This is a genomic window from Acinetobacter sp. ANC 4204 (assembly GCF_002135205.1).
Taxonomy (GTDB): domain Bacteria; phylum Pseudomonadota; class Gammaproteobacteria; order Pseudomonadales; family Moraxellaceae; genus Acinetobacter.
Window position 1 is genome coordinate 115,343 of the sequence record NZ_NEFZ01000005.1, and the last position, 57,671, is coordinate 173,013.

A 57,671-nucleotide genomic window follows, 5' to 3' on the forward strand; every position below is an offset into this window, starting at 1 on the left:
TTGCACGAGTTGGGCTTTCAAACTGTCCTTACGTATCCAGCGCCAAGGCTGCAAGGCACCAATCCCCATCCCTACAAGCCCACATAAAATGGCAACACTCAGCGGCTCATTGAGCAGAGGAACTGCAATTATTGCAGCAATAAATGGTGCTAAGGTGACAATACTGCCTGTTTTAAATGCCCCCAAACGTTTAATAGCCTCCACATAAGTAAGAGTCGCTACAATCACCACAAATATGCCATGAAATATGACCTGAGCAATCAATTGCACAGGTTGCACATGTGCGAGGGTTTTGGGCAAAAACAAAACATAAATTGGTACAAATACAATCGCAGCCCAAACCGCAACACCTGCCATGGAATGCCACGCAGATAATTTCCATTGCCGAAGCAAGACAGTAAATGTTCCCCAAAGCACAGCACTGAGGAAAAATAAACCATCCCCTAAACTAAAAGCGATACCTGTTTCTTGATACATCAACCCACTCATGACCGTCAGTGCAAGCAACATTATACTGAGGCTAAGCCAAGTATGCCGGTCAAAGGGCTGCCGAAATAAAAGATAAGCCGCGACAGCCGTGCAAAGTGGAATGCAGCCATTGAGAAAGATCGCAGCATGTGCCGCAGGCACATAATGAAATGCACTATAAGCGGTGATGCAATAACATACCCCACCAATCATCGCCAAAATAAAAGGCTCTTTCTTCCACAAAAAGGCGGTATCCTTTTTATAGATCAAGATCGGCATTAAGATGCAAAATGCCAAGAGAAAACGTAAGGCAGTAATATCCCACGCCCCAATGCCCCAATTAGCACTGAGCCGAGCCGTTAAGGTAAATCCCCCCCAAATACACATGGTGATGGCAATAAATACATAGCCTTGTTTTTGAGGGGTCATCATTGGATTTAAATTGAATCGGAAATTAAAAAATTTTAGATATTACGTTGACGACATGCTTCATACAAAGCCATACCCGTTGCTACACTGACATTCAGACTTTGCAAGTTGCCTGCCATCGGGATATATACTGTTTGATCACATTGAGACTGGGTAATTGGACGCAGGCCTGTATCTTCAGCACCCATCACCACACATACAGCAGTGCCCGTAAAATCGAACTGTTGTAGCGGCAAGGCTTTTTCATCCAACATGGTACCAACCACACGCACATTAAATTCTTCCTTAATTTGCGCTAACGTCCGAGCCAAATTGGTTACTTGAATAAATTTAACTTTTTCAGCACCACCTGCCGCAACTTTGCGCGCAGTCGGGGTCAAACTTGCAGAACGATCACGAGGCACAATCACAGCTTCAACGCCCATTGCAGCAGCAGTACGGATACATGCGCCGAGGTTATGCGGATCGGTGACTTGGTCTAAACCCAGCAATAAACAATTTGGCGACTGTTTAAGTAAAGCTTCTAGATCTTTTTCATTGAAAACTGGATTAGGACGGACCGCAGCCACAACTCCTTGGTGGAACGGCAAGCCAGCCATTTTTTCCAAGCGATCACGGCCCGTTTGTTGCACACTAATCCCAAAAGGTTCAGCCAGTTCAAGCACACGCTTTAAACGCTGGTCATCACGCCCTTTTAAGGTAAAAAGTGTGAGCACACGTTCAGGCTCAAGCTCCAACAATGACTCCACCGAATGAACGCCATAAAAATATTCAGGTTTAGCCATGTAGGACCTCTAAAAGATAAATCACCATCGACACGATGTGCCAAAATAAAAATCCTGTAAAGCTGACTTTACAGGATTGCTGTGCAATATCTAGTTTAACTGATTTTGCTTAAAATTACTTAGTGAGTATCGTCTGAAAGCTTAGCCTTCTAAATGACACACGTAATCTAAAACTTCATCAGTTTCAATTTTGAAACGGCTATTGCCAGGCACGTAAAAAGACTGTCCCGCACGGAACAATTCGCTCTCTTCACTGTCTGCAATCTGCACACGACATTCGCCTGAAATAATTTCCATACGCTCTGGCACATGTGTTTCGAACGTCAATGCTTGCTCTGTCGGTAGAATGACACCTAACGTTTTTTTGGTACCATCTTCAAACTGTACAGTATGGCTAATGCATAAACCGCCAAAATAAACATTGGATTTTTTAATGACAGAGACATGATCGAACTGAGTTGACATGCATACACTCCAGATAATGCGCATTTATAATCATATTGATGTGCTAGTTTAAAGATGTGCGATTAACTAATCAATCCATGTTTTATTCCATTCAATCAATATTTTGTTAAAGCCCGACCATTGTACAATTGCACCTCTTCTCTCTACACTTTGGCTTAATTTTTGCCTGTCTAAGCCTCCTAAAATAGTCATTTTGAATATATCTAGAAACCAAAGACAACTTTGCTACCAATTTTAGATTCACGACGCGATTTAAAAATCTATTAGGTCGTCTTTAGGATTCAAGCTAAAATAGTCCAGTTTTAACGAAAACCAATAGCACTGCCGTCTTGTCGGCTGAATAAAACTTGACTATCTTAAACTAAAACTTTTCGCAGCTCGGATGCGTTTATGCTGACACATTTAACTTTAATTAACTTTGCTTTAGCTGATCACTTAGCCCTTGATATTGATCAAGGCTTTAATGTCTTAACGGGTGAAACAGGTGCAGGTAAATCTTTATTACTTGATGCACTGTCAGCATGTCTAGGTGAACGCACCGACACTAACTATGTTCGTTTTGGTTCAGACAAAGCCGATGTGACCGCTATTTTTAGTTATCAAGAACATAGCCCTGAAGCAACATGGTTAAAGTCACATGAACTCGATGATGAGTCAGGCGAAATTCATTTAAGACGTGTGATCTTTGCTACAGGACGAAGCAAAGCATGGATTAATGGCCGTCCGAGTAGCTTAGCTGAATTAAAAGAAATTGGCCGTTTGTTGGTACAACTCTACAGTCAACACAGTCAGCAACAGCTGTTAGAGCCACCTTATCCAAAGCGCTGGTTAGACCTGTATCACAACTTCTACCCTGAAGCGCAGGCTGTACGTGAAGCTTATAGTACTTGGCAAAAAGACATCCGTCAGCACCAAGCAGCATTGGATGCCCAAGCCACACGAAAACAGCGTATCGACACGTTAAACCTACAACTTGAAGAACTCGAAGATGTGGTTCAAATCGACTACAAGGAGATTGAACAAGAGTTTGACCGTCTTTCACATCATGAAAACATCATGCAAGACAGCAGTTATGCCTTAAATGCATTAGATGATGCAGAGCAGAACATTAATCAAGAAGTTTCCAGTATTCTTCGTCGTTTAGAGTCGCATGCAGGCCGTAGTGAGCAATTGGCTGAGATTCACACCTCTTTGCTGAATGCGCAAAGTGAACTTGAAGATGCCACAGCCAACCTACGTCAGTTTATTGACCGTCAAAGCTACGACCCTGAACGCATGGAAGAGCTCAATACACAGCTTGAAATGTTCCATCGTTTTGCACGTAAATATCGCACGCAGCCTGAATTGCTCAAGCAAGAATATGAACAATGGCAAGTCGAATTAGAACAACTTCACTTATTAGAAGACCCTGAAACACTGGCAGAACAAGTCGAGCGCTCGCATCAAGACTTTTTAGATAAAGCACACCATCTGGATCAAATTCGCCAAGATGCAGCCGCACCACTGGCCAAACATTTAACCGAACAAGTGAAACAACTGGCCCTACCTGAAGCTCATTTTGAGTTTAAGTTTGAACCTTTGGAACAGGCTTCAAGTGAGGGACTCAGCTTTATCCAACTATTATTTACAGCCAATAAAGGTATCCCACCTCAGCCCTTAGCCAAAGTAGCATCAGGCGGTGAACTCTCACGTATTGCCTTGGTCATGCAAGTGATGAATGCTGAAAAAACTGAAGCAGAAGTTTTGGTGTTTGATGAAATTGATGTCGGGATCAGTGGTGGTACGGCGGAAATTGTGGGACGCCTATTGGCCGACTTAGGCTCACACGTGCAAATTTTATGTATTACCCACCAAGCCCAAGTCGCAGCACAATCCGACCAACATCTATTGGTGAAAAAGCGCCAAACTGATCCTGCCAGCAGTACCATTTTAAGTTTAGAAGAAGATGAGCGAATCAATGAGCTCGCACGCATGACAGGGGGGGTTGAAATCAACGACACCACACTGCAACATGCCAAGCAATTACGCCAGCTAAAGTTCCAGTCTGCTTAGAATATGTAGATTGGATCACAAAAAAAGATTTGGAGAATAGGCATTAGTCTAGTAACGTGGTAATTAGGAACATTTACTAGAAGCATTTCAATTTCAAGGAGAAGCCTTTAGGTGAGCAAACAATATCTGACGCATCGCTGTCTCATTGCCCCGCCCGATATGGCAGATGATTTTTTTGCCAATACGGTGATTTATTTGGCTCGACACGATGAAGAAGGAGCTCAAGGCATCATCATCAACCGACCTTCAGGACTTTCTGTTAAGGAATTGCTCAATGATCTTGAAATTGAAGCAGATCATGTCCGCCCTCATGATGTACTCCAAGGTGGCCCTTTACGTCCTGAAGCAGGCTTTGTCTTACATACTGGCCAACCAACATGGCACTCATCTATTGCGGTGGGAGAAAACATCTGTATCACTACCTCTAAAGATATTCTAGATGCCATTGCCCATAACGAAGGTGTGGGTCGTTATCAAATTGCTTTGGGTTATGCCAGCTGGACCAAAAACCAATTGGAAGATGAACTCGCTCGTGGTGATTGGCTGGTCTGTGATGCTGATATGGATTTGATTTTTAATATTCCTTATAACGACCGTTGGGATGCTGCCTACAAAAAGTTGGGGCTCGACAGAACCTGGTTGTCATCTGAGATTGGACATGCCTGATTTAAACACGCCCCAAATGATTATGGCATTTGACTTTGGTACACAGAAAATGGGCATGGCTGTCGGTCAAGCATTGATTGAAAGTGCCACACCTTTGGCGTTGTTTCCCATGAGAGATGGCATTCCCAATTGGAATGATTTGCATAAAATTGTCAAGCAATATCAACCCAATCTATTTTTAGTCGGTTTACCGCTGAATATGGATGATAGTGAGTCAGAACTCTCGGCCCGCGCGCGTAAATTTGCGCGTCGTTTACGTCATCAGACCAATATTGAAACGTGGATGGTGGATGAACGTTTAAGTACCCGCTCTGCCCGCGATGAGTTAAGTCACTACCAAGCACAAGGCAGAGGGAAAAATCTCTCTGCAGATAGCCTTGCCGCTGCATTATTTATTGAAAGTTGGTATCGTGAACCCAAAGGACTTACTCCTTAGTTCAAAGTCTATCGAAACATAGCGAATCATCTTAAAAAAGCATCCAATAAGGATGCTTTTTTAAGAGATGAAGAAAGACCAATTTAGTGGCTCTTCTCGATAATATGTACTGTCACAGTTCGCCCCGCAACAAATGCCAATTCATTCTTTGGAATTTCATCTAATGCAATTTTTACAGGAACGCGTTGCGCTAAACGCACCCAACTAAAAGTTGGATTTACATTTGCCAGTAGACCTGTACTGGATGTTCGTTCACGATCTTCAATGCCTGAGGCAATGCCCTGCACATGACCTTTTAAACTTCCCGAATCACCCATCAACTGAATGGTTGCGGGAGCACCGAGATAAATTTTATTTAACTTGGTTTCTTCAAAATAGCCCACCACATAAAGTTGTGAACGATCCAACAACGCCGCTACCGCTTGCCCCACTTTGACATAGTTGCCTGCTTTCATCTCAAAGTTAGACAATGTGCCATCGGCAGGTGCTACTACTTCGGAACGGTTCAAGTTTAATTCCGCCAAATGTAAATTACTGGTTGCAACGTCAATGAGTGCCTGCTGCTGGGCAATATTGGCTTTGGCTTGCTGAATTGCGGCTTGCATTTGCTCCTGTTCGGCATGTGATTGATCTCGTACAGCAAACATCTGATCTTGTTCTTGTTTTGAAATCGCACCCTCCATCAAATTAGCATAGCGATCTGCATTTTTATCAGCCAAAAGGCTATTGGCCTGTGACTTGACCCAGTTGGCTTTGCTCTGAAACAATTCTGCTTCAGCAGAAGCCAAACTGGCTTTGGCTTTAGCTAAGTCTGATTTGGCTTGTTCGACATCCAAAGCTTGACGTGCTATGTCAATTTTAAACAGCACTTGCCCTTTTCTTACCGTTTGATTGTCACGCACCAAAACCTCAGTGACTAAGCCTGAAACATCTGAAGAGACTTGAATCACATCACCTCGAATCCGCCCATCACGTGTCCACGGCTCAGCATTGTAGTAGTGCCAAAGATGAGCGATTACCAAAATCGCAACAACCACGATGACAACTAAAGTTAAGGGTCGGCTGACTTTACGCCAATCAAAGGATGCCATGTTCATTTTACCTCATTCATTTCAATCAAATGTGTGCTTAAGAAAAGCGCACGATAAAACCCCAATGGACTATGCCTAGCAGCGTGATATATAGACATAAATAAAAAATACTGGGTAAAAAAATCCAACCTTTATCAACCCAAGGGTCAGTCACCCGCATGAGTAGCCTTAAACCGATGTAGGCCAAAAGTGCCTGAACGACCAAAACAGGGACATATACGCCATAGATATTGAGTTCACCCATCGTTATGCTCCCAACAAACCGACTTGGGGCATTTCATCCCATGTCGCATGACACAAACTACTTTGAATATTATTTAGAGAAACCTGCAAACGACGTGCAATGCTCAAATCATCAATCTGTACCAATTCGACTTGAATATCCTGAATTTTATCTAAAATGTCTTGCCTACACTTTGAGTCAGCCGTATGTCTCTCCTTGGCCTGAAAAAATACATCTATTTGGCTTTGTAATTTTTGTAAATGTCTAGTAAGGGTTGTATAGCCTGATAACTGATCCATTAATTCTTGTACTCGGGTCAAATCAATCACTGCACTGGACTCAATCAATGCCAAATTGATTTTTTGCTTCAGTACATCAGACTGTACCAACTTGGTATTCAACACACCTATCCGATCCAACATACTACGCAAATGCACTCTAAACTCGACCCCATAAGGCAAATATAGCGCTTGTCGTATCGCTTTATAGTGTAAAGACAGGATTCGTTTGGCTGTAATGTCCGGCGACATCGCACGAACCAAATGAATCACATAGACAGAAATGATCGGACCAAGAACTGTACCAATCGAGGCATCAAAGAACGTTACTTGATCTAGGTGATAACGGTTTTGCAGGTTTAAGCCCATGACCACACCCATCAATAAAGGCAACGCCAAGCCTGTAAGTGGCGGATGTAAAAACAGCATCAGGCAATACATACAAAAAGGGGCCAACACTATCGCTAACATCCAAAAAGCGCTGACTTGCGGGAAGATGCCATAAGCATAAATAAAGACAATAATCGCCGCATACAAACTGCCACGGATAAAAATTTTTAAGGCAGGAACGGGATTATCCATACTGGTGAGAATGCAAGCACAAATAGCCGCCATTTCCGCCATCATAAAACCTGCTTTCCAGCCACTGACGATCCAAAAGCCAGTCGCCACAATCACCACGATAAAAGCAGAAACACCACCACGTACTGCGATACCATGATCGCGATGTAAGTTAGGATAAGTCGTACTCATCGGGATCACGGTCGCAGGTAAACTGTCATCGCCTTGTTGAATACGTTGCCAAATCAACTTAATGGCACGTATATTTTGAATAAAATGACGCACATCCATTTTTAAACTGGCCAATATGACATGCTGCTGTGGCAAGGCACTGTCAAACACGTCTTGGAAACTCGACTCAAATTGTTCAGGCAAATGGTTTAGTTCTTGTTCTAAAATGGCTTGATCGCCTTGCAAAAACTCGACGATCTGCACATGCACTTTTTCTAAAGCAGGACGGTACGCAACATCAATGTGGTCTAGCTGCTGAATCCGCTCTGCCATCGCCACCAGATTGGTCACCAACATACTCAGTTGATGCAACATTTCTTGTAAGGGTTTGGTCATGCCTTGTAATGCTGATTTTTCATAGCTCAAGTACACAGCCATCACATGAATATCAGCAATATCACGCGTGATATGACTGAGCGTAGCGCTGTAATTGATGGCTTTTACGTCCGCATTGAGGATTTTATCAAAAACTGCCCGGGTATCTTGAAGAGTCTGTGAAACACGGGTTTTCACCACAGGACCAATATGCATAGGGAACAGTACCGCATTCACCACGGCACTACATAACACTCCAACCGTAATTTCGATAAAGCGCCCAATCGCCATATCAAACATTGACGTAGTTTCAATGTTATAAATAATGTTGTAGCAAATAATGACTGTGGTATAACCAGCCAACATAAAAATATAGCTACGTGGCGTTCGATCCAATAAAGAAAAATATAGGCAAAATCCGACCCACGTCGCCAAAAACAAGGTGAATAGTTCAGGGGTATTAATCAGATTTGGGGTAACCGCAAGTGAAACAATAGCGCCCAACAGCGTTCCCAAAACACGATATACGCTCTTTGAAGCGGCCATTCCAGTATAAGGATTGGCAATCACGAAGACCGTGCCTATAGCCCAAATGGGATAAGCCAGATCTAAGGAAAATGCCACATACAGTGAAAGCATGCCTGCCAAAAAAGTTTTGCTCGCAAAAATCCAATCCAATTTATTTGGACGAAATGCGATTAACTGTTTGGTCAGGAACATAAATCATCTCTAAATGCGCTGAATGACAACATCTACAGGATTCTTCAACGCAGTATTGCTCAAGCAAACAGCAACACTTCATCCTCACCAGAAGCGAAAACGAATCAAAAATAATTCCAATAAATGAAGTCTTTTACAGACATGGGCAAAGACAGCACCATGTGACAGGAAAGAAAACGCTCAAAAAAATAATGAAACATTATTCATTAAAAGACATTTCTATAGACAATTTTTCCAAAATTAATTATTTTTGTCAATCAAAATATCTCTATATGATAATACAATCTTTTTTATCTGTGTTTTATCGCTTGTTTTTCAGATCAATTCTGCATATTAAAAGTTTCTCAAGCCTTCTGCGTAAACAGAAAACCATGTCAAAGTTATGTGTTTTTTGTTATATAGTCACTATTGCTCAGATAGATGATTTTTGACTCAGTAGGTTGTTATGGCACTTTCAAGTTTTGGTAAAATTCTCACTGTCTTAGGCCTCTTTTCTGTGTCACGCCCGATTATCAATGTCGATACTATCAGTGCCGAACTGGGGCTTTCACAACCTACAAGTTATCGCTACTTAAAAGAATTGGTGTCCGCAGGACTTTTACAGCGTTTAAGCGGAACCAGCGGTGACTATACTTTGGGCTCTCAAATTGCTGTGTTGGACTATATCTCTCGAACCACAGATCCGTTATTACAAATCAGCATTCCTTTTATGCAAGACATCGTTGAGCGAACAGAGTTTTGCTGTATCCTCACCCAGCTCAACGCAGAGCACTGTATTGACCTATATGGTGAAGTCTTTAAAGACCTTGAGTTATTTTCCTATGGGCGGGGTTGCCCACGTCCCGTGTATTTGGGTTCATCGCCGAAAGTGGTGATCTCACAGCTTAGCAAAGCCAAAATTATTGAATATTATCAAAAATTTGCTACTCAACTGGCTGAGGTCAATTTTGCCGCGAGCCAAGACGAATTTTTACAGAAAATGAAAGCCATTAAGAAACAGGGCTATTATTTTTCCAATGGCGAGTTTGACCCCAATCTTGCCAGTCTTTCCGTACCTGTCAAATTTTCACCCAAAGATACGCCGTTGGCACTGACCTTATTGGCTTCGAAGAACCGATTTGAATTTGTCGATCTGAAAAAAATGGTCGAAATATTAAGACATAGCGCACTACAAATCGAACAGAAATGCAACCTGCTACATAATATTGAGACCTAAATTTTATTTAGCCTTGCTGTGCGGGATAGAAATAGCGAAAGGTTAAATTCAGTCGTGGCTCAGTGATTTTACTGGATTTCATCAACGCATGTTTCCAGTAGCGCTGAGTCTGTCCACGCATCACGATCAATTGCCCACTGTGTAGCATAAGCTCAACTTTTTCCTGTTTAAACTTGTGCTTAAAGCAAAACTTACGAGTTGCACCAAAACTGAGTGAGGCAATCACCACATTGTCTTGCTGCGGCGAACGTAGTGAAGGTTCATCATCACTATGCCAGCCCACAGCTTGGCTACCATTTTCATATAAATTGGCTAAACATGAATTAAATGGATGCCCCACCAGTTGCTCAATATGCTGTTTTAAACGAAACAAAGCAGGATGCCATAACAGTGCTTGCTTGGCACTCCCCGAATAGCGATATTGATACTCAGTATCGCCATACCACACCACTTTTCGTTCCGTGACATAACGTTTGCCATATAACACGACCTCGTCAGGTTGCCATGCCAAATGCGCTAAAAAATAATCCAAATATTTCGCACTTTGCTCCGCAGTTAAAATCAAGCCCAAATCCTGCACCTGCCCATCACATGGGAGCAAGTTTTCTTGCGGTTCAGGACTAAACAGATCTAAGGTCATGACTTTTCCTCCTCTGCAAACAGTTTAACTGAATTTAGAACGACACAAATCAAAACAAAGTCACAGCTTGTCGCCTAGCCTCCTTATGCATACACTCATGTGAACTTTCACAATAAAAAGAAGCATGTATGAACCTTTGGCAGTTGTTTCAAAAGCTTCGCCCCTTTGTCCACCCCTATCGGATATTGGTGATTGCGACCTTGATCCTGACGCTCATTGGTTCCTTCACCGCGCAGGTCAATGCCCTGACTTTGCAATATGCCGTCGACAGTATCAACCGTCTGGTCGAACAAGGCCAAGGACTGACCGAAGGCCTACACATTTTGATCACTATTTCTGTGATTTTACTCAGCAAAGAAATCATCAGTGCCTTGGTGCAGTTTGGTCAAAAATTTTATGGGGAAAAACTGCGCATTCTGGTATCACAAGACTTGGCGCAAAGTATTATTGAAAAATTCCTGAACTATCGTTTGACCTTTTTTAATGCCGATCAGAACCAAGCAGGTAAGCTACAAACGCGAATTGACCGTGGCATTGGTTCGCTCACCCGTCTCATACAAATCTTTTTTATTGATATTTTACCGCTCTTTAGCAGTGCGATTGTGGCACTGGGACTGATGTACTATGCCAATATTTATGTCGGTTTAGTAGCAACCAGTATTATTCCGATTTACTTTTGGCTGACCTTTCAACAAGCAAAAAAACTAGGAGGATGGCGGCGTAAACTGCGTGATGGTCGTGAAAAAAAGAGCCAAGGCATTCTGAGTATTATCCAGTCGATTAGTGTGATTAAATCCTTTAACCGAGAGTCTATTGAGTCCACCAAACAACTGAAACTGCAAAAAGCACTGACCGAAAACCAAATGCAAACACGGCAGCTCAGTTTTTTATTTGATGGCTTAAAGACCTTTATTGAACAAATCGGGATTGTGCTGATTATCATCCTCACGGCGTACTTTGTACTCGATGGACAGATGAGCATCGGGATGATCATGTTTCATATTTTATTGTTCAATAATGTCTCCGCACCCATTCGTTCATTGCACCGTATTTATGATGAAGTGAATGATGCGATGATTTACGCGGAAAGCTTTTTTAAAATTTTAGAAGCCGATGATGAAATCGAGCAAAGTGGTACGCTCAAACCCACAATTCAAGGTAAGTTCACATTAAAGCATGTCGATTTTTTCTATCCCAATGGTCATCATGCATTAAAGCAAATCGACATGGAAATTCGACCGAATAAAATCACAGCGTTGGTCGGTTTATCGGGCGCAGGCAAGTCCACTTTAATTAGCTTATTGGATAAGTTTTATCAGCCTGATGCAGGAAAAATTGAGCTCGATGGGATTGACCTACAAGACATAGACACCACTTATTTACGTGATCACATTGGTCTCGTTTTACAGAAAAATCACATTTTCCAAGGCAGTATTTTAGACAATATTCGTTATGGAAAAATCAATGCCACAGATGATGAAGTCTACGCTGCCGCAGAAAAAGCGTCCATTCACAAGCAAATTCTTCAATTGCCCGAAGCCTATCAATCCGATGCCCTGATACTCTCTGGTGGGCAACAACAGCGCATTGCGCTGGCACGCATGTTCCTCAAAAACCCACCGATTATTTTTCTTGATGAGCCAACCGCCAGCCTCGATGCGATTGCTAGCGAGCAGATTAAACATAGCCTCGATCAGATCAAACAAGGGCGAACGGTGATTATTATTTCACATAGCTTGTCGCAAATTATTGATGCCGATTATACCTATGTGATGAAAGAAGGCTGTATTGCAGAACATGGGGAACATGAAGCACTGTACCGTCAGGAAGGCGTTTATAAAGAAATTTTTGATGCGATGGCCAAGAGCCTAAATATTGAAAAAATTGCCAAAACTTTTGAAGATGATACTGAGGAAGAAACGCATAGTTGACTTCTCTTCAATATAAAAAAAGCTCCCTCAGGAGCTTTTTGACATCTAAAAATCAAGGCTGTTTTAAATATGGCCAAGCTGCCTTGAGGTAAATAAACATCGACCACAAAGTCAAAATCACTGCGGTATACAACAGTGCATAAGCCAACATTTCAAGCGGTTGCCAATTCAGCAAGAACACCGTAATTGCAATCATTTGAAAAGCGGTTTTATATTTTCCAACCGTAGATACAGCTACATTGGTACGTGCACCCAACTCGGCCATCCACTCGCGTAAGGCAGATACCGTTATTTCGCGAGAAATAATCACAATCGCTGCAAATGCCATCGAAATTTCAGGTTTCCACTGCACCAATACAATCAGTGCAGCTGCCACCATCAGCTTATCCGCCACAGGGTCTAAGAAACGTCCAAATGCAGAAGTCTGATTTAAAGTCCGCGCCAAATAACCATCAAACCAATCTGTCACCGCAGCAACAACAAAAATAGACGTCAATAAAATATGACGAGACATATTGCCTGCGTGTTCAGCAATACCCATTACAGGAGGCCAATAAGCCACCAATAAGAAGACCGGAATTAGGGCAATACGCGCCAAGGTCAAGATGTTTGGAATATTCAGGATTCGACCTGCTGTCATAGACACCGCCAATTTTTCCCCTTCATGCGCGATGAAACCATCGATCTATTTTCGCATGCGACTCATCGTAATTAGGCCTCACTTTATACGAATTGAGGTACAGTGTCACTAGGCAAACACGGTTACTGTTTGCCGTGAGATGGCGATTAAACGGTTTTCTGCATCCCATAAATAAGCAGACTCCGTCGAATAGCCGTCTGCTGCATATTGCGTTTCAACTTGAAATTTCATCCAATCATGTAACTGATTTTTCAGCGGATGCACATAGGTCAAATGCCATGTCAACGAACTTGCAGGTGCCATCGTTTTAAACATGGGCAAGACACCCGGTGGCCAAATATCCATCGACACCACCAGGTCTGCCACAGTCATGTCACGATTTTCATGCAAATTAGGGTTAAAACGATACCAGCCTGAAAAGTCAGGTTCTGGACTGGCTGTACACGGATACTGCCCTGTCACCCACACCATATCCAGTTGCTTAAAGCACTCGGGTGCAAGTGGATGATGCGGTGCGGTTGTCAGACCTTCAACCGATGGAAACGTTGGCGCTACAGGTTCTTGATGCACATGAATACTCGATTCACGCTGTGTTCCGAAACTTGCCACTAAAATACTTTGAACCGCATCATCCTGCCATAAGCGTACCTCCAAAGTGGTCACTGACTTGCCTTGACGTAGAATCTCGCTGGTTAAACGAACTTTGGCCTGCTGTACTGGCCCAACAAAAGTTACGCTACAACTGAGTAAATGTTTCGTATCATCGGCAACAGTCAACAATGCTTTTTGCATCATTAAGCCTGCAACCAATCCCCCATAAATGGTGCGTCCTTGCAACCAACCTGTGGGTATATCTATCCATTCTTGTTCTGCTAAAGCTTGATAACTGTGTTGAAGTGACATAGAGCATCCTTGTTTTAAATTCCCTCCATATCTTTACAACACAATTCAACTGATGTGAATGATCAGTGACCCATGCGTCAATGAGCACTTTTGCCAACTCAGTGACTGCTGTTCTATTCATGTAAAACTTTATAAATAGTGCGGGCCATTACTTCGCCCAAACCAGGCACCAAAGTTAAATCTTTTTCCGAGGCTTTTAACACCCCTTGGATTCCACCAAAGTGAGTCAATAAATCACGGCGCCGTTTCGGCCCCAAACCCGGGATCACTTCCAAAATGGATGAACCACGCTTTTTATCACGTTTAGACCGGTGTTTAGTAATCGCAAAGCGATGTGCCTCATCACGCACCTGTTGTATCAAATGCAATGCTTTATGGTCTTCAGGCAACTGAATTTTTGTTCCATCAGTAAAGTGTAGGGTTTCAAGGCCCGGTTTACGTCCCTCGCCTTTTGACACCCCGACCATAAAGGCCTCTAAACCCAACTCTTGCATGACGTCCATCGCCATATGCAACTGTCCTTTACCACCATCAATCAAGAGTAAATCAGGCAACATGGCTTTTTTATAACGACGAGTCAGCGCTTGACGCATTGCAGCATAGTCATCACCCGCGGTAATGTCTTGAATTGAAAACTGACGATAATCGCGCTTACGAATGCCACCGCTGTCGAACACGACACACGAAGCCACGGTTTCTTCGCCCATGGTATGTGAGATGTCAAAACATTCGATCCGATCAATCGGACGCCCCACCACTTGTTCAAGTTGATGGAAACGCTCATTCAGCTCAAAGTGATTGGCCAATTGTCCTTTGATCGCATGCTGCACATTCATCTGTGCCAATTCTAACCATTCTGCACGTGTCTCACGCACGCTATGCTTAATCTGTACTTTCTTATCAAACTGTTGTTGTAGCGCCTGTTCCAGTTCTTTTCGATCGGGCAGTTCGACATTGACGATCAATTCGTTCGGCACTTCATCTGCCACTTGGAAATAAAAATTCGCCATGAAGTCGGCCAGCATTTGCCCCAAATCATCTCCAAGCATATCTGGAAAATAACTTTTACCTCCCAACATTTTGCCGTTGCGTACATGCATGATCTGCACGCAGGTCACCCCTGCCTGATAAGCAATCGCTAAAATATCGGCTTCACCTTTGAGTTTATAAATGGCTTGTTGTGACTGGACATCCCGCAATAGCGCCATACGGTCACGATAAAACACCGCTTTCTCAAACTCTAAGGCTTCGGCCGCTTGCTCCATTTTCGCAATCAGTTCTTGATTCAGCTCTTTGGTGTCCCCTTGTAAAAAACGAATCGAGTTATCGACATCATTTTTATACTCTTCGGGACTAATGAGTCCCACACACGGCGCTGAACAACGTTTGATTTGATATTGCAAACAAGGACGCTTACGCTGCGAAAAATAACTATTTTCACACTGGCGAACATTAAACAGTTTTTGCAAAACCAACAAAGTATCCCGTGCATTATATGCACTCGGATACGGTCCAAAGAACTTCCCAACTTGGTGTTTGCCTTTGCCCCGACCCGATGCAATCCGTGGATACGGTTTGTCGGCAGAGACAAAGATATAGACATAGGACTTATCGTCCCTAAGCATAATGTTATAGGGTGGACGATGTAGCTTAATCAGGTTTTGTTCAAGCAGTAGTGCTTCAGTTTCAGAACGAACGACTAAGGTTTCGATGTCATAAATCCGCGCCACCAAAGCCTGCGTCTTCGGGTGCTCAATGGTTTTGACAAAATAACTGGAAACACGATTTTTTAAATTTTTCGCTTTGCCCACATACAGCAGTTCACCGTCTTTACCGAGCATGCGGTAAACGCCCGGTAATGTGGTCATATTGGCTAAAATTTTTTCGATATGTTCTCGTGCGTTTTCGTTCACAATACGTTCAAACCTCGGAGCACTGATGGGCTGATATGGATAGATTTCTGGCTTTTTAAGTAGGGAAATTATAGTCAGGACCGTTCACGACTTAATAACATCCACGACTTCTGCTGAAGCGTCTGGGGTTTCAGCTACGTATACTCTTTCTGTACAACTAAAACTTGCCCATATAAATCAAGATGTTCATCTCCCCAGGCTTTAAGTGCCAATAAGATGGGGCGTAAACTACGCCCCAAAGGGGTTAAGCTATATTCTACCTTGGGTGGCACCTGCGGATATACTTCCCGATGAAGCATGCCATCTTCCTCGAGTTCCCGTAGCTGATTGGTCAGCATCCGTTGGGTCACATTCGGTATTCGTTTACGAATCTCACCAAACCGTAAGGTGTCTTCAGTCAACAAATGCCATAAAATAATACTTTTCCATTTCCCATCCAAAATCCCAATTGCTGCCTCGACCGAACATCCTGGACTACAGTTAAAGCGTGAATGCTTTGCTTTACCCATTTCAACAGTATCCTTTTTTACACTATATGCAGAATTTAACCGTATATAGCATTTTTAAAACTACGATAACATTTTCAGCATAAACCCAATTTGAGATGAAAACTATGAAAGCTGTTGGATATTTACATGCTGGTTCTGCCGAACAATTACAAGATATTGAAGTCGATATACCCAGTCCTCAAAATAGAGAAGTCTTAGTGGCAATAAAAGCCATTTCTGTAAACCCCGTCGACTGTAAAATCAGAACCCGAGTCTCACCTGAACATGGACAGTCCAAGATTTTAGGATGGGATGCTGCTGGTGAAGTCGTCGCCGTCGGTCCAGACGTGGAAAACTTTAAAGTAGGCGATCAAGTGTGGTATGCAGGTGATTTGACTAAAGCAGGCAGCAATGCTGAATTTCATGTGGTCGATGAGCGTATTATCAGTCTAAAACCGCATAACTTATCTTTTGCTGAAGCTGCTGCCATTCCGCTGACCGCGATTACTGCATGGGAAATGCTATTTGATCGACTTCAAGTACAACAACATGATGCCTCAAATGAGTCAATTCTAATTATTGGTGCTGCTGGTGGTGTAGGATCTATCGCCATTCAATTACTCAAAGCTAAAACCCAATTACAAGTCATCGCTACAGCCTCCCGTCCCGAGAGTCAAGCATGGGTTAAACAATTGGGGGCAGATATCGTGTTAGATCATCGCCAATCTCTAGTTGAGCAAATCCAAGCTCAGAATTTACCTGCTCCACGTTATGTTTTCTCAACGACACATACTGACCACTACTTAAGCCAAATTGCAGAGTTAATTGCACCGCAAGGTCAGTTGGGGCTCATTGATGACCCTGAGCAGCTCGATATTCGCTTACTGAAACGTAAATCTGTTGCGATACATTGGGAGTTTATGTTCACACGCTCCATGTTCCAAACCTCTGACATACAAGCGCAAGGACACTTATTACAACAAGTTACAACCTTAGTCGAAAGTCAAAAAATCCATAGCACACTCAAGCATATAATGGGGCGTATTAATGCGGAGAATATGCGCCAAGCACATGCTGCCATCGAGTCTGAACACACTCAGGGAAAAATTGTATTGGCTGATTTCTAAGATCAAAAGAGCCCTCGTACATCATCGCATCGAGGGCTCTTAAATTGCGCTTGACCTAGTATCAAGCGCTTTGTTGTAGCGCCTGTATGAATTTCTGCTGATCTTTGGGTGAAACCAAAACAGATTTCACAGTTCCATCTTTTTGATAATCTACTTTGAGGCGATCTAAGGACAGTGCTGGTGAAGAAACCGAGTTATTACTTGGGCTGACTTTTTGAATATCTGCCAAAGGAATAGTCCATTTCAAAAACATACTGGTAATCACCAAACAATTTTGCTCAATTCGATATTGAGTATTTACAACAGGCCACCATAACACGGCAATTGTGAGGACATAGGTCACCGTGTGAATTGGATACTGTGACATTGTACCTTTGGCATACATTGTGAATAACAACTGTAGCAACAGACCTGTCATGGCAATAATAAATCCAATCACCCACCAGTCTTTTTTTGAACGAAATTTTTGCATATTTCCCCCTAATTTATGCTTATCTTACACAAAAATATCTCGCTTGTAAGATCATAAAATCAAAACCTTGGCCCATAAAAAAACGCCTCGAAAGACGTTTTTAAATTCCCCATATATCAAAAAATATAAGGGCAAACAAAAATCAGGAAAAAAATTCCAAGCATCAAGAACCATTTTAAAAAATAATACAGTTGGCGATTGGTTTTTTTTAAAGCTTTGGCTTTGATCCGCACTTGATAGACATAACCAAAAACTTTATTTAACCCACCTGTTTGATCGCCAGCTTCATTTGGAGAGCTGGCTGCGGTCATGACTTTTTTACCAAACCAATGGTTAAACTTTTGCATAAAGCGTGTTTTTAAAGGACGCTCGACATCAGCAAAGAAAATAATGCGATTCTGATCCGTAGTGTTTTCGGCATAGTGAATATAAGTTTCATCAAAGACTACACTTTCACCATCACGCCATGAATAGCGCTGACCATCCACATCAATAAAGCAGCGGTCATCGTTTGGTGTGAGCAAACCCAAGTGATAACGTAATGAACCTGCATAGGGGTCACGGTGACGAACTAAACGGCTGTCGGGAGCCAGTTCGGTAAACATCGCAGCTTTAATGGTCGGCAAGGTTTTCAATAACGCTGTGGTTTTTGGACACAGCTCCATAGCAGATGGGTGTGCCGAGTCATACCATTTTAGATAAAAGCGTTTCCAGCCTGTTTTAAAAAAGGAGTTAAAGCCTAAATCATCATAACTACTTGATGCTTTAATACCGCCTTTTTCATATAAAGCTTTCGCTTCATCTCGAATCATTTTCCAGTTTTCATCCAAAACTTTTAAATCTTGAAAATGCTGAGTCTCGATATACGGCTGATTCGGTACTTTTGAAAACATGTACATGAGGTAATTAATCGGTGCAAGAATCGTTGAGTGATCGAAAAATTGACGATAAAACGAGTGACGAACTTTCCCACGTTGCTGAATATAAAGGGCAGAAAGAATAAAGATCGCCAGAATGATCCACTTAATCATATAAAAACCTGAAAGCGAATAAAAAGACTAGAGTAGGAGAAGACCTAAAAGTGATCTGATATCTATTTTAACATAAGCCACAAAATACAGCCTATTTCATGTTTTTAGGAACAAGTTTTCAAGCTTTTCAATCAAACTAGATTTCTCAAAATTGACTGAATTGCCCAAAATAAGAATAAAACATGAACGAAAATAAGAATAACTTCTGCATCTTATTTTCAAATACTTGTCATTAAAAACATGAAGTGAAACAAAAGCTTCATTATATTGAAGCACAATCAAGCAAAAGCACTGCACATAAACATAGAAAACAATTGAACAAAAATAGATGACCCTTGCGTCACGGCTTGATACAACTTGTTATGTTCTTTTTCGATATAGTTATCGTAAGATTGGCGGAGCATAGATGTACGTAGGAATGACGTACTCGCTTCACAACATCAACTTAGAAGTCCTCCAAAATAAAGGAGATCAGGCATGATCCACGCTGGCAATGCCATTACCGTCCAAATGCTTTCGGACGGAATTGCAGAATTCCGCTTTGACTTACAAGGTGAGTCGGTCAACAAATTTAACCGTGCAACGATTGAAGATTTCAAAGCCGCGATTGACGCTGTTAAAACAAACAGCGACATCAAAGGTTTAATCGTTACTTCGGCTAAATCTACATTTATCGTTGGCGCAGATATTACTGAATTTGGTGCAAACTTCGCTCAAGGCGAACAAGCGATTGTGGATTGGGCATTGCCTGTTCACGACATCTTCAACGCATTTGAAGATTTAGAGATTCCTAAAGTTGCTGCGATCAATGGTATGGCATTGGGCGGTGGCTTTGAAATGTGTCTCGTATGTGACTATCGTGTGATGTCAGAAGCGGCTCAAGTCGGTCTTCCTGAAATCAAACTAGGCATCTTCCCTGGTTTCGGTGGTACGGTTCGTTTAAGCCGTCTCATTGGTATCGACAATGCAGTTGAATGGATGGCCATGGCTAATCCTAAAAAACCAGCTGCTGCACTGAAAGATGGTGCTGTTGATGCAGTGGTTGCTGCGGATAAACTACAAGACGCTGCAATTGACTTGGTTAAACAAGCCCTTGCTGGCCGTGTAGACTGGAAAGCAAAACGCCAAGAAAAACTTGACCCAGTTAAATTGAACCCAATCGAACAAATGATGGCGTTCAACTCGGCGAAAGGTGCAGTACTTGCAAAAGCAAATCCTGCTCAATACCCTGCGCCTAAACTTCTTCTTGACTCATTACAAGCTGGTGCAAGCCTTCCACGTAATGAAGCACTGCAAGCTGAAGCAGCTGGTTTTGCAAAAGCAGCGATTACACCACAAGCAGGTGCATTAATTGGTCTATTCATCAATGACCAAGTGGTGAAGAAAACTTCGAAGAAATATGAAAAAGGTGCGCACCCTGTAAACCAAGCGGCTGTATTAGGCGCGGGTATCATGGGTGGCGGTATTGCTTACCAAGCGGCAAGCAAAGGCACACCAATCATCATGAAAGACATTGGTAATCCACAACTTGCTTTGGGTATGAAAGAAGCAAATGGCTTACTGACCAAACAAGTTGAACGTAAGAAGATGAAACCTGCTCAAATGGGTGAAACTCTTGCGCGCATCCGTCCAACTTTAAGCTATGACGAGTTTAAAGAAGTGGACATCGTGATTGAAGCGGTGACTGAAAATCCAAAAGTAAAAGGCATTGTACTTGCTGAAACTGAGAAGAATGTTCGTGACAACACGATCATTGCTTCAAATACTTCAACAATTTCAATCACACGTTTGGCTGAAAACCTACAACGTCCTGAAAACTTTGTCGGTATGCACTTCTTTAACCCAGTACACATGATGCCATTGGTTGAAGTGATCCGTGGTGAGAAGACTTCGGCTGAAGCGATTGCGACCACTGTAGTTCTTGCTCAGAAAATGGGTAAAACACCAATCGTTGTAAACGACTGCCCTGGTTTCCTTGTAAACCGCGTATTGTTCCCTTACTTCGGTGCATTTGACCTTCTATTGAAAGACGGTGCTGACTTCCAACAAGTCGACAAAGTCATGGAAAAATTCGGCTGGCCTATGGGTCCTGCTTACTTGATCGACGTGGTGGGTATCGACACGGGCGTTCACGGTGCAGAAGTCATGGCTGAAGGTTTCCCTGACCGTATGAAGCCAGACTTCAAAGGTTCAATCGAAATCATGTACGAAAACAAACGTTTGGGTCAAAAGAACGACGTTGGTTTCTACAAATACGAACTTGACCGTAAAGGCAAAAAAGCCAAAGTGGTTGATCCAACTGCGTATGAGCTTGTTGCTACTGTGGCAACTGCGGAAAAACGTGAGTTTGATGCTCAAGAAATCATTGACCGTATGATGCTGGCTTTCTGTAACGAAACTGTTCGTTGCCTAGAAGACAACATCGTAGCGACTGCTTCTGAAGCAGACATGGCGATGATTATGGGTGTAGGTTTCCCTCCATTCCGTGGTGGTCCATGCCGTTACATCGACCAAACAGGTGTTGCTGAATACGTTGCACTTTGCGACAAATACGCACACTTAGGTAAGGCTTATGAAGCGCCACAAATGTTGCGTGAAATGGCTGCTAACAACAAAAAATTCTACGGTTAAGGAGCAACGTGAATGGCTACTTTAAATCCACGTGACGTTGTCATCGTTGATGGCGTACGTTCAGCAATGGGTAAAACCAAAAACGGTATGTTCCGCAATGTACGTGCTGACAGCTTATCGGCTGAATTGGTTCGTGCTTTAGTTGCTCGTAACCAGTTTGACACCAATGAAGTTGAAGACCTGATCTGGGGCTGTGTAAACCAGACTCTAGAGCAAGGTATGAACATTGGCCGTAACATTGGTTTATTGGCTGACCTTCCAAAAACTGTGGCAGGTCAAACGGTTAACCGTCTTTGTGGTTCATCTATGCAAGCGCTTCACACCGCTGCTGCACAAATTGCAACCAACCAAGGTGATATCTTCATCATCGGTGGTGTAGAGCACATGGGTCACGTAGGGATGATGCACGGCATCGACCTGAACCCAGAAGCGTCTAAGCACTATGCAAAAGCGTCTAACATGATGGGCTTAACGGCTGAAATGTTAGGTCGTATGAACGGCATTTCACGTGAAGAACAAGATGCGTTCGGTGTTGAATCTCACCGCCGCGCTTGGGCTGCAACACAAGAAGGTCGTTTCAAAAATGAAATCGTAGGTGTTGAGGGCCATGATGCTAATGGCTTCAAAATCCTGTGCGACATCGACGAAGTGATTCGTCCAGATGCAAACCTTGAAGCATTCAAAGGTTTACGTCCTGTATTTGACCCGAAAGGCGGTACAGTAACAGCAGCAACCTCTTCAGCTTTGTCTGATGGTGCTTCTGCAATGCTACTGATGTCTGCTGAACGTGCTCAAGCTTTAGGTCTTAAGCCACGTGCTGTGATTCGCTCTATGGCTGTTGCAGGCTGTGACGCTGCGATCATGGGTTATGGTCCTGTACCTGCAACTCAAAAAGCGCTTAAACGTGCTGGCTTAACGATGGCAGATATCCAAACCATCGAGTTAAACGAAGCGTTTGCTGCTCAAGGCTTATCAGTCATGAAAGGCTTAGGCGTGTATGAGAAGCAAGACATCATTAACTTAAATGGTGGTGCGATTGCTCTTGGTCACCCATTGGGTTGTTCAGGTGCACGTATCACAACAACATTGTTGAACGTGATGGAACAACAAGATACGCAAATTGGTCTTGCGACGATGTGTATCGGCCTTGGTCAAGGTATCGCAACCATTATCGAACGTGTTTAATGTTTAATTAAATACTGAGATAAAAAGAGCCCCGCTTATTGCGGGGTTTTCTTTTTATTAAACAAATACTTGTGATTTAGATTTGAATTCAGTATATTACTTAAGCCCATGTTGTAGAACATGGGGAAGGTAATCTGTTGTCAAGTATTGCACCACACAATATTAGAATAATTTCTAGTACATCTGGTGAAACACTGCAAACTGCTTGGAACCAAGTACAAACAATGTATATGGAACTCCACAGAATGTAATCAATGCTTCTCATAGTATATTCCTTTCGTGATCTAAGGACGGTTTAGAGGGAACTGATTTTTGGGGTTCTTAAGTATGCTCTTGGGAATTCTACATATGTAGAACGTTTAATACGGGGATTACCGTCACAACCTTTCCCTTGAGTTTTCTAATAATGACTATTGATGCTGATTTCTTTAAAAATAGACAAAAAAACTATCTGCATTTCGATTACCCTATGCAGCCTCAGAAAATTTATAATTACGTGACAAATCCTAAAAATATTGAGAAGCATGCTTTCTATCCATTCATACATTTCGAGCTAAAATCACGAAAAATAAAAAAAGATAGAACCAAAATTATTAGAGTAAGGGGAAAGAAAGATAGATTTGCTATTGTCAAATGCGAGCCAAAGATTAGACCTATCAAATATTCTTCACATATAGATGGTCATATATACGCCTATTACGCTGCATTACTAACTCCTAATTATGAAAAATTACTCGAAGAATCTAATCTGTCAGATAGTGTCTTAGCTTTTAGAAAATTACCTAACTCCCCTAATAATATTCATTTTGCTAAAAAGGTTTTCGAGGAAATAAAAGTAAGACACAACTGCGTTGCTTTATGTTTTGATATTAAAAGTTTCTTCGATGAGCTTGATCATCAAATTTTAAAAAAAGCATGGCTTAAAGTCCTTAATGTAAATTTTTTACCTCGAGACCATTACCAAATTTATAAATCACTTACTAAATTCTCTTATGTAAATAAGAAAGATGTTTATAACGCTTTAGAATTATCTATTAATAAAAATCATAAAGATTTAAAAAGGCTATGCTCCAGCCATGATTTCAGAAATAAAATTAGAAAAAATAATTTAATTATCAAAGAAGATAAAACGAAAGGAATTCCTCAAGGTTCAGCTATAAGTGCATTTTTATCAAATATCTACATGTTGGATTTTGACAAAAATATCAAAAACTATTTATCAAAATTAAATGCTTCATATTACAGATACTGTGATGATATTTTAATCATCTGTGACTCTGACTTAGGAATGAAAATCGCACTGGAATCAGAAAAAAGAATTAAGCAACTGAAAGTTCAAATTCATCCAGACAAAACTAAACGAGTTTATTTTCAAGATGGATTACACATCTATGATAAACCACATATGTGTAGAGAATCTCTTCAATATCTCGGTTTCACCTACGATGGTAAAAAAATCTTATTACGTGATACAGGGTTAGCTCAATATCATTATAAAGCATCAAAAGCTATCAGGATGACTAATAAAAAATTTTTAAAGATTAATGAATCAAGAATTAAAAGAGACGACCTCCCCCTGCAATTAAACAAAAAACACATTTATAGAAGATTTTCATATATTGGTAAGAGGAACTACATAAGCTATGCATTGAAAGCAGCCAAAATTATGAATGAACCTTCTATTAATAAACAGATCAAATCACACTGGAAACGTCTTCAAGCCAAAATTAAATTACATGAAGAGTTTAACAATGAATATTTTATTTATATTCGTGATGAAAAGCAGAGCCTGTAGAAATTAAAAAAGCTACCGCTGAACAAGCTATTGTAAAGCTGAGAAAAAAGCTGGTTTTCTGATTTAAGAAGCTCCTTAAAATTACTAAAGCATAAAAAAGATGTCACAGTGACATCTTTTTTATTTGAGCATCTCATTTTAAAAGTGGAATCACACATTGACTTATTATTTTAGTCAATGTGCTTTTATGGCTATCCTAAACCCGCTGCGCCAATAACGTCGCAAAATGCTGTTTAATCCGATTGCCCTGCTCATCAACCCGATGTAGCTCCCCGACATTTTCATTGTATTTCACAATGTTCCAACCCTCGTATAGTGCACTTAACTCTCCTGTTTTAAACGCAAAAGGGAAGTCAGGCTGCGCAGGAATATCATCGGTATCCATCGCACAGACGATCAAATTAAATCCATTTACATTTGTGGCTTGCTGCATCTGAGTAATCAATGGTTTCACAGTTGGCGCTTGCAAGAACATCATCACTACCGTACAGCAAATAAAGTCGTATCTATCTGTAATGCTTGGGTCAGCATTGAGGTCACGCTGTTGCAGATGAATCTTTTGAATACCTTCGGCATCTATAATCTGCTGTAGTTTTTGCAAACTTTGCGGATTCACATCCCAAGCATCCACCTCAAAACCCTGCTGACTTAAATACAGCGAATTTCGCCCCTGCCCACAGCCGACATCCAAAGCCCGACCACCGTGTAAATACGGCATAGCCGTCAAAATTTCTGAATGCGTAGGTGAAAGCTGATATTTCTTATAAAAATAATCCTGCGGAGTACAGTAAAATTGTAGCTGACACTTTATATCATCACTGGTCGAAACAATCTTGTGCCATGCTTGAGGCTGAATAAATGGTGGCTGTTGCTCAGGGGTAAACAGATGTTCAGATTGCACTTGACCTGTCTCATCTAAAAAAGCAAAGCTTAGCTCTCCTTGATAAATCTGTAACTTGGCCCACGTGCCCGCTTTGGTATTGTGCTGATTTTTAAACCCTTGCGGAATGGTCTGCGCAGTCCACACAGGCAGTTCTTTATAACAAATCAAGTTTTGCATCAGCCGATTTCCCACCTTGTTATGACGTATTCGCTAGTCCATCGTTTTTATCGAACGCTTGTATGATCATAGCCAGTTCAGACTCAAATGAACATTCATTCAGTAACTAGAAACTACCAGTGGATAAGAAATAAAAGCGATCACTCCACTGCATTGAGCAATTTATAGAACTTTCATTACTTCAATTTTTTGGCTTTGACGCCTTTTTAGCCATTTTAATGATAGGCTTAAAGACAATAAAAATTCAGCTTAACTATATTTCAAATGATTTGGAGTCTAACGATGTTTGCATCACCTTTAAGAACCGTCATCTGTTTAGGCGTCATAGGAACATTATTCACAGGCTGTGCTACTAAAACCCTAATGACCAAAGACAATAAAACCTATACCCGTACCAACAAAGTAACCTTGATCGAAGACCAAGTGGTCGCTTTTGGCAAACCAGCTCAGCCTCTGCCAAATTTACCTGCGCATAGTTTAGTGATTGCAGGGCAACAAAAAAGTTATGTATTGACCCAAGGTGGGCCTCAATTTGTCAGTTTGATTGGCAAATTGGACCCGAAAAATATTCAAGTCACCCGAGAACTAAGCTTCTACTCAGAAAAGAATGATGGTCATTTTACAGGGACACTGCCATTGTCTTATGTGAAACTCAAAGAAGACATCAGCAAGAAAGATCTGGAATTTTTTATTGAAAATGGGGCAAAGGAATGTTCGAGTTCCAGTGATGAACGCATGTTGGCACAGCGTTTCTGTTTTGAGATCAAACTAGCAGGTGTCGTCTACCCTGCCGCGAAGAATTTAGCCTCTTTAAAAGCTTTGAGTAAGCCTTATCAGGTGAGTATTTATACCCATCAAGAGGAAAGTTATAAATCCAAGTCAGGCATGAATCCTTTTGAAAAGTTAGTGCTGTTGCCTTTTGCCGTGGCAATTGATGTGGTCAGCCTACCTTTCCAAGCTGCCGATAAAATCTTTGATTAATCCAATAAAGGCACAGCGCTGAGAACGAATTAGGCGCTGTGTAGTTTTAGGATAGATTTAAATTAAAAGCTCGCCCATCAACCACGCCATATACTTTTCTTTGTCCATAAAGTCAGGGGCATTGCCTGTGTCTAAACTAAAGTACTGTTGATTGAATTGAATCACGATCTGTTCAGTATGGTGCCAGTCTTCGATCATTTCAAAATATTGGTTGAAGAAGAAACGATTCTTTCCCCAGTTGCTTAAGCTTTCTAATTTTGGATAGTTTTTATTTTCTACAAACTCACTATACACATACTGAATATCATCAAAAACGTGTATGGTTCTCATGACTCACCTGCCTACACTGAAAAGTCGTCATCTTTGTGATGCTTTTAATCTAGCAAGCTATTTTGAACAGCAGATGACAGTCTGCTTACAAAACTGTCATCTTTGTATTTGGTTATAACTTTTGTTCTACCTCTTTTTGAGTTTGTTTCTCTACCCGCTGCATTTGACTATTTAAGGCTAAAATCTCTTTATACAGCGCATTAAACTGTTGAAGTGGTATATCTTCATAAAACATAAAGGTGTTGTTTTTCTTTTCCCATTGATTGTTTTTGAGCACCAAGAAGATTTGATCTGCCTTGGCTAAATTCTGCTGTTCCAGCTTAAACAAACGCATCGCTTCTTGGCTCTTGTCACTGGCTTGCATACTGTCTGTTAACTGATGACGAAACCGAGAAGAGATCGGTAAATCCTTGGCTTGATCAATCGCCTGTTTCTGACGTTGCTCGACCTGCTGGGCATAGCTATCGACAACGGTATGTACGTCTTTCAGCATTTGTTCCGTTTCAGCATACTTGTTGTTTTTGTCTTTGCTTAATCGGTCAATATTTAAAAATTGATCCCAATTCAAGGCTTTTAAATCACGTAGATATTGATTACGCGCTTCGGCATTTTGCAACATATGACTCAGCACAAACTCAGCCATAATTTTGTAATCGCCAGTGAGGCGCGCGTCTTTCACATCGACTTGAATTGGTGTGGTCCAGTCTTGGGCTTGCTTGTAAATTTGTTCGGTCTTTTCATATAGCACCGTTTCATAGCTTTGTAGTTGCTGCTGTTCTTTTTGTTGTTGAGAATACTGATAATACATCCAACCGAAAATAGCACTGGTCGCAAGAACTAAAATCAACACGATACGTCGCATGTTCAGCTTCCTCTTCATTTCTTTTTATCATAGCAAATATCAAAGTATGATCAATATTTAAACATTTTATCAACATTTTCAGAGCACATCGCTCATATCCTCCACGAGTTAAAAAGGAGTGTATGAGCGATCAATAAGTGAAGAAGCCATTACTTGGCTGGGGTTATTCTCTGTTGCTGGATATTCTGTTGAATCCCTTGCATAAAGTTATGGTCAATTTGCCCAATCGAAATTTGCTCGCGGGCTGTTTGTACATTGGTTGCATTGCGATCAATACCAAACGGCTGCAACATAATATATAAACCTTCAGTCGGGTTGGAGGACTGTAAACCTGCAGCAATATTCAAAACATGCTCACGTAATAGCGGAGGTACAGAGTTCAAATCTGCAGTAACTGCGGGTGGTAAAATATCCACATTTTGAGTGATGGTCGGATCGACCACAAAAGATTGTGCATCACCCTGTAATTGGATGATCCGATGCTGTAAAGCTTTACGAATATTTTCGTCTTGTTGGTACGGAATGACACCCGTTTCGGCACGAAGTTCTGATTCTGCCATAGTCTTAAAGGTAGGAAGGCTAACAATATCACCATTAGCTTTAGCCACAGTCGGCATAAAAATAAAAGCACAACAAACGATAGGAAGAGAATGTAAAAATTTCATAAAACAATCCCAAAAAATAAGAGATATAAAAAGGCAGATGCATAGCATCACCAGCACCTCTATTGTATATTTTTCGTCCATTATGCAGCAGCATTGTCAGATAAACGGTACAAATCAACATTGTCCTTATAATATGGCTGCGAAGATCTGCTGGCTTTTTTCATGTGTTTTGCTTTAAATTTTAGAACTCACCCCCATCATTTTTTTAATTGCTTTTTACTATTTTGAGAAATTCCATGCGTGTAGATATTTGGTCAGATGTTGTTTGCCCCTTTTGCTATATTGGCAAAAAACGCTTAGAAGCTGCAGCTGAACAAGCAGGTGTTGAACTAGAAGTCCACTGGCATAGTTTTGAACTCGACCCTGAAGCGCCAACACGCCAAGAAATATCAAACTCAGAACGTCTTGCACAAAAATATGGTCGTACTGTTGCTGAAGTTGAAGAAATGCAGCGAAATATTGCAGCGATGGCTGCCGAAGAAGGAATTGAATTTAACTGGGAAAACGCTAACTCAGGCAATACCTTTAACGCCCACCGTATTATTCACTTGGCACAAAGTCGTGGCTTGGGCAATGAAGCAGAGGAAGCCTTTTTCTATAGTTATATGACACAAGGTCTCCCAATTGGCGAACGTGAAACCATTGAAGATGTCGCATCCCGAATTGGCTTAAGCCCTGTTGAAGTGGATGATGTGCTGGATTCTGACGAATATGCAGATTTCGTTAAATTTGACCAAGAAGTAGCACGTGAACAACTCAAGGTGACGGGCGTTCCGTTTTTTGTATTCGATCAACGTGTCGCTTTAGCGGGTGCTCAACCCCGTGAAGTATTCCTACAAGTCTTAGAAAAAGCGCAAGCACCTGCTGAGCAACAAGAGCAAGCAGCACAGTGTACAGACGACTCGTGTGAAACACCCAAACCATAATTCAAGCCCTGTAGCGATGTTTTAAAAGCGCCTATAGTTAAAATCAAAAAATCCCCATACTTTGGGGATTTTTTATAGGTTAATGCGGTTCGCTGTGGCTTTAATCGACCAAGAAACTAATTTTAAGATTGACCCGATACTCTACAATTTTATTGTCCTTCACCACCACTTTCTGCTCATTAATCCAAGCACCCTGCACATTCTTTACCGTCTCAGTGACTTTGGCGATACCTGTCTGGATGGCATCTTCAAAACTCTTTACGCTGCTCGAATTGACTTCTACCACTTTTGCAATGGCCATGGGTTCATCCTCTGATTTTTTTGTTTTGGTTTTCCATCATAGGTGATTTTTTATACAAGATTGGATTGATTAAACATTCCACAGCAAAAACTTACGTAGTGCACACAATAGGCTTTCCACCTATTGATGATTATTTGATCAAACAATCATGTAGTTCAAGGGCCTTTCCGCTGTGATTTTGAGCAAAAAAGAGCACATCACGCATGCCTGTACTCAATTTGAAAATTTAGATTTTCACTTTTAATTTAAATAGCTTAGCGATAGATCAAAAACTCAAAAACCGACTAGAGTATTTATTCTAATTCATTGTTTTTTAATGATAAATGAACTCACCATTCATCTTTTTTCAAACTTTAGCTCCGCTAAAACTGTTCATTTTTTGATATTATTCATGCGAAATTTATCTTTTTTTAACCTCCCAGTCTCTTTCGAGACTTCCTTTTCCATCGAGGAAATATCATGAACGCTCTTAAGTATACTTTGGCTGTTGCTGTAATCGCTCTTTCTGCAACTGTATCTGCACAAGTAGTTTATACCCCAAGCTTTCCTGTAAAAAAACCAGTAAAAGCACAAACGGCAACTGCTCAGGCACCTGCCGAAGCACCCCATCAAGAAGCTTAATTCTTGTAAAATTAAATAAAAAATAGGCAATTTATATTGCCTATTTTTTTGCCTAAAAAGGTTAATAACTGACAAAAATTTTCAAATATTTAGCATCTAGATCAAAAATATTTAGAATGATCTGTGTTTTAATCGAAGTTATTTACATTTTTTACAACATTTTTCTCGTATAGGATATGCAATAGTTTTTGCCTATTTAAGATTTTCTAATTATGATCAAAAAGAATACTAAACCGTAAAACCAAAACTAAATGCCTTCTTAGACCATATGCCTATGCAAAATTTACAAGCTTTAATTCAAGGTCGTATTTCTCCACAAACTATTGATCCAGATCAATTGATTGCTCTAGCAAAGCAGTACACACAGCCAACTTCAGCCGAATATAAATTACTTGAACTTGCACTCAATATGATTTTAGCAAGTTATTTGGAACAAGCACAAAAACAACTTTAGAGCTCAGCACATGAAAGCAATCGAAAAAGCACTGCTGATCAAAGAACTGCATCAATTGATTGACGGTTTGGAACATCAGCATTTGTCTTTTTTTGAAATTGCGCGCTCAAAAAAACGCATTCGTGAAATCTTTGCCCGTTGTGATGAGCCCATTTTTCACAAACAACTCGAAGCCTATAAAGCCCTCACTCAACCTCAAGCTACGGCCGAACACTGGTTACAGCAGAGCCCATATCGACATTTATATGTTGGTCTTTTTCAGTATGAATCTGCCCTTAGCAGTGCTTTGAAACAACAACAACATTTTGCATGGGGCGTTTTATATAAATCGGGTTTAGGTTGGCAAATTAGCTTTCAAGATGCTTCAACTCATGTGTATAACAGCCCTTGGTTTTCAAAGTTTAAAGAGGTTTACCAATGGTTGATTGATCATTCACCAGTCGATCAGCAATTGAATATGATGGAGCCTATTCCAACGACGCTGAGTACACACAGTACTGAAGTGCCGAAGAGTTTTATTTCGACCACAGAAGTTGCAGAAGTTGCAGAAGTTGCAGAAGTTGCAGAAGTTGCAGAAGTTGCAGAAGTTGCAGAAGTTGCAGAAGTTGCAGAAGTTGCAGAAGTTGCAGAAGTTGCAGAAGTTGCAGAAGTTGCAGAAGTTGCAGAAGTTGCAGAAGTTGCAGAAGTTGCAGAAGTTGCAGAAGTTGCAGAAGTTGCAGAAGTTGCAGAAGTTAATCCCTTTATAACGCCCGCTGCAATAGCATCTAACACAACAAATCATGTGGTAGATCTTGAACACGCAGCTATTTCTAAATCTTTTGTGTTTTCTGATATTGAGCTTTTAGATTCTTCAACAGTCGATATATCTGTAACACGGTCTCAGGAGCCTCAGAGCCCCTCTATTAAGCCTTTAGCTACATCAGCTCGACTCGATGTGCCAACTATTGTGCCTGAGCCAAATGCGGAATCATCTAAACGCCTTCTAAACTCTGAAATATCATCAACAGCATCGCCAGGTACACTGCCTACACAGATCCATCTTGGTCAGTATCAAGCGCAATTGCTTGAATTAGATCAGACCCACTTAGACCCAAAACTATATCGTCTAGACATTTCGGTGCAGACTGATATCAGCCAAAATGTCGACTTGCTCCTCTACTCTGACCAACTGGATCATTGGTCTGACTATCCGATTTATCTGGCTGAACAAACCAGTCTACAGGGACGTTTTATTAAGTATTTGGCGCTATTCGGTGTTGATAGTTCTGCTCAAGCCGTTCGCCTGAGCCAACAATTTGCACAAAGCAATCATCATCAATTGGCAGCCATCCGTGAAATTGAGTGGGAGAAATTACAGGGTCATGTACATGATGTATTTTCTATTTTTCAAGTGTATACCCAGCAAGCCAAACTGGTCTGGCATATCGAAAATTATCATCCCTTTATTTTGGCGGATCTGCTGAATAGTCGTAAATTTATTCAGTTTGAAGAAAGCTCTGCAGACCTCAATACCCCTATTTTAGTACTTAAAGAACGACAAAAAATTCGGGTCATTCATGGCCAAAGACGTGTCGAGCTCTCACGCACTGAGATCGCCTACCCTTGTTTAGTCTTAGACCGCCAGCACGGGGTCAGTTGGCAACTGATTCAAAATACAATTTCGACTTTAGCTGAGCCGATTACGGTATTTCAATTATTTGATTCTATTCAAAAACAACTCACCAACGAGTTGTAGAGTTTTGTATTTTCTACTTGTGTTCTTACGTGAAATTTACAACACTAAAACATCGAAGAACAATAAAGTACGAAAGCATGCAAAGAACTCGACATGTTAGCCCCATCTCTTTATTTTTCTGCCTAAGTTTAGGTACATGCGTCAACGTGGCTTGGGCGGAAAGCAATACAGATAGCACCCAACATTTCGTGCCACCTCATGATGTGGCTGAAATTGACCAAATTGCGTCTCCTCCTAAAGGGAGTGGACTTTTATATCAAATTCCACAGTGGATTGATTCACTTCCTACGCTCTTACCCGAAGAGTCTGACGAAGTAATTGTGCCCACCACCGACGTGACTGAAGAGCGAACTTGGGTTGACCGCCAACAAAAAGGCGTTCGGAATTGGGCAGATAAAACTGCAACCCAAATTGATGACTGGTTTGGAGACACGGATCCCAATAAACCAGCCACAGCAACTCTACGGATTTTGGTCGATAACCGCTGGAATAAACATGATGAATACGATGTAAAACCACGTATTCGAGGACGAATCAAACTTCCCACTTTAGAAAATAAACTGAGTGTGGTGTTTGGAGATGACTCTCTGGATAACGAACTGCAAAACAATGTGGCGATTACCAATGAAAACCCACCAAGTGCAGACAACGATAAATCCTTCGACCGTCGACAAACCCGTGATGCCAATAGCTCACTTGCTTTAAGGTGGTCTCAACTGTCAGATCGTTTGCCTTTTGACACTGATTTCGACTTAGGGGTACGTTCAGGCGATGATATTTATGCACGTGTTGAACTCTCTAAGGAATGGAAACTGGACAATGATTTCCGTGCCTATGCAGAACAAATTTACCGCTATGGCATCGACAGTGAAAATTATTTAAGAACGAACTTAGAGTTGACGCATGCCCGCCCAGATCAGGCTTTTTTATCCAACCAATTCAGCCTGACCTATGCAGATGAGCAGGATGATGACCTCACTTGGGACAACTATAGCTTTAGACAGCATCAATTCTTTCATGGTAATCGTTTTAACTACGGTCTCTACACAGGTGGATACTATAATGACGATGACTTAAGGTTGAATAGATGGGGGCCTTTTGTATCATGGCGCCAACCGTTCTTACGTGAATGGTTTTATATCCAAGGGGATTTAAACTACTTTAATGATAAACGTGAAGACCGAAGTCATTACCTCAGTGCCTTAGTTCGTTTTGAGGCACTTTTTTAGTCTAATGCTGAATCTTTAAACACAACTGTGGATAAGTCCAAACTTATCCACGGATACCCACACCATGTGATTTCCCACAGATTGAGTCGAGTTCAGAATGCCTTGAAGTCTCTATATTCGATTCATTGACATAAAAAAGCCTATCTTAGAGATAGGCTTTTTTTAAAACATGTCATGCTTTACTGAAGCAATAAACTGTTAATCCGTTTTACATATTCAGCAGGGTCATCTGGTAAGCCCCCTTCTGCAATCACGGCTTGATCAAAAATCACATTGGCTAAATCATCAAACTGTGTCGAGCCTTCCAACTTTTTCACTAGCGGATGTTCAGGATTGATCTCTAAAATCGGTTTAGACTCAGGTACAGCCTGTCCTGCTTGTTTCAACATACGAATCAGTTGTGGTGAAAGCTCCCCCTCACCAGTGACCAAACAAGCAGGTGAATCGACCAGACGTGTAGTCACACGTACTTCTTTGGTCTTGGTTTTCAATGAATCAGACAGTTTTTCAACCACAGGCTTGAATTGTTCTGCCGCTGCTTCAAGTGCTTTTTTCTCTTCAGCATCTTGTAAATCACCTAGGTCAACAGCGCCTTTCGCCACGTTTTGCAGTGGTGTACCATCAAACTCATGGACAAACTCCATTGCCCATTCATCGACACGGTCTGCCATAAGCAGAACTTCAATGCCTTTTTTCTTAAATAACTCCAGTTGTGGTGAGTTCTTCGCGGCATTAAGACTGTCTGCGGTCACATAGTAAATGGCTTTTTGCCCGTCTTGCATACGTGCTTTATAGTCCGCAAATGATGTGGTCACCGCATCATTGTTTGAAGTTGGGAAGCGGAGTAATTTTAAAATACGCTCACGGTTACCAAAGTCTTCGCCCAAGCCTTCTTTCAACACTGAACCAAATTCACTATAGAAAGTTTTAAACTTCTCTTGATCTGTTTCATCTTCCGATTTCGCTAAACCATCCAGCATAGTCAATACACGACGTGCATTACCTTCTCGAATGGTTTTTACATCACGGCTTTCTTGCAACAGCTCACGACTCACATTTAGTGGTAAGTCCGCACTGTCCACCACACCTTGTACAAAGCGCAAATAGTTTGGAATCAAGTTATCCGCATCATCCATAATAAAGACACGTTTCACATAGAGCTTAATTCCTGCTTTGGCTTCACGAGTAAAAATATTGGCTGCTGCTTTGCTGGGTACATACAACAGTTGCGTATATTCAGTGCTACCTTCAACCCGATTATGCGCCCACGCTAACGGAGCTTCAAAGTCATGACTCAAGTTCTTATAAAAGTCGATGTACTGCTCTTCAGTGACTTCATTTTTATTGCGTGTCCAGAGTGCGCTAGCTGAGTTAATCGCTTCCCACTCATCCGTTTTCACATACTGACCCGGTTTTGCTTCTTCACCTTCGACAGCTTCTTCTTGCTGCCAAACCTCTTTTTGCATCTCAATCGGCAGACTAATGTGATCCGAGTATTTATTGATAATTTGTTTGACTTTATAAGACTGTAAATAATCCAACGCATCTTCACGCAGATGTAAAATAATGTCCGTACCACGGCTATCTTTGTGAATTTGCTCGACTTCAAACTCACCTGTACCTGCACTAACCCAACGTACAGCATGATCCGCATCCACACCCGCACGGCGTGATTCAACAGTAATTTTATCCGCCACAATAAAGCCTGAGTAGAAACCTACACCAAACTGACCAATCAGTTGTGCATCTGATTTCTGATCACCTGTAAGTTTCGACATAAAGTCTTTGGTTCCAGACTTGGCAATTGTACCTAGATTTTCAATCGCTTCTTGCTCCGTTAAACCGATCCCATTATCTGAAATGGTGAGAGTTTTATTGATTTCATCGAAGCTGACGCGTACATGCAAGTCAGGGTCATTTTCATAATATTCAGGGTGATTAATACCTTCAAAGCGCAATTTGTCGCAGGCATCGGACGCATTTGAAATCAACTCACGCAGGAAAATTTCAGGATTGGAATATAGTGAATGCGTCACCAAATGTAAGAGCTGTGCTACTTCAGCTTGGAAACTATGTTTGTGCGCGTTTTGCTCGCTCATCAATCGCTCCTTAATATATTAAGTCTTATCGAGAATGCTTAATGAATTGGAGTGAGGAATGAGTTTTTCAATAGCGACCAGTATTTTTTTTCCAATTTTTTAAAATGGCCCCTGACGATAAATACGATCCAAAAGAAGATCGAGCTTTTGCTGACGCATTTTATAGACATCCATTAAACAACTTTGTGATGCGCCACAGCGGTCTCGTAGGCTCAACCATTTCATCTGCTCATCTTGAATCATGCCACGCGTCCCCATTGGAACCAAACGTTTTAAAATGTTATAGGTGGTTGCCATTTTGACATCCGCATCATTGACTGAACGATGCTCACAAATCGCATGCTCGGTTATCGTTTGTGCCTTGTCACAATTAAAACTGGCTGCCTGAATATTGATACTCCATGCCAAGCCACAGAGCACGGTTAGATACCGCATATATTTCATTTCTTATGACTCTCTTATTCTGCTTCAGTACATTTTATCTATGGTTTTATTTTAATACTGACTGATGGTGAGTTATTTACTCTTTCATCACTATTCAACTTTAGTCGTTGCATAAAAAAACCCCATCATAGATGAGGTTCTTAAAAAGCTACTTTTGATTATTAAAATTTGTAGCTATAACCAAGCGTATAAATCACTGGGTCGATATCTAACTTAAAGTTTTCAACCACAGTTTCTACTTTTGGGTTTAGGTCTGCATAACGAACATCGACAAACACACCCCAGTTTTTCGCATCAGCAGGTTGATAGTTAAAGCCAACTTGCGCCGCATAACCATAATCTTCTTTAACTTTAACTTTAGTCCCTTCAAGTACACCTGATGTTTCCTCATCCCAAGGAATAAATGCCGTTGCACCTACACCAATATAAGGCGTGAAACCTGTTGAGTTCTTAAAGTTATACTTTGCTGTTACTGTTGGGGGTAAATGTTTGAGTTTTACTGCATTTGATCCATTCACTGTAACATCATGGCTAATCGGAGTTGCCAGTAATAGTTCTGCAGAAATATTGTCATTAAAGAAATATTCAACGGATGGTGTAAACGCCAATTCGCTATCTGCTTCAACAGTTAATGCACCATTGGCAATTTTTGTATCCTGTGTAGGCGCAATAGCAGAGCCACCGACTTTGACTTGCCATTGACCTGCCATTACAGCAGATGTAGAGAGACCCATTAATGTAATTAGAGCGATTTGCTTTAACATTTCAAACAACCTCTGTTTGTAAAATAATTAATATAAAAATAAACATTAATTAATCATAAACAAGAGTAAATTTAATATGCAATGACAATAATAATGTATTTTATATACATGTTTTAATATTTTGTTTTTATTGTATTTTTATTTTAAATAGACCATTTTAGTTGGTTTTAGAAGAACAATAAAAAATCAAAATATATTGATTTTAAATTCCGACTCATTTAATACGAATTAATATTATAAACCTGATTATTTTAATCTGATTTGATAATAAAAAAGGCGATTCATTAAAATCGCCCTTTAAAATAATCTGGGTTTAAATTACAACACCATGGCAGCAATCCAACCAAAAATCAGCAATGGAATATTAAAGTGAATAAAGGTCGGCACGACTGTATCCCAAATATGATCATGTTGACCATCCACCCCTAGACCCGCAGTCGGCCCCAAAGTGGAGTCTGAGGCTGGAGAACCAGCATCACCAAGTGCTGCTGCGGTACCAATCAGCGCTACGGTCGCTAAAGGAGAAAAACCAAACTGGACACACAGCGGTACATAAATCACGGCCAAGACAGGAACACTGGAAAACGATGAACCAATCCCGATGGTTACAAATAAGCCAATGAACAGCATGAGGAATGCAGCCAAAGCATGGTTATCCCCAATCACGTGTACTACGCCATTAACCAGTTGGTTAATATCACCCGTATGGGTCATCACTGAGGCAAAACCTGCCGCAGAAATCATGATGAAGCCAACCAAAGCCATCATGCGCATGCCTTGTACAAAGACATCATCCGCTTCTTGCCATTTAAAAATACCCGCCCCAGACAACACCGCAAAACCAACCAAGCCACCTAAAATCATAGAGCCTGAATACAACTGCGCAATGAGGGTTAGAACAATCGCTAGAAGCGCCATGAAGATGGTTTTCTTTGCAATCACGGGTACATTTTCGGCTTCACGTTTGAGCTCTTCAGCATCTTGAGCCAGATTCACTTCACCTGCACGGATCGGTTTATCCAAATCAATCGTGGTCACACGTACCACTTCACGGTCGATATAATGACGCGGTTTACGATAGCTAACGAATACCGCCACTAGAGTACCAATCACCATCCCCAATACAGGAATGGCCATTCCTACAGGCATCATCCAACGTTCAACATGCAAATTATATGCAGCACCAATCTTGTTGATATTGCCCATCAAAATTTGTTCAAGGAAAATCGCACCAAAACCAACGGGCAGGAAAATATAGGTTCCGACCAAGCCTAAAGTCAGTACACAGGCTGCCGCACGACGGTCTAAGTTCAAGTGATTCATCACTTTTAACAGTGGTGGAACCAATACTGGAATAAATGCGATATGGACTGGAATTAAGTTTTGTGAACAAATGGCCGCAACAAGTAAAATCGTCAACAGTAAGTATTTCACCTTACGCGCACGTTGATGTGAAACTTCGACTCCTAATAAACCAATCAATTTATGCGCCAATAAATCAGGTAAGCCTGATTTAGACAGCGCCAAAGCAAATGCTCCAAGCACCGCATAGGCTAAAGCCACTTCAGCACCATCACCTAAACCTGCATTAAATGCGCTTACAGTATCGGATAAACTGAGCCCCGCAACCAATCCACCAATAATTGCTGAAATGACCAAAGTCAAAACAACAGAAACTCGTGCCAGTGACAAAATAAACATCACGGCAATCGCAATTACTACTGCATTCATGGAAAACTTAAGATGATAAAAAAAACGGTATTTTAGCAGATTCAATTGGTCGAAACTGTAATTTGCTCAGCTTTATCCAAAGCTATTATATAACCCCAAGGTCTGATTTTTCACTTCGATAGGCTTGTTATCAGTCAGTTTTAGTCCTATAACAAGCCCATGGTAAATTTATGCTTTACCCACAAATTTGCTAATCAGGCCCGCAATCGTTTTAGGCTGACTCAAGATGGCCCAATGGTTAGCATTCACATTCACCCGTTGGAAATTCTCAGCCCACTTCGGCATTTCATCAATTAAAGCAGGGCTCACAAACTGATCTTGCTCCAACACAATCGCTTGTACTGGGCAAATGGCAAAGCGTTCTCTAGGTTTTGCCAGACGTGGAATGAAGTTAGCTCGATAAAGTGCAACCCCATGTTTACCATCTGCCACAATGTGATGATTCAGTGGTAAGTCTGAACGCCCCTCTAAACGTGATAAAACTTTACCCCAATGCTCAGGGCTAAAAAACTGCCAAACAGTCGGTGCCAAAAAAGGCAACTGAAAAGCCGCAATGTACCATGACTTACTCAACTGCTTCAAAAACTGAGGCTTGTGTTGTTTAAACTGTTCCCGCATCCAAAATGCAGCATGGTCTAAGCATGGACCTGAAATGGTGGTAAATGACAGCATACGCTCTCTAAATTTTGGCTCAGTCGCAGACTCCCATGACTGAATCGAACCCCAGTCATGCGCCACCAAATGAAAACTACGTTCTGGAATGACACTATTCACCACACGTTCTAAGTCCAATGACAGCTGAGGCAATGCATAAGCACGTGTACGACGGGGAACACTGGACATCCCAGCCCCACGAACGTCATAAGTGACAATATAAAAATTTTCCACCAGATGCTCAATCACAGGCTCCCAAACCTCTTGATTGTCTGGATAACCATGCACCAAGACCAAGGTAGGATTCTGCGCATTGCCCCATGTTTTCACATAAAGTCTCTGCTGGTCTGTGGTCTGTACCCAGTAACTTTGCAGCTCCATATTCAGCTCCTTATTGTTATTGACTATTTTTTATCCTTCACTGGCAAAACGATCAATGCCAATTGTTTCCATCTTCTCTAGTATGGATAGAAGTTCATCAGATACCATTGACCGAAATGAGCATTTTAAAAAAATTGGTGACAACACCGATTGTCACAAAATACGTTCTTAACCATTTTGCCCCCTTTAAAGGTGCAGGTATTGAAATTGAGAAGTTTGATCCTAAAAACTACCACATCCGAGTCAAAATGCCGCTTACTCGTCAAAACCGCAATATTGTCGGCGTACATTTTGGTGGGAGTTTATATGCGATGGTCGATCCTTTTTATATGACTTTACTGATGTATCATCTTGGGACTAAATATATTGTTTGGGACAAATCAGCCACTATCCAATTTCTCAGCCCAGGGCGTAGTACCGTCTACGCAGACTTTCGTCTCGATGCCCAAGAAATTGAAACGATCAAACAACTTGCTGAAAATTATGCCCCTGTCCACCGTATTTATACGCTGAATATTTATGATGATGCGGGTATTCGAATTGCACAAGTGGAGAAAACCTTATATATCCGTCGTAAAAAACCAAAACCAGCTCAGCAATAAAAAAGCACTTCCCAATGAAGTGCCTTTATATAGAGCTCTGCTGAAAAGATTATTTACGCTCCTCAATTGCAGCACCTGCGCCACCACCAATCGCGCCACCAATCGCGGCCCCTGTATTGCCACCGATTACGCTTTTACCTACAGCAGAACCAATCGCACCACCAACACCACTGTAGGTTGCATTACGGTTTGAGCCACCTTGGGTTTTACTTCCCACCGCTGCGCCTGCACCACCACCAATCGCAGCACCGACACCACCACCAAGACTATTACCCGCAGCACCACCCACGGCACCGCCTAAAGCAGCTGTACCAATACGCTGCTCAGAAGGACTCATATTTTCACAGCCTGTGAACATCAGTGTTGATAAAACCAAAGTCGAGACTACACCCATTATTTTTTTCATATTCAAAACTCCTTTACACTATGATCAAAGCATAGTCTTATTTTCTACACAAAATGATCAAATTATGTAATTGCACCCCGTGCATTATTTTCTTTTTTGTAATAATGCAAACCAAGTAAAAAGACCATTTGATCTATGAAATATCACTTTGTTCATTTGAGATCACCCCGAGTAAATAACTTAAATCTTTTAATTCAAGAAATTGTAGAAAGAATCCTTAACTCATTTTAACCTTTGAATTTAAAGGAAAAAAGAATGAAAATACTTGTTACTTCAATATTCCTGTTACTCTGCCTCAATCCTTCTGCACGTGCAGATGTACTCAATAGTCAAAGCTCATCTACAGTAAAATCACTCAAAAATGTTGCTTATGGCCATCATGCTAAGCAAATGATGGATGTTTATTTTCCATCTAAGCCTTTAGCAGATCAAAAAAACGCACCATTAATGGTTATGGTCCATGGCGGTGCTTGGAGCATAGGTGATAAAAATAATACTGTGGTGATCAAAAATAAAGTGGATTATTGGGGACAACGAGGTTGGATATTTATTTCAATCAATTATCGCTTAGTTCCTGAGGCGACAGTACAACAACAAACCCAAGATGTCGCAACAGCATTAATTTATATTCAAAACCATGCCTCTGATTGGCATGCTGACCCCACACAACTTGTGCTGATGGGACACTCGGCTGGCGCTCATTTAGTGAGCCTACTGAGCACACGCCCCTCTTGGTTAATAGCACAACCTCGAGCTTGGCGAACCACCATTGCTTTAGATAGTGCCGCTTACAATATCGAAAAGATCATGCAAACTCGGCATGCTCGATTTTATGATCAAGCCTTTGGCACTCAACCCTCAAATTGGAAAGCGCTTTCTCCTGTCTTACAAATTCATCAAAGCTTACCTGCATTTCTTGCTGTTTGTTCAACAATTCGTCCAGACCAACCCTGTATTCAAGCACAGCAATTCATTCAACAAGCACAAAGCGTTGGTACTCAGGCACAATTACTCGCTATTCCGCTTTCGCATACTGAAATCAATAACTCTTTAGGAAAAAATTATAAATATACCGAAGCAGTGAATCAATTTATACAAACTCATTAACTGAATGTGATTAATGTAACTCGCTTACTTCAAAAAATAAGCATGGCATTGCTGTTTAGCACGCATAAAAAAGCCACCCGAAGGTGGCTTTTTATTCATTTAAAGGGCTAATTACAGACCGTTAAACTCATCGCTAAATGCTTGGCTTAATGCTTGATCCACATCAGAGAAGTCGTTTACAAGCTCATGCTCTGCAGCTTCAGCTTCTTGACGACGACGCTCTAAGTGATACGCAAGACCCGTACCTGCAGGAATCAAACGACCTACAACCACGTTCTCTTTCAAGCCACGTAAATCATCTTCTTTACCTGTTACAGCCGCTTCAGTTAACACGCGAGTGGTTTCCTGGAACGATGCAGCAGAGATAAATGAGTCAGTAGAAAGCGACGCTTTAGTAATACCCATCAATTGACGTTCAAACTTCGCAGGGAACTTGTTTTGCGCAAGAACAGCTTGGTTCTCTTGCATCACGCGGATGTAATCCACTTGTTCGCCTTTGATGAAGCTTGTATCACCGCCATCAGTGATATCAACTTTACGCAACATTTGACGTACGATGACTTCAATGTGCTTGTCGTTGATTTTTACACCTTGCAGACGGTAAACGTCTTGAACTTCGTTCACGATGTAGTTGGTTAATGCAACTTCACCTTTCAAACGCAAGATGTCATGCGGGTTTTGTGGACCATCAGAAATGGTTTCACCGCGGTTGACATGCTCACCCTCGAACACGTTAATGGTACGCCATTTAGGAATCAGCTCTTCATAGATCTCAGAACCATCATCTGGAGTAATCACTAAACGGTTCTTACCTTTAGTCTCTTTACCGAAGCTTACAACACCTGAAATTTCAGCAAGAATTGCATGCTCTTTCGGTTTACGCGCTTCGAACAAGTCAGCTACACGCGGTAGACCACCGGTAATGTCACGTGTACGTGAAGTTTCTTGTGGTACACGACCAATAACGTCACCCACACCGATTGTTTCGCCATCACGGACAGAAAGAATCGTGTTTTGTGGTAGGAAGTAGAACTGCTCACCACCATCCGTCGTATCAAGAACAACCGCAGGACGTAAATCTTTACCAGACGCAGGACGTGCAGTCACAGGTAAGATTTCAATCGTCGTCATACCTGTTGCATCATCAGTTTTAGAGGTAACAGTGACGCCATCAGCGATTTGGCTGAAACGTACTTTACCTGCAACTTCTGTTACAAGTGGGTGGGTGTGCGGATCCCAAGTCGCTACGATACCGCCTGCTTCTACAGCTTCGCCATCTTTCAACAAGATAGACGCACCGTATGGCAGTTTATAACGCTCACGCTCACGGCCTAAATCATCTGCAATACCAATTTCGCCTGAACGAGAAGTCGATACCAAGTGACCTTTAGCATGTTGTACTGTTTTCACATTGTGGAAACGTACGGTACCTTTGTTACGAACTTGTACGCTGTTTGCAGCAGACGTTCGGCTTGCAGCACCACCTACGTGGAAGGTACGCATTGTTAACTGTGTACCCGGCTCACCAATCGACTGCGCAGCCATAACACCCACAGACTCACCAGGGTTCACCTGATGACCACGTGCAAGGTCACGACCATAACATTTCGCACATACGCCGAATGTAGATTCACACGCAACCACTGAACGTACTTTAACTTCATCGACACCTTGCTCTTCCAAGAAGTTTGCAAGTTTCTCATCAATCAAAGTGTTACGTGGCAGGATAACGTCGTCAGAACCTGCTTTCTTCACATCTTCAGCAACAACACGGCCCAGTACTCGAGTACCTAAGTTCTCGATCACGTCACCGCCTTGAATGAACGGAGTCATGACAAGACCGCCCAAAGTACCACAGTCAGGCTCAGTAATAACCAAGTCTTGTGCTACGTCTACAAGACGACGTGTCAAGTAACCAGAGTTTGCTGTTTTCAGTGCTGTATCGGCCAAACCTTTACGCGCACCGTGTGTTGAAATGAAGTACTGAAGTACGGTCAAACCTTCACGGAAGTTCGCTTTAATTGGAGTTTCAATGATCGAACCATCTGGTTTCGCCATCAAACCACGCATACCCGCTAACTGACGAATCTGAGCTGCCGAACCACGGGCACCTGAGTCAGACATCATATAGATCGAGTTGAATGATTTTTGCTTCTCATCTTCACCCTGTTTGTTTTTAACAGTGGTAAAAGACAAGTTGTCCATCATCGCTTTCGCTACTTGGTCGTTGGTACGTGCCCAAATATCGACCACTTTGTTGTAACGTTCGCCCGCAGTTACGAAACCTTGTTCGAACTGTTGCTCAATTTCACGAACTTCAACTTCCGCTTTTTCAATAATTGAGTACTTCGCAGGTGGAATCACCATGTCTTCCATACCGACCGATACGCCTGAACGTGTCGCTTGACGGAAACCCAAGTACATCAATTGGTCCGCAAAGATCACTGTATCTTTAAGACCTAATTTACGGTAGCAAGAGTTAATCAATTTAGAGATGTTTTTCTTGGTCATCTCAACGTTGATTTGTTGGAAATCCATACCTTCTGGCACAACTTCCCAAAGTAAGCAGCGACCAGGTGTGGTATCCACAACAATGGTTTGCTGTTCACGGTTACCATTTTCATCAATCACAGTCTGGTGTACACGTGCTTTTACGCGAGCATGTAAATTGACCTGACCTGTTGCAAGTGCACGGTTCACTTCGTGAGTATCTGCAAACACCATGCCTTCACCTTTGGCATTGATCGCATCACGCGTGATGTAATACAAGCCTAAGACAACGTCCTGAGACGGTACGATGATTGGCTCACCGTTCGCTGGAGACAAGATGTTGTTGGTCGACATCATTAACGCACGCGCTTCTAACTGCGCTTCAAGTGTTAATGGTACGTGTACCGCCATTTGGTCACCGTCGAAGTCGGCGTTAAACGCAGCACAAACGAGCGGGTGAAGACGGATTGCTTTACCTTCAATCAGAATCGGTTCAAATGCTTGAAGACCCAAACGGTGAAGTGTAGGCGCACGGTTCAACATCACAGGGTGTTGACGAATCACGTGAGCAAGAACGTCCCAAACTTCTGGCGTTTCGCGCTCAACCATTTTCTTCGCAGCTTTAATGGTGGTTGCTTGGCCAGATGCTTGTAGTTTCGCGAAAATGAATGGCTTGAAGAGTTCAAGTGCCATTTTCTTCGGAAGACCACATTGGTGCAAACGTAAAGTAGGACCTACGGTAATGACCGAACGACCTGAATAGTCTACACGCTTACCAAGTAAGTTTTGACGGAAACGACCTTGCTTACCTTTGATCATGTCAGCCAAAGATTTAAGCGGACGTTTGTTCGAACCTGTGATTGCACGACCACGACGACCGTTGTCTAACAATGCATCGACAGACTCTTGTAACATACGTTTTTCGTTACGTACGATAATGTCTGGCGCTGCAAGGTCAAGTAGACGCTTCAAACGGTTGTTACGGTTGATCACACGACGGTAAAGGTCATTCAAATCAGAAGTCGCGAAACGACCACCTTCCAGCGGTACTAACGGACGAAGATCTGGTGGAAGTACTGGAAGTACATTCATCACCATCCATTCTGGCTTGTTGTTTGACTCTTTAAACGCTTCCATCAACTTCAAACGCTTAGACGCTTTTTTCAGCTTCGTCTCAGACGTTGTGTTTGGAATTTCTTCACGTAAACGTGAAATTTCGTTTTCAAGATCAATGTCTTTTAACAAGTCTTGAACGGCTTCTGCACCCATTTTCGCAGTGAATTCATCACCGTGTTCTTCTAAAGCATTGAAGTATTCTTCATCGTTTAAAAGTTGGTATTTCTCAAATGGAGTCATACCTGGGTCAGTAACCACGTAAGATTCGAAATACAATACACGTTCAATATCACGTAAAGTCATGTCTAATAATAGACCGATACGACTTGGAAGTGATTTTAAGAACCAAATGTGTGCAACTGGAGACGCCAGCTCGATGTGACCCATACGCTCACGACGAACTTTCGCAGTTGTTACTTCAACGCCACATTTTTCACAAATGACGCCTTTGTATTTCATACGCTTGTATTTACCACACAAGCATTCGTAATCTTTGACTGGACCAAAAATTTTGGCACAGAATAAACCATCACGTTCTGGTTTGAACGTACGATAGTTAATGGTTTCAGGCTTTTTAACTTCACCATGAGACCATGACTTAATCATTTCTGGTGACGCAAGACCAATACGGATGCGATCAAACTCAACTGGAGCATGACCGTCTGAATCCGTCTTTTTGCGCATGATATCGAGCAAGTCTTTCAATTTTTTTCTCCGTGTGTTGGGGAGCTACGCTCTCCCAACTGGGTCACAAATATTGTTTTTACTGAAATTTGGGAATATCTAATCCCCCTAAATCCCCCTTTATAAAGGGGGACTTGCTCCCCTCTTTAATAAAGAGGGGCTGGGGGAGATTTCTTAGTCACCATTTTTCAGTTCAATGTTGATACCTAAAGAACGGATCTCTTTGGTCAATACGTTGAACGATTCAGGCATACCTGGGTCCATATAATGGTTACCATCTACAATGTTCTTATAGATACGGGTACGACCTTCAACGTCATCCGACTTAACAGTAAGCATTTCTTGAAGCGTGTAAGCTGCGCCATATGCTTCAAGCGCCCAGACTTCCATCTCACCGAAACGCTGACCACCGAATTGTGCTTTACCACCAAGCGGCTGTTGAGTAACTAATGAGTAAGAACCAGTAGAACGCGCGTGCATCTTGTCGTCTACCAAGTGGTTCAGTTTCAGCATGTACATGTAACCTACAGTTACAGGACGGTCAAACTGTTCACCTGTACGACCATCATATAATACTGTTTGACCAGTACGTGAAATGTTCGCAAGCTCTAATAAGTCTTTAATTTGTGATTCTTCAGCACCATCAAATACAGGCGTTGCAAGTGGAACACCCTTACGAAGGTTACCAGAAAGAACCAAGATCTCATCATCAGTTAAGCTATCAAGATCTTCTTGCTCGCCACCAACTTTGTTATAAATCTTGTCTAAGAATCCACGAAGCTCAAGTACAGTACGTTGCGCTTTTAACATCTTGTCGATTTCTTCGCCAAGACCTTTCGCTGCCATACCTAAGTGAGTCTCTAGAATCTGACCCACGTTCATACGTGACGGTACACCCAGCGGGTTCAATACGATATCGACTGGAACACCATTGGCATCGTGCGGCATATCTTCAACTGGCAAGATGTTAGAAACAACACCCTTGTTACCGTGACGACCCGCCATCTTATCACCCGGTTGGATGCGACGTTTAACAGCCAAGTAAACCTTAACAACTTTCAATACACCTGTTGTTAATTCATCACCTGTAGAAAGTTTGCGTTTTTTCTCTGCAAACTTCTCATCAATTTCAAAGCTCTTTTCTTTCAAGAACACTTGAATTTGTGTTAAACGTTCAGCAATCGCTTCATCACTTGGTTGGATTTCAAGTAAATCAACCAACTCTAAACCAGACAACACATCTTCAGAAAGCTTGTCGCCACGTTTAGTTGTACCACCACCGTTCGACTCTTGACCTGTCAACAAACGAACAATACGTTCACGTGCTGCTTCTTCAAAGATTTTGTATTCTTCTTTCAAGTCTTTACGGTATGCATCAAGTTGCGCTTTTTCAATTGCTTGAGCACGTTCATCTTTTTCAAGACCATCACGTGTAAACACTTGAACGTCAATCACGGTACCTTTAGTACCCGATGGAACGCGTAATGATGAATCTTTCACATCAGCAGCTTTTTCACCGAAGATTGCACGAAGCAATTTTTCTTCAGGTGTTAACTGTGTTTCACCTTTAGGGGTTACTTTACCCACAAGGATATCACCAGCAGTTACTTCAGCACCGATATAAACAATACCAGACTCATCCAACTTAGACAGTGCAGCTTCACCAACGTTAGGAATATCGGCAGTAATTTCTTCTGCACCTAACTTAGTATCACGTGCTACACATGACAATTCTTGGATGTGAATCGAGGTTAAACGGTCTTCTTGAAGTACACGCTCAGATAACAAGATCGAGTCTTCATAGTTGTAACCATTCCACGTCATGAACGCAACGCGCATGTTTTGACCCAGTGCAAGCTCACCGCCATCAGTCGAAGGACCATCGGCAAGAACATCACCACGAGCCACTTTATCACCTAAACGTACAACAACGTTTTGGTTGATACATGTATTTTGGTTCGAACGGGTATATTTGATCAGGTTGTAAATATCTACACCTGCTTCACCAGCAACCATCTCGTCTTCATTGACACGAATGACTACACGAGATGCATCAACAAACTCAATCACACCACCACGGTTTGCGATCACGCACACACCTGAGTCACGTGCTACGTTTGCTTCCATACCTGTACCAACAAGCGGCTTGTCAGCAAGCAATGTCGGAACAGCCTGACGTTGCATGTTTGAACCCATCAATGCACGGTTGGCGTCATCGTGTTCAAGGAATGGAATAAGCGATGCTGCAACAGAAACAACCTGTTGTGCAGATACGTCCATATGCGTTACTTTTTCAGGTGACATACGAACGAAGTCACCTTGGTGACGTACAGAAACCATTTCTTCAGTTAACGTACCATCTTTATCAACTGCAGAATCGGCCTGTGCAATGACAGTACCCACTTCTTCAATTGCAGATAAGTATTCAACTTCATCAGTTACACGACCATCAACGACTTTACGGTATGGTGTTTCCAAGAAACCGAAGTTATTACACTTCGCATAAACTGAAAGCGAGTTGATCAAACCAATGTTTGGACCCTCAGGCGTTTCAATTGGACATACACGACCATAGTGAGTTTGGTGTACGTCACGTACCTCAAAGCCTGCACGCTCACGTGTCAAACCGCCCGGACCAAGTGCAGATACACGACGCTTGTGCGTAATCTCAGACAATGGATTGTTTTGGTCCATGAACTGAGACAATTGGCTTGAACCAAAGAATTCTTTGATTGCAGCGGCAACTGGCTTCGCATTGATTAAATCTTGCGGAGACAAGTTATCTGTTTCAGCTTGGCTTAAACGTTCTTTAACTGCACGCTCTACACGAACTAAACCAACACGGAATTGGTTTTCAGTCATTTCACCAACTGAACGTACGCGACGGTTACCTAAGTGGTCGATATCGTCGACTTCACCTTTACCGTTACGGATTTCAACCAATGTTTTGAGTACATCAGTGATATCTTCGTTCGACAAAATGCCTTCAACTTCACGCGACTTCTGATCTGTACCCACTTCGTAAGGACGGCCCAAACGACGGTTAAACTTCATACGACCGACTGGAGAGAGGTCATAACGTTCAGAAGAGAAGAACAAGTTATTGAATAGATTTTCAGCCGCTTCTTTCGTCGGTGGCTCGCCTGGACGCATCACTTTGTAGATTTCAACCAGTGCTTCTTCACGGCCTGTCGTTGTATCTGCGCGTAAAGTATCTGCAACGAATGAACCACGGTCAATGTCATTGGTGAATAGAATGTTAAATTGTTTAACACCACCTTCAGCCAACTTCACCATCACTTCATGGCTAAGCAAAGTATTTGCTGCAATCACATCACCATCTTTTAAAGTGATGTCTTCAGCAGTAATACGCTCGTACAAGTACTCATCAGGTACTGAAAGTTTTTCAAGACCTGCAGCTTCCATTTGACGCACGTGACGTGCGTTAATACGTTTACCTTGCTCAACAATCGTTTTGCCATCGTTATCTACGATGTCAAACTGTGCCATTTCACCGCGTAAACGCTCAGGTACGAGGTCAATCTGGTAACTACCCATGTCTAGGTATACAGGCACTTTTTCATAGAATAGATCTAAGATTTGCGTGTTGTCATAGCCGAGTGCACGTAGAACCACAGTCGCAAGTAATTTACGACGGCGGTCAATACGTACATAAACAAGGTCTTTGGCATCAAATTCGAAATCTAACCATGAACCACGGTAAGGAATAATACGTGCAGAATAAAGTACTTTACCACTTGAGTGGGTTTTGCCTTTATCGTGATCGAAGAACACGCCTGGAGAGCGGTGTAATTGAGATACGATTACACGCTCAGTACCATTGATCACAAAAGTACCGTTATCCGTCATGAGTGGCATTTCACCCATGTACACTTCTTGCTCACGCACGTCTTTAATAGACTTCGTTTCACGATCCTTTAAGATCAAACGAATTTTTACGCGCATTGGTGCTGCATAAGTTGAGCCACGAAGAATACATTCGCGTACATCAAACTCAGGCTTACCAAGACTATACTCAACAAATTCTAAAGCAGCATTGCCAGAATAACTTTCTATAGGAAAAACTGAACGAAACGCGGCTTGCAGACCGATATCTTCGCGGTTTTTTGGTGATTTGCCATCTTGTAAAAATGTTCTGTACGAGTCGACTTGAATCGCGAGCAAGTACGGAGCATCCATAACACTAGGCAATTTACCAAAATTCTTACGGATCCGTTTCTTTTCGGTATATGAGTATGCCATCTGGAGTCCTCGGAAAGTAAACCGAGCCCGCCTGCAGAACGGGCTCAGAAGGAATTACGCAGGCCGATATGGCCACCACTTTTTACAAATGCTGCAATTTTCAGTGGTATTGAAACGCTTACCAATATTTTTAAATTTGAAAAATATTGGTAAGCGTTTGATTTTTATCTTTATTTTAATTTGATGGATTTTCCACCAAGCAAACAAAAATCGAGCCGATTATTGTAACGCAAAAAGGCTGATGACCCAAGAGCCATCAGCCAATTTTTGGGGAGAAAATAATATTCTCCCCCTGGTAACATTACTTAATAGTAATAGTAGCACCAGTCTCTTCAAGTTTCTTCTTAAGTTCTTCAGCTTCTTCTTTAGAAACAGCTTCTTTAAGAACTGAAGGAGCACCTTCAACCATGTCTTTAGCTTCTTTCAAGCCAAGACCAGTGATTTCACGAACTGCTTTAATTACAGCTACTTTGTTCGCGCCGAAAGAAGTCAACTCAACGTTGAATTCTGATTGCTCTTCAGCAGCAGCAGCAGCAGGACCTGCAGCTACAGCTACAGCAGCAGCTGATACATTGAATTTTTCTTCGAAAGCAGAAATAAGTTCAACAAGTTCAAGAACAGTTTTTTCAGCAACTGCGTTTAAGATTTCTTCGTTTGTTAAAGCCATGAGAGTAACTCCAAATGGGTATTGAATGATGTGTGTTTAAGTTTGAGCTTATGCAGCTTCTGACTCGTTTTTCTCTTGAAGCGCTGTAAGTAAGCGACCCAATTTCGAAATAGGAGCTTGAAGAACGCTTGCAAGCATAGTAAGCGCTTTCTCTTGGTTTGGAAGATTCGCGATAACGCTAACTTCTTCGCCTTGATAAAGTTTGCCTTCAAATGCAGCAGCTTTAAGTTCAAATGCTTTATTAGTTTTCGCAAATTCTTCGAATAAGCGTGCCGCAGCACCCATATCATCTGCAGAAGTTGAGAAAGCTAAAATTGTTGGGCCAACAAGGTTGTCGTTCAAGATATTGAATTGCGTATCTTGAAGAGCACGTTTAGCCAAAGTATTACGTACAACACGTGTAGCAACACCTAACTTACGAGCTTCAACACGAAGAGCAGTTAATTGCTCAACAGTTAAACCTTGGTAGTCAGCAACAACAGCAGCAAACGCAGTAGAAGCAACTTCAGTTACTTCAGCAACGATCTGTTTTTTGCCTTCGATAAGAAGAGCCATTGTAAAACCTCCTAACGGTGATTTATGTACTTACGCGAAGTACACTCCCAATTCGCAAGTTCATCACTGAACTTACACGCGGAGGATGAACAAATCACACCACCGCGTCTACGCAGGCTGGAAGATTAAGAAAGTAATCGAAATTACTCTCGCCTGAGGTCTTTGACGCTGACAAATTTACATTTATCAATTCAAAGTTTGCCTAAGTTTGCAAAATACGACAGAGCGTTTCTTGCGTAAAAATCAAAGCAGCGCTTTGATTTTTACTCAGGGCTTTAAAATTCTGTCTAAGTTAAACTTAGTTAGAAACGTTCTGTACATCAACAGTAAGACCAGGACCCATAGTTGAGCTTAAAGTGATCTTTTTGATGTAAACACCCTTAGAAGTTGCAGGTTTTGCTTTCTTAAGGTCAGCGATTAACGCTTCAACGTTTTGACGAACAGCTTCAGCAGTAAAACCTACTTGACCGATCGCAGCATGGATAATACCTGCTTTGTCTACACGGTAACGTGCTTGACCAGCTTTTGCATTTTTAACTGCAGTAGCTACGTCAGGAGTTACAGTACCCACTTTAGGGTTTGGCATTAAGCCACGTGGACCAAGAATCGTACCTAATTTACCTACAACGCGCATTGCATCAGGAGCAGCAATCACAACGTCGAAGTCAAGGTTACCTGCTTGGATGCTTTCAGCAAGGTCATCAAAACCAACAATGTCCGCGCCTTCAGCTTTAGCAGCTTCAGCAGCAGCGCCTTGAGCAAACACAGCTACACGTACAGTTTTACCAGTACCTGCAGGAAGTGTAGTTGCACCACGAACAACTTGGTCAGATTTACGAGGGTCAACACCTAGGTTTACCGCAACATCCAAAGATTCTTTGAATTTCGCAGCAGGAAGACCAGCAAGAACAGCAACTGCTTCTTCTAAAGTGTAAACTTTGTTTGCTTCAATAGCAGCAGCAATGGCTTTTTGACGTTTAGTTAACTTTGCCATGTCTTATAGCTCCACTTCCAAGCCCATAGAACGTGCAGAACCAGCGATGGTACGAACACGTGCGTCTAAATCAGCACCAGTCAAATCTGGTTCCTTAGTAGTCGCGATTTCTTCTAATTGAGCACGAGTCAACTTACCAACTTTAGTTTTGTTTGGTACAGATGAACCCTTTTGAATGCCCGCAGCTTTCTTAAGAAGAATAGATGCAGGAGGAGTTTTCATGATGAATGTGAACGACTTGTCGTTGTACACAGTGATCACAACAGGAATTGGTAAACCAACTTCAACTTTTTGTGTTGCAGCATTGAATTCTTTACAGAATGCCATGATGTTAACACCACGTTGACCTAGTGCAGGACCAATCGGTGGAGATGGATTCGCTTTACCAGCTGGAACTTGCAGCTTGATATAGCCGTCAATCTTCTTAGCCATTTCAAATTACCTCTGGGTACAAACGCCGGTGAAGGCTCCCCAATTTATAAGTAACGATATCGTTACAACAACAATGCCCGACCTATAAATAAGTCAGGCGTTTTCAAACAACATCTATTAAACTGATTTTTCGACTTGGCGAAATTCCAGTTCAACCTGAGTTGGTCGATTAAATACATTAATAGTCAACGTTAAACGTGACTTTTCGTATAGAACCTCTTCCACCACACCTTTAAAGTCTGTGAATGGACCGTCAATTACGAGTAATTCTTCGCCTGGTTCAAACATCGTCTTCGGACGTGGTGCTTCACCAGTATTGCGTACACGAGCAAGAATCGCATCTGCTTCACGTTGGGTAATTGGTGCAGGTTTCTCAGCCGTACCCCCAATAAAACCTAAAACTTTTGGACATTCTTTAACAATGTGCCAAGTTTCATCATTCATTTCCATTTCGACCAATACATAGCCTGGAAAGAACTTACGTTCAGATTTACGCTTCTTACCGTCCTTCATTTCTACCACTTCTTCGGTAGGAACAAGGACTTCACCAAAGCTATCGGCTACAGCGCTACGCTGGATTCGATCATTAAGTGAACGCATCACTTGTTTTTCATAACCTGAATAGGCATGAATAATGTACCAACGTTTCATAGCTCTCTTACCCGATAATAAACTTCATTAACCAGCCTAAAATGTAGTCAAAACACCATAATAAAATGGATGCAACAACAACTACTGCAAGCACCTGCCAAGATGTGGTCACGGTTTCTTGCTTTGTTGGCCAAGTCACTCGACGTAGCTCAATTCGCGAGTCTTTCAACAAACGAGCAAAGCCTTTGCCTTGATGGGTGGCGTATAATAAACCGAATGCCACGATGATACAAGCCAAAATTACCCCAACGCGCACCCAGATATCGTTGGCTGGTGCCCAATATGCTGGTAGATGTTGATTCACCATGGTTGCACCAATTAATAAAATCAATGCAATAATCCATAAGACCACGTCTAAAGGAGAACCCGATTTAACTACTTCAGCAGAATTATTTCTTTGAGGGATTGCCGCGTCGCTTTGTGCGTCACGTAATTTTTCATTCGACATTTTTGTACTCGTCGTAGGTTTCGCGACTTATTATATGACCAGTTTTGCCGACATCAAGATCTTTTATAAAAAAGTTGGCAGGCCAGGAGGGACTCGAACCCCCAACATTCGGTTTTGGAGACCGACGCTCTACCAATTGAACTACTAGCCTGCAAAACAAATTGGAGCCTAAACCCCAATTTGCATTTTTATTTTATGATTATGCAGTTACTTTAGCAACTACACCAGCACCAACTGTACGACCACCTTCACGGATCGCAAAACGTAGACCTGGGTCCATTGCGATTGGGTGGATTAATTCTACTGACATTTCTACGTTGTCACCAGGCATTACCATTTCTACGCCATCTTGTAGTTTGATCGCGCCAGTTACGTCAGTTGTACGGAAGTAGAACTGTGGACGGTAACCGTTAAGGAATGGAGTGTGACGACCACCTTCTTCTTTAGAAAGTACGTATACTTCTGCATCGAATTTAGTGTGCGGCTTGATTGTACCTGGTTTAGCAAGTACTTGACCACGTTGTACGTCTTCACGCTTAGTACCACGTAGAAGAACACCACAGTTCTCGCCCGCACGGCCTTCGTCTAGAAGTTTACGGAACATTTCTACGCCAGTAACTGTTGTTACTTGTGTATCACGGATACCAACGATTTCAACTGATTCGCCTACTTTCACAATACCAGTTTCTACACGGCCAGTTACTACTGTACCACGACCAGAAATTGAGAATACGTCTTCGATTGGCATTAAGAATGCTTGGTCGATTGCACGTACTGGCTCTGGAATGTAAGTGTCAAGCGCGTCAACAAGCGCAACAACTGCTTCTTCGCCATACTGACCAGCGTCACCGTTAAGTGCAAGAAGAGCTGAACCACGGATAACTGGAGTGTCATCACCTGGGAAGTCATAAGTAGAAAGAAGTTCACGAACTTCCATTTCTACTAATTCAAGAAGTTCTTCATCATCAACAAGGTCACACTTGTTAAGGAATACAAGAATGTAAGGTACACCAACCTGACGAGAAAGAAGGATGTGTTCACGAGTCTGTGGCATTGGACCATCAGTCGCAGCACATACAAGGATCGCGCCGTCCATCTGAGCAGCACCAGTAATCATGTTTTTAACATAATCGGCGTGGCCCGGGCAGTCTACGTGTGCGTAGTGACGAGTTGGTGAATCGTATTCTACGTGTGAAGTATTAATTGTAATACCACGTGCTTTTTCTTCTGGTGCAGAGTCAATTGCAGCGTAGTCTTTCGCTTCACCACCGAATTTCTTCGCACATACAGTTGCAATTGCAGCTGTTAAAGTTGTTTTACCATGGTCAACGTGACCGATTGTGCCCACGTTAACGTGTGGCTTATTACGTTCAAACTTAGCCTTAGCCATGTTCATCTTCCTCGTTTACGTCGAACACAGGTATAAACAACTCAGTATCGACACATCGCCTAAAAAAATCAGACACCAAATACTTGAAAAGCAGACTAATAAGCCTGCTTTCTTAAAACTTGTAGATAATCTACTAAACTGTAATCTGGAGCTCTTATCGAGATTTGAACTCGAGACCTCTCCCTTACCAAGGGAGTGCTCTACCACTGAGCTATAAGAGCAAATATAAAACTTCAAATGGAGCGGGAGACGAGGGTCGAACTCGCGACATGTAGCTTGGAAGGCTACCGCTCTACCAACTGAGCTACTCCCGCACGATGTTGGTACAAAGACCACTTTTTGAAGTCTTAAAATTGGTGGTGAGGGAAGGATTCGAACCTTCGAAACTTTCGTAGCGGAGTTACAGTCCGCCCCCTTTGACCGCTCGGGAACCTCACCATTTTACACTTACTTCAGTGTCGCTCTTTACTTAACTTACTCAACTCTCTAAGATGGTGCCGGCACACGGATTCGAACTGTGGACCTACTGATTACAAGTCAGTTGCTCTACCAACTGAGCTATGCCGGCGTTTCTTAGTGTTTCGTACGTTTCGTATCGGAACGGTGTGCAGTTTAGCAAAACTCAAAATCCTTGCAAGTGTTTTTTTCAAAAAAAACGTCAAAAACTCACAAAATCAATCCGTTTGATGATAATTCAACCGCTTTGATCACTGCGCGAGCTTTTATTTGGGTTTCATTCCACTCAGATTCAGGATTTGAGTCATAAACAAGCCCTGCTCCTGCTTGTACATAGACCTTATTTTCACGAATCACGCAGGTACGAATCGCAATCGACATGTCCATTTCACCATGCCAGCCCAAATAACCAACAGCACCACCAAAAATTCCACGTTTTACGGGCTCAACTTGGTCAATAATTTCCATTGCTCGAATTTTAGGTGCACCTGAAAGAGTGCCTGCAGGGAAAGTTGCTTTAAAAACATCCAATGCATCCACATCATCACGGACTTCGCCTTGAACATTGGACACAATATGCATGACATGTGAATAACGTTCGATCACCATTTGATCTGTCACTTGCACTTTTCCAATTTTTGAGACGCGACCGACATCATTTCGCCCCAAGTCAATCAACATCAAATGTTCTGCAATCTCTTTTTCATCCGATAATAAGTCTTGCTCAAGAGCTAAGTCTTCTTCTTTGGTTTTACCACGTGGGCGTGTTCCTGCCAGCGGACGTACCGTTGCAATGCCATTTTCAAGACGCGATAAAATTTCAGGGGACGAGCCGACAATATGAAAAGGCTGATTATTTTCCAAAGTTTGCCCTTGCACCAAGAACAAGTAAGGCGATGGATTCAAATGACGTAGTGCGCGATATACTTGCAGAGGTTCTCCATCAAAGTCAGAAACCATGCGATGCCCTGGTACGACCTGCATCACATCACCCGCACGAATATACTCTTTCACCGTCTCAATGGATTCTAAGAATTTCTGTTTTCCAGTGAGTGACTCAAAATGTGGTGCAGTATGTGGAGTCGCTTTAAGACTAATTGGCGTTGCCAACAAATCCTCTAGAACATCTAGTTGCTGCTGTGCTTGCTGATAAGCCTCCGCATTATTGACATCAGCATGCACGATCAGGAATAAAGTATCTTTTAAATTATCAAACACAATTACTGTTTTAGACAGCATCATCCAAATATCTGGTAAGCCTACAGGATCCGCTTCTGGCACGTTATTTAAACGTGGTTCAATATAACGTACTGCATCATAACCAAAGTAACCCACCAAGCCCCCTGTAAAGCTTGGTAAAGCAGGTAAATCTGCTTGGGTTGGAACTTTATATTGAGCTTGAAAATCACGAATATATTGAAAAGGATCTACGCAAGGCTGCTTTTCTATCGCTCCATCGGCTTGTTGAATGGTGAGCTCAC

The 57,671-nt window shown here is 41.9% G+C and carries 51 protein-coding genes and 5 tRNA genes (2 of these 56 running past the window's edge); 17 read left to right on the forward strand and 39 right to left on the reverse strand.

Annotated features, from left to right (window positions below):
• The 3 genes from B9T36_RS11930 to B9T36_RS11940 all read right to left on the reverse strand — a co-directional run.
• On the reverse strand, positions 1 to 900 hold the 5' portion of the coding sequence (locus tag B9T36_RS11930) for a DMT family transporter (RefSeq protein ID WP_171264462.1). It extends 18 nt beyond the left edge of the window; the window shows 900 of its 918 coding nt (coding positions 1-900); the start codon lies at positions 898 to 900; its stop codon lies beyond the left edge, outside the window.
• Between the two features lie 32 nt (positions 901 to 932).
• Positions 933 to 1,682 carry a 23S rRNA (guanosine(2251)-2'-O)-methyltransferase RlmB gene (rlmB, locus tag B9T36_RS11935; RefSeq protein WP_086209700.1) on the reverse strand — a complete coding sequence of 250 codons (750 nt, stop codon included), beginning with the start codon at positions 1,680 to 1,682 and terminating at the stop codon, positions 933 to 935.
• A gap of 141 nt (positions 1,683 to 1,823) precedes the next feature.
• Positions 1,824 to 2,147 (reverse strand): pyrimidine/purine nucleoside phosphorylase, encoded by a 324-nt coding sequence (locus tag B9T36_RS11940; protein ID WP_086209701.1) that lies wholly within the window; start codon positions 2,145 to 2,147, stop codon positions 1,824 to 1,826.
• Positions 2,148 to 2,537: 390 nt separating this feature from the next.
• Between B9T36_RS11940 and recN the strand changes: the two genes are divergently transcribed.
• From recN to ruvX, 3 genes are all read left to right on the forward strand, one after another.
• Entirely contained in the window at positions 2,538 to 4,199 is a 1,662-nt protein-coding gene (gene recN, locus B9T36_RS11945) for a DNA repair protein RecN (RefSeq protein ID WP_086209702.1), read from the forward strand.
• A gap of 111 nt (positions 4,200 to 4,310) precedes the next feature.
• Complete coding sequence (locus tag B9T36_RS11950) at positions 4,311 to 4,865, forward strand: YqgE/AlgH family protein (RefSeq protein WP_086209703.1); 555 nt, start codon at positions 4,311 to 4,313, stop codon at positions 4,863 to 4,865.
• A complete protein-coding gene (gene ruvX / locus B9T36_RS11955; protein ID WP_086209704.1) occupies positions 4,858 to 5,301 on the forward strand; it encodes a Holliday junction resolvase RuvX in 444 nt (147 codons plus the stop codon). Before B9T36_RS11950 ends, ruvX begins: the two co-directional genes overlap by 8 nt.
• Before the next feature lie 83 nt (positions 5,302 to 5,384).
• Here ruvX and B9T36_RS11960 read toward each other — a convergent pair whose 3' ends face one another.
• The 3 genes from B9T36_RS11960 to B9T36_RS11970 are packed head-to-tail and all read right to left on the reverse strand — an operon-like array spanning position 5,385 to position 8,720.
• Positions 5,385 to 6,392 (reverse strand): HlyD family secretion protein, encoded by a 1,008-nt coding sequence (locus B9T36_RS11960; protein ID WP_086209813.1) that lies wholly within the window; start codon positions 6,390 to 6,392, stop codon positions 5,385 to 5,387.
• Positions 6,393 to 6,429: 37 nt separating this feature from the next.
• Positions 6,430 to 6,636: a DUF1656 domain-containing protein gene (locus B9T36_RS11965; protein ID WP_086209705.1), complete on the reverse strand. Its 207-nt coding sequence runs from the start codon at positions 6,634 to 6,636 to the stop codon at positions 6,430 to 6,432.
• A 2-nt stretch (positions 6,637 to 6,638) separates the two neighbouring features.
• Positions 6,639 to 8,720: an FUSC family protein gene (locus tag B9T36_RS11970; protein ID WP_086209706.1), complete on the reverse strand. Its 2,082-nt coding sequence runs from the start codon at positions 8,718 to 8,720 to the stop codon at positions 6,639 to 6,641.
• Between the two features lie 445 nt (positions 8,721 to 9,165).
• On the opposite strand from B9T36_RS11970, the gene B9T36_RS11975 reads away from it, so the two are divergent.
• Positions 9,166 to 9,936 carry an IclR family transcriptional regulator gene (locus B9T36_RS11975; protein ID WP_086209707.1) on the forward strand — a complete coding sequence of 257 codons (771 nt, stop codon included), beginning with the start codon at positions 9,166 to 9,168 and terminating at the stop codon, positions 9,934 to 9,936.
• Between the two features lie 7 nt (positions 9,937 to 9,943).
• Here the strand turns inward: B9T36_RS11975 and B9T36_RS11980 are convergent, their stop codons facing one another.
• Complete coding sequence (locus tag B9T36_RS11980) at positions 9,944 to 10,576, reverse strand: alpha-ketoglutarate-dependent dioxygenase AlkB family protein (protein ID WP_086209708.1); 633 nt, start codon at positions 10,574 to 10,576, stop codon at positions 9,944 to 9,946.
• 128 nt (positions 10,577 to 10,704) lie between these two features.
• Between B9T36_RS11980 and B9T36_RS11985 the strand changes: the two genes are divergently transcribed.
• Positions 10,705 to 12,507, forward strand: a complete 1,803-nt coding sequence (locus B9T36_RS11985; protein WP_086209709.1) for an ABC transporter ATP-binding protein — start codon at positions 10,705 to 10,707, stop codon at positions 12,505 to 12,507.
• A 52-nt stretch (positions 12,508 to 12,559) separates the two neighbouring features.
• Here B9T36_RS11985 and pgsA read toward each other — a convergent pair whose 3' ends face one another.
• The 4 genes from pgsA to B9T36_RS12005 form a co-directional block, all read right to left on the reverse strand.
• Entirely contained in the window at positions 12,560 to 13,147 is a 588-nt protein-coding gene (pgsA, locus tag B9T36_RS11990) for a CDP-diacylglycerol--glycerol-3-phosphate 3-phosphatidyltransferase (protein WP_086209710.1), read from the reverse strand.
• 108 nt (positions 13,148 to 13,255) lie between these two features.
• Positions 13,256 to 14,050 carry a thioesterase family protein gene (locus B9T36_RS11995; protein ID WP_086209711.1) on the reverse strand — a complete coding sequence of 265 codons (795 nt, stop codon included), beginning with the start codon at positions 14,048 to 14,050 and terminating at the stop codon, positions 13,256 to 13,258.
• Between the two features lie 113 nt (positions 14,051 to 14,163).
• Positions 14,164 to 15,963 carry an excinuclease ABC subunit UvrC gene (uvrC, locus tag B9T36_RS12000; protein WP_086209712.1) on the reverse strand — a complete coding sequence of 600 codons (1,800 nt, stop codon included), beginning with the start codon at positions 15,961 to 15,963 and terminating at the stop codon, positions 14,164 to 14,166.
• 134 nt (positions 15,964 to 16,097) lie between these two features.
• Entirely contained in the window at positions 16,098 to 16,472 is a 375-nt protein-coding gene (locus tag B9T36_RS12005; protein ID WP_086209713.1) for a winged helix-turn-helix transcriptional regulator, read from the reverse strand.
• A gap of 104 nt (positions 16,473 to 16,576) precedes the next feature.
• On the opposite strand from B9T36_RS12005, the gene B9T36_RS12010 reads away from it, so the two are divergent.
• Positions 16,577 to 17,578 (forward strand): zinc-binding alcohol dehydrogenase family protein, encoded by a 1,002-nt coding sequence (locus B9T36_RS12010; protein ID WP_086209714.1) that lies wholly within the window; start codon positions 16,577 to 16,579, stop codon positions 17,576 to 17,578.
• A 61-nt stretch (positions 17,579 to 17,639) separates the two neighbouring features.
• On the opposite strand, the gene B9T36_RS12015 is transcribed toward B9T36_RS12010, so the two are convergent.
• Both B9T36_RS12015 and lpxO read right to left on the reverse strand, forming a co-directional pair.
• Positions 17,640 to 18,050 carry a PH domain-containing protein gene (locus tag B9T36_RS12015; RefSeq protein ID WP_086209715.1) on the reverse strand — a complete coding sequence of 137 codons (411 nt, stop codon included), beginning with the start codon at positions 18,048 to 18,050 and terminating at the stop codon, positions 17,640 to 17,642.
• A 116-nt stretch (positions 18,051 to 18,166) separates the two neighbouring features.
• Positions 18,167 to 19,081 carry a lipid A hydroxylase LpxO gene (lpxO, locus tag B9T36_RS12020; RefSeq protein ID WP_086209716.1) on the reverse strand — a complete coding sequence of 305 codons (915 nt, stop codon included), beginning with the start codon at positions 19,079 to 19,081 and terminating at the stop codon, positions 18,167 to 18,169.
• Positions 19,082 to 19,558: 477 nt separating this feature from the next.
• Here lpxO and fadB point away from each other — a divergent pair, with 477 nt between their 5' ends.
• From fadB to drt2, 3 genes are all read left to right on the forward strand, one after another.
• Positions 19,559 to 21,712 carry a fatty acid oxidation complex subunit alpha FadB gene (gene fadB, locus B9T36_RS12025; RefSeq protein ID WP_086209717.1) on the forward strand — a complete coding sequence of 718 codons (2,154 nt, stop codon included), beginning with the start codon at positions 19,559 to 19,561 and terminating at the stop codon, positions 21,710 to 21,712.
• Between the two features lie 12 nt (positions 21,713 to 21,724).
• Positions 21,725 to 22,897: an acetyl-CoA C-acyltransferase FadA gene (gene fadA / locus B9T36_RS12030; RefSeq protein WP_086209718.1), complete on the forward strand. Its 1,173-nt coding sequence runs from the start codon at positions 21,725 to 21,727 to the stop codon at positions 22,895 to 22,897.
• 406 nt (positions 22,898 to 23,303) lie between these two features.
• Positions 23,304 to 24,692, forward strand: a complete 1,389-nt coding sequence (gene drt2 / locus B9T36_RS12035; protein ID WP_086209719.1) for an antiviral reverse transcriptase Drt2 — start codon at positions 23,304 to 23,306, stop codon at positions 24,690 to 24,692.
• A 196-nt stretch (positions 24,693 to 24,888) separates the two neighbouring features.
• Here drt2 and tehB read toward each other — a convergent pair whose 3' ends face one another.
• Entirely contained in the window at positions 24,889 to 25,752 is an 864-nt protein-coding gene (gene tehB, locus B9T36_RS12040; protein WP_086209720.1) for an SAM-dependent methyltransferase TehB, read from the reverse strand.
• Between the two features lie 282 nt (positions 25,753 to 26,034).
• Here tehB and B9T36_RS12045 point away from each other — a divergent pair, with 282 nt between their 5' ends.
• Complete coding sequence (locus B9T36_RS12045; RefSeq protein WP_086209721.1) at positions 26,035 to 26,733, forward strand: hypothetical protein; 699 nt, start codon at positions 26,035 to 26,037, stop codon at positions 26,731 to 26,733.
• A gap of 57 nt (positions 26,734 to 26,790) precedes the next feature.
• On the opposite strand, the gene B9T36_RS12050 is transcribed toward B9T36_RS12045, so the two are convergent.
• The 3 genes from B9T36_RS12050 to B9T36_RS12060 form a co-directional block, all read right to left on the reverse strand.
• Positions 26,791 to 27,063 (reverse strand): hypothetical protein, encoded by a 273-nt coding sequence (locus tag B9T36_RS12050; RefSeq protein ID WP_086209722.1) that lies wholly within the window; start codon positions 27,061 to 27,063, stop codon positions 26,791 to 26,793.
• A 112-nt stretch (positions 27,064 to 27,175) separates the two neighbouring features.
• Positions 27,176 to 27,925 carry a hypothetical protein gene (locus B9T36_RS12055; RefSeq protein WP_086209723.1) on the reverse strand — a complete coding sequence of 250 codons (750 nt, stop codon included), beginning with the start codon at positions 27,923 to 27,925 and terminating at the stop codon, positions 27,176 to 27,178.
• A gap of 149 nt (positions 27,926 to 28,074) precedes the next feature.
• A complete protein-coding gene (locus tag B9T36_RS12060; RefSeq protein WP_086209724.1) occupies positions 28,075 to 28,590 on the reverse strand; it encodes a hypothetical protein in 516 nt (171 codons plus the stop codon).
• Positions 28,591 to 28,826: 236 nt separating this feature from the next.
• Here B9T36_RS12060 and B9T36_RS12065 point away from each other — a divergent pair, with 236 nt between their 5' ends.
• The gene (locus B9T36_RS12065) at positions 28,827 to 29,516 is read left to right on the forward strand and encodes a DsbA family oxidoreductase (protein WP_086209725.1); all 690 of its coding nucleotides are present in this window, start codon (positions 28,827 to 28,829) and stop codon (positions 29,514 to 29,516) included.
• Positions 29,517 to 29,616: 100 nt separating this feature from the next.
• Here B9T36_RS12065 and B9T36_RS12070 read toward each other — a convergent pair whose 3' ends face one another.
• A complete protein-coding gene (locus tag B9T36_RS12070) occupies positions 29,617 to 29,817 on the reverse strand; it encodes a dodecin family protein (RefSeq protein WP_086209726.1) in 201 nt (66 codons plus the stop codon).
• Between the two features lie 459 nt (positions 29,818 to 30,276).
• On the opposite strand from B9T36_RS12070, the gene B9T36_RS19085 reads away from it, so the two are divergent.
• The 4 genes from B9T36_RS19085 to B9T36_RS12085 all read left to right on the forward strand — a co-directional run bounded on the left by B9T36_RS19085 (position 30,277) and on the right by B9T36_RS12085 (position 33,856).
• Positions 30,277 to 30,438 (forward strand): hypothetical protein, encoded by a 162-nt coding sequence (locus tag B9T36_RS19085; protein WP_162900292.1) that lies wholly within the window; start codon positions 30,277 to 30,279, stop codon positions 30,436 to 30,438.
• A 274-nt stretch (positions 30,439 to 30,712) separates the two neighbouring features.
• Positions 30,713 to 30,892: a hypothetical protein gene (locus B9T36_RS12075; protein WP_162900293.1), complete on the forward strand. Its 180-nt coding sequence runs from the start codon at positions 30,713 to 30,715 to the stop codon at positions 30,890 to 30,892.
• Positions 30,893 to 30,902: 10 nt separating this feature from the next.
• The gene (locus tag B9T36_RS12080; RefSeq protein ID WP_086209728.1) at positions 30,903 to 32,627 is read left to right on the forward strand and encodes a hypothetical protein; all 1,725 of its coding nucleotides are present in this window, start codon (positions 30,903 to 30,905) and stop codon (positions 32,625 to 32,627) included.
• 77 nt (positions 32,628 to 32,704) lie between these two features.
• The gene (locus B9T36_RS12085; protein WP_086209729.1) at positions 32,705 to 33,856 is read left to right on the forward strand and encodes a hypothetical protein; all 1,152 of its coding nucleotides are present in this window, start codon (positions 32,705 to 32,707) and stop codon (positions 33,854 to 33,856) included.
• A gap of 179 nt (positions 33,857 to 34,035) precedes the next feature.
• Here B9T36_RS12085 and htpG read toward each other — a convergent pair whose 3' ends face one another.
• The 5 genes from htpG to B9T36_RS12110 form a co-directional block, all read right to left on the reverse strand.
• Entirely contained in the window at positions 34,036 to 35,955 is a 1,920-nt protein-coding gene (gene htpG / locus B9T36_RS12090; protein WP_086209730.1) for a molecular chaperone HtpG, read from the reverse strand.
• 99 nt (positions 35,956 to 36,054) lie between these two features.
• Entirely contained in the window at positions 36,055 to 36,399 is a 345-nt protein-coding gene (locus tag B9T36_RS12095; RefSeq protein WP_086209731.1) for a lysozyme inhibitor LprI family protein, read from the reverse strand.
• A gap of 161 nt (positions 36,400 to 36,560) precedes the next feature.
• The gene (locus B9T36_RS12100) at positions 36,561 to 37,163 is read right to left on the reverse strand and encodes an OmpW/AlkL family protein (RefSeq protein ID WP_086209732.1); all 603 of its coding nucleotides are present in this window, start codon (positions 37,161 to 37,163) and stop codon (positions 36,561 to 36,563) included.
• Between the two features lie 318 nt (positions 37,164 to 37,481).
• On the reverse strand, positions 37,482 to 38,894 hold the full coding sequence (locus B9T36_RS12105) for a Na+/H+ antiporter family protein (protein ID WP_086209733.1): 1,413 nt from the start codon (positions 38,892 to 38,894) through the stop codon (positions 37,482 to 37,484).
• Between the two features lie 168 nt (positions 38,895 to 39,062).
• Positions 39,063 to 39,929: an alpha/beta fold hydrolase gene (locus B9T36_RS12110; RefSeq protein ID WP_086209734.1), complete on the reverse strand. Its 867-nt coding sequence runs from the start codon at positions 39,927 to 39,929 to the stop codon at positions 39,063 to 39,065.
• 116 nt (positions 39,930 to 40,045) lie between these two features.
• Here B9T36_RS12110 and B9T36_RS12115 point away from each other — a divergent pair, with 116 nt between their 5' ends.
• A complete protein-coding gene (locus B9T36_RS12115) occupies positions 40,046 to 40,531 on the forward strand; it encodes a PaaI family thioesterase (RefSeq protein ID WP_086209735.1) in 486 nt (161 codons plus the stop codon).
• Positions 40,532 to 40,580: 49 nt separating this feature from the next.
• Here the strand turns inward: B9T36_RS12115 and B9T36_RS12120 are convergent, their stop codons facing one another.
• Positions 40,581 to 40,937 (reverse strand): DNA transfer protein p32, encoded by a 357-nt coding sequence (locus tag B9T36_RS12120; protein ID WP_086209736.1) that lies wholly within the window; start codon positions 40,935 to 40,937, stop codon positions 40,581 to 40,583.
• A 255-nt stretch (positions 40,938 to 41,192) separates the two neighbouring features.
• Here B9T36_RS12120 and B9T36_RS12125 point away from each other — a divergent pair, with 255 nt between their 5' ends.
• A complete protein-coding gene (locus B9T36_RS12125; protein ID WP_086209737.1) occupies positions 41,193 to 42,044 on the forward strand; it encodes an alpha/beta hydrolase in 852 nt (283 codons plus the stop codon).
• Between the two features lie 111 nt (positions 42,045 to 42,155).
• Here B9T36_RS12125 and rpoC read toward each other — a convergent pair whose 3' ends face one another.
• The 15 genes from rpoC to trpE all read right to left on the reverse strand — a co-directional run.
• Positions 42,156 to 46,355: a DNA-directed RNA polymerase subunit beta' gene (rpoC, locus tag B9T36_RS12130; RefSeq protein WP_086209738.1), complete on the reverse strand. Its 4,200-nt coding sequence runs from the start codon at positions 46,353 to 46,355 to the stop codon at positions 42,156 to 42,158.
• A 153-nt stretch (positions 46,356 to 46,508) separates the two neighbouring features.
• Positions 46,509 to 50,597, reverse strand: a complete 4,089-nt coding sequence (gene rpoB / locus B9T36_RS12135; RefSeq protein WP_086209739.1) for a DNA-directed RNA polymerase subunit beta — start codon at positions 50,595 to 50,597, stop codon at positions 46,509 to 46,511.
• A gap of 301 nt (positions 50,598 to 50,898) precedes the next feature.
• Positions 50,899 to 51,264: a 50S ribosomal protein L7/L12 gene (gene rplL / locus B9T36_RS12140; protein ID WP_004692767.1), complete on the reverse strand. Its 366-nt coding sequence runs from the start codon at positions 51,262 to 51,264 to the stop codon at positions 50,899 to 50,901.
• Positions 51,265 to 51,312: 48 nt separating this feature from the next.
• Complete coding sequence (rplJ, locus tag B9T36_RS12145) at positions 51,313 to 51,819, reverse strand: 50S ribosomal protein L10 (protein ID WP_086209740.1); 507 nt, start codon at positions 51,817 to 51,819, stop codon at positions 51,313 to 51,315.
• Between the two features lie 298 nt (positions 51,820 to 52,117).
• On the reverse strand, positions 52,118 to 52,813 hold the full coding sequence (gene rplA / locus B9T36_RS12150) for a 50S ribosomal protein L1 (protein WP_086209741.1): 696 nt from the start codon (positions 52,811 to 52,813) through the stop codon (positions 52,118 to 52,120).
• A gap of 3 nt (positions 52,814 to 52,816) precedes the next feature.
• Complete coding sequence (gene rplK / locus B9T36_RS12155) at positions 52,817 to 53,245, reverse strand: 50S ribosomal protein L11 (protein WP_086209742.1); 429 nt, start codon at positions 53,243 to 53,245, stop codon at positions 52,817 to 52,819.
• A gap of 117 nt (positions 53,246 to 53,362) precedes the next feature.
• Entirely contained in the window at positions 53,363 to 53,896 is a 534-nt protein-coding gene (gene nusG, locus B9T36_RS12160) for a transcription termination/antitermination protein NusG (RefSeq protein WP_004692772.1), read from the reverse strand.
• Positions 53,897 to 53,903: 7 nt separating this feature from the next.
• A complete protein-coding gene (secE, locus tag B9T36_RS12165; RefSeq protein ID WP_086209743.1) occupies positions 53,904 to 54,344 on the reverse strand; it encodes a preprotein translocase subunit SecE in 441 nt (146 codons plus the stop codon).
• 75 nt (positions 54,345 to 54,419) lie between these two features.
• Positions 54,420 to 54,495, reverse strand: a tRNA-Trp gene (locus B9T36_RS12170).
• A gap of 48 nt (positions 54,496 to 54,543) precedes the next feature.
• Positions 54,544 to 55,734 carry an elongation factor Tu gene (tuf, locus tag B9T36_RS12175; protein WP_004694925.1) on the reverse strand — a complete coding sequence of 397 codons (1,191 nt, stop codon included), beginning with the start codon at positions 55,732 to 55,734 and terminating at the stop codon, positions 54,544 to 54,546.
• Positions 55,735 to 55,880: 146 nt separating this feature from the next.
• Positions 55,881 to 55,955 (reverse strand) — tRNA-Thr (locus B9T36_RS12180).
• A 17-nt stretch (positions 55,956 to 55,972) separates the two neighbouring features.
• A tRNA-Gly gene (locus tag B9T36_RS12185) sits at positions 55,973 to 56,048 on the reverse strand.
• Positions 56,049 to 56,088: 40 nt separating this feature from the next.
• Positions 56,089 to 56,172 (reverse strand) — tRNA-Tyr (locus B9T36_RS12190).
• Between the two features lie 54 nt (positions 56,173 to 56,226).
• A tRNA-Thr gene (locus B9T36_RS12195) sits at positions 56,227 to 56,302 on the reverse strand.
• Between the two features lie 98 nt (positions 56,303 to 56,400).
• Positions 56,401 to 57,671, reverse strand: the 3' portion of a protein-coding gene (gene trpE, locus B9T36_RS12200; RefSeq protein WP_086209744.1) for an anthranilate synthase component I. 223 nt of this gene lie beyond the right edge of the window; only the last 1,271 of its 1,494 coding nucleotides appear in the window; the start codon falls outside the window, past its right edge — the gene reads right to left on this strand; it ends in the stop codon at positions 56,401 to 56,403.

Bases quoted from the DNA above. Each gene is read 5' to 3' on its own strand.
- rlmB (WP_086209700.1), bottom strand. From the start codon at position 1,682: ATGGCTAAACCTGAATATTTTTATGGCGTTCATTCGGTGGAGTCATTG.
- B9T36_RS11985 (WP_086209709.1), top strand. From the start codon at position 10,705: ATGAACCTTTGGCAGTTGTTTCAAAAGCTTCGCCCCTTTGTCCACCCC.
- tehB (WP_086209720.1), bottom strand. From the start codon at position 25,752: ATGCAAAACTTGATTTGTTATAAAGAACTGCCTGTGTGGACTGCGCAG.
- B9T36_RS12105 (WP_086209733.1), bottom strand. From the start codon at position 38,894: ATGAATGCAGTAGTAATTGCGATTGCCGTGATGTTTATTTTGTCACTG.
- recN (WP_086209702.1), top strand. From the start codon at position 2,538: ATGCTGACACATTTAACTTTAATTAACTTTGCTTTAGCTGATCACTTA.
- B9T36_RS12005 (WP_086209713.1), bottom strand. From the start codon at position 16,472: ATGGGTAAAGCAAAGCATTCACGCTTTAACTGTAGTCCAGGATGTTCG.
- B9T36_RS12055 (WP_086209723.1), bottom strand. From the start codon at position 27,925: ATGCGACGTATCGTGTTGATTTTAGTTCTTGCGACCAGTGCTATTTTC.
- tuf (WP_004694925.1), bottom strand. From the start codon at position 55,734: ATGGCTAAGGCTAAGTTTGAACGTAATAAGCCACACGTTAACGTGGGC.
- B9T36_RS12100 (WP_086209732.1), bottom strand. From the start codon at position 37,163: ATGTTAAAGCAAATCGCTCTAATTACATTAATGGGTCTCTCTACATCT.
- B9T36_RS11995 (WP_086209711.1), bottom strand. From the start codon at position 14,050: ATGTCACTTCAACACAGTTATCAAGCTTTAGCAGAACAAGAATGGATA.
- rplJ (WP_086209740.1), bottom strand. From the start codon at position 51,819: ATGGCTCTTCTTATCGAAGGCAAAAAACAGATCGTTGCTGAAGTAACT.
- ruvX (WP_086209704.1), top strand. From the start codon at position 4,858: ATGCCTGATTTAAACACGCCCCAAATGATTATGGCATTTGACTTTGGT.
- B9T36_RS19085 (WP_162900292.1), top strand. From the start codon at position 30,277: ATGAACGCTCTTAAGTATACTTTGGCTGTTGCTGTAATCGCTCTTTCT.
- B9T36_RS12120 (WP_086209736.1), bottom strand. From the start codon at position 40,937: ATGAAAAAAATAATGGGTGTAGTCTCGACTTTGGTTTTATCAACACTG.
- B9T36_RS12070 (WP_086209726.1), bottom strand. From the start codon at position 29,817: ATGGCCATTGCAAAAGTGGTAGAAGTCAATTCGAGCAGCGTAAAGAGT.
- B9T36_RS12110 (WP_086209734.1), bottom strand. From the start codon at position 39,929: ATGGAGCTGCAAAGTTACTGGGTACAGACCACAGACCAGCAGAGACTT.
- B9T36_RS11975 (WP_086209707.1), top strand. From the start codon at position 9,166: ATGGCACTTTCAAGTTTTGGTAAAATTCTCACTGTCTTAGGCCTCTTT.
- B9T36_RS12125 (WP_086209737.1), top strand. From the start codon at position 41,193: ATGAAAATACTTGTTACTTCAATATTCCTGTTACTCTGCCTCAATCCT.
- B9T36_RS12050 (WP_086209722.1), bottom strand. From the start codon at position 27,063: ATGAGAACCATACACGTTTTTGATGATATTCAGTATGTGTATAGTGAG.
- htpG (WP_086209730.1), bottom strand. From the start codon at position 35,955: ATGAGCGAGCAAAACGCGCACAAACATAGTTTCCAAGCTGAAGTAGCA.
- B9T36_RS12015 (WP_086209715.1), bottom strand. From the start codon at position 18,050: ATGCAAAAATTTCGTTCAAAAAAAGACTGGTGGGTGATTGGATTTATT.
- B9T36_RS12045 (WP_086209721.1), top strand. From the start codon at position 26,035: ATGTTTGCATCACCTTTAAGAACCGTCATCTGTTTAGGCGTCATAGGA.
- fadA (WP_086209718.1), top strand. From the start codon at position 21,725: ATGGCTACTTTAAATCCACGTGACGTTGTCATCGTTGATGGCGTACGT.
- B9T36_RS12060 (WP_086209724.1), bottom strand. From the start codon at position 28,590: ATGAAATTTTTACATTCTCTTCCTATCGTTTGTTGTGCTTTTATTTTT.
- rplK (WP_086209742.1), bottom strand. From the start codon at position 53,245: ATGGCTAAGAAGATTGACGGCTATATCAAGCTGCAAGTTCCAGCTGGT.
- B9T36_RS11970 (WP_086209706.1), bottom strand. From the start codon at position 8,720: ATGTTCCTGACCAAACAGTTAATCGCATTTCGTCCAAATAAATTGGAT.
- nusG (WP_004692772.1), bottom strand. From the start codon at position 53,896: ATGAAACGTTGGTACATTATTCATGCCTATTCAGGTTATGAAAAACAA.
- pgsA (WP_086209710.1), bottom strand. From the start codon at position 13,147: ATGACAGCAGGTCGAATCCTGAATATTCCAAACATCTTGACCTTGGCG.
- secE (WP_086209743.1), bottom strand. From the start codon at position 54,344: ATGTCGAATGAAAAATTACGTGACGCACAAAGCGACGCGGCAATCCCT.
- B9T36_RS12080 (WP_086209728.1), top strand. From the start codon at position 30,903: ATGAAAGCAATCGAAAAAGCACTGCTGATCAAAGAACTGCATCAATTG.
- B9T36_RS11940 (WP_086209701.1), bottom strand. From the start codon at position 2,147: ATGTCAACTCAGTTCGATCATGTCTCTGTCATTAAAAAATCCAATGTT.
- B9T36_RS12065 (WP_086209725.1), top strand. From the start codon at position 28,827: ATGCGTGTAGATATTTGGTCAGATGTTGTTTGCCCCTTTTGCTATATT.
- lpxO (WP_086209716.1), bottom strand. From the start codon at position 19,081: ATGATTAAGTGGATCATTCTGGCGATCTTTATTCTTTCTGCCCTTTAT.
- B9T36_RS11960 (WP_086209813.1), bottom strand. From the start codon at position 6,392: ATGGCATCCTTTGATTGGCGTAAAGTCAGCCGACCCTTAACTTTAGTT.
- B9T36_RS11980 (WP_086209708.1), bottom strand. From the start codon at position 10,576: ATGACCTTAGATCTGTTTAGTCCTGAACCGCAAGAAAACTTGCTCCCA.
- fadB (WP_086209717.1), top strand. From the start codon at position 19,559: ATGATCCACGCTGGCAATGCCATTACCGTCCAAATGCTTTCGGACGGA.
- B9T36_RS12115 (WP_086209735.1), top strand. From the start codon at position 40,046: ATGAGCATTTTAAAAAAATTGGTGACAACACCGATTGTCACAAAATAC.
- rpoB (WP_086209739.1), bottom strand. From the start codon at position 50,597: ATGGCATACTCATATACCGAAAAGAAACGGATCCGTAAGAATTTTGGT.
- rplA (WP_086209741.1), bottom strand. From the start codon at position 52,813: ATGGCAAAGTTAACTAAACGTCAAAAAGCCATTGCTGCTGCTATTGAA.
- drt2 (WP_086209719.1), top strand. From the start codon at position 23,304: ATGACTATTGATGCTGATTTCTTTAAAAATAGACAAAAAAACTATCTG.
- B9T36_RS12085 (WP_086209729.1), top strand. From the start codon at position 32,705: ATGCAAAGAACTCGACATGTTAGCCCCATCTCTTTATTTTTCTGCCTA.
- B9T36_RS11965 (WP_086209705.1), bottom strand. From the start codon at position 6,636: ATGGGTGAACTCAATATCTATGGCGTATATGTCCCTGTTTTGGTCGTT.
- B9T36_RS12095 (WP_086209731.1), bottom strand. From the start codon at position 36,399: ATGAAATATATGCGGTATCTAACCGTGCTCTGTGGCTTGGCATGGAGT.
- B9T36_RS12075 (WP_162900293.1), top strand. From the start codon at position 30,713: ATGCAAAATTTACAAGCTTTAATTCAAGGTCGTATTTCTCCACAAACT.
- B9T36_RS12010 (WP_086209714.1), top strand. From the start codon at position 16,577: ATGAAAGCTGTTGGATATTTACATGCTGGTTCTGCCGAACAATTACAA.
- rplL (WP_004692767.1), bottom strand. From the start codon at position 51,264: ATGGCTTTAACAAACGAAGAAATCTTAAACGCAGTTGCTGAAAAAACT.